The sequence below is a fragment of the Caballeronia sp. LZ032 genome (genome assembly GCF_031451315.1).
Lineage (GTDB): Bacteria > Pseudomonadota > Gammaproteobacteria > Burkholderiales > Burkholderiaceae > Caballeronia.
The window spans coordinates 1,271,323-1,326,501 of record NZ_JARUXP010000003.1; the positions used below are offsets into that span (position 1 = coordinate 1,271,323).

General features: G+C 65.4%; 57 protein-coding genes (2 of these 57 cut by a window edge). 17 read left to right on the forward strand and 40 right to left on the reverse strand.

From position 1 onward, the window contains the following. The 4 genes in view from QCE69_RS27180 to QCE69_RS27195 are tightly spaced (at most 47 nt apart) and all read right to left on the reverse strand, a layout consistent with a single transcriptional unit that may run on beyond the window. Positions 1-175, reverse strand: partial view of a polysaccharide biosynthesis/export family protein gene (locus tag QCE69_RS27180; RefSeq protein WP_309924998.1) — the beginning only. The gene continues 995 nt to the left of window position 1, outside the view; 175 of the gene's 1,170 nt are visible here — the first part of the coding sequence; it begins with the start codon at positions 173-175; its stop codon lies beyond the left edge, outside the window. After that, positions 169-612 (reverse strand): low molecular weight protein-tyrosine-phosphatase, encoded by a 444-nt coding sequence (locus QCE69_RS27185; protein WP_309817800.1) that lies wholly within the window; start codon positions 610-612, stop codon positions 169-171. Before QCE69_RS27185 ends, QCE69_RS27180 begins: the two co-directional genes overlap by 7 nt. 7 nt (positions 613-619) lie before the next feature. After that, the gene (locus QCE69_RS27190) at positions 620-2,017 is read right to left on the reverse strand and encodes a UDP-glucose/GDP-mannose dehydrogenase family protein (protein ID WP_309924999.1); all 1,398 of its coding nucleotides are present in this window, start codon (positions 2,015-2,017) and stop codon (positions 620-622) included. A gap of 47 nt (positions 2,018-2,064) precedes the next feature. Beyond that, positions 2,065-3,450 carry an undecaprenyl-phosphate glucose phosphotransferase gene (locus QCE69_RS27195; protein WP_309934004.1) on the reverse strand — a complete coding sequence of 462 codons (1,386 nt, stop codon included), beginning with the start codon at positions 3,448-3,450 and terminating at the stop codon, positions 2,065-2,067. A 354-nt stretch (positions 3,451-3,804) separates the two neighbouring features. Here QCE69_RS27195 and QCE69_RS27200 point away from each other — a divergent pair, with 354 nt between their 5' ends. Then, positions 3,805-5,316, forward strand: a complete 1,512-nt coding sequence (locus QCE69_RS27200; RefSeq protein ID WP_309925001.1) for a mannose-1-phosphate guanylyltransferase/mannose-6-phosphate isomerase — start codon at positions 3,805-3,807, stop codon at positions 5,314-5,316. Positions 5,317-5,359: 43 nt separating this feature from the next. Here the strand turns inward: QCE69_RS27200 and QCE69_RS27205 are convergent, their stop codons facing one another. Next, on the reverse strand, positions 5,360-6,193 hold the full coding sequence (locus QCE69_RS27205) for a transposase (RefSeq protein ID WP_309925002.1): 834 nt from the start codon (positions 6,191-6,193) through the stop codon (positions 5,360-5,362). A 333-nt stretch (positions 6,194-6,526) separates the two neighbouring features. After that, positions 6,527-7,657, reverse strand: coding sequence for an acyltransferase (locus QCE69_RS27210; RefSeq protein WP_309934006.1), 1,131 nt, complete (start codon positions 7,655-7,657; stop codon positions 6,527-6,529). A gap of 253 nt (positions 7,658-7,910) precedes the next feature. On the opposite strand from QCE69_RS27210, the gene QCE69_RS27215 reads away from it, so the two are divergent. Beyond that, on the forward strand, positions 7,911-9,032 hold the full coding sequence (locus QCE69_RS27215) for an acyltransferase (protein ID WP_309934007.1): 1,122 nt from the start codon (positions 7,911-7,913) through the stop codon (positions 9,030-9,032). A gap of 73 nt (positions 9,033-9,105) precedes the next feature. Here the strand turns inward: QCE69_RS27215 and QCE69_RS27220 are convergent, their stop codons facing one another. After that, positions 9,106-9,822: a DUF899 family protein gene (locus QCE69_RS27220; protein WP_309934205.1), complete on the reverse strand. Its 717-nt coding sequence runs from the start codon at positions 9,820-9,822 to the stop codon at positions 9,106-9,108. A gap of 30 nt (positions 9,823-9,852) precedes the next feature. Further along, a complete protein-coding gene (locus tag QCE69_RS27225) occupies positions 9,853-10,512 on the reverse strand; it encodes a glutathione S-transferase family protein (protein ID WP_309925330.1) in 660 nt (219 codons plus the stop codon). A 619-nt stretch (positions 10,513-11,131) separates the two neighbouring features. Here QCE69_RS27225 and QCE69_RS27230 point away from each other — a divergent pair. Further along, complete coding sequence (locus QCE69_RS27230) at positions 11,132-11,284, forward strand: hypothetical protein (RefSeq protein WP_309925005.1); 153 nt, start codon at positions 11,132-11,134, stop codon at positions 11,282-11,284. 70 nt (positions 11,285-11,354) lie between these two features. Further along, the gene (locus QCE69_RS27235) at positions 11,355-12,062 is read left to right on the forward strand and encodes an MgtC/SapB family protein (protein ID WP_309817824.1); all 708 of its coding nucleotides are present in this window, start codon (positions 11,355-11,357) and stop codon (positions 12,060-12,062) included. A 4-nt stretch (positions 12,063-12,066) separates the two neighbouring features. Here the strand turns inward: QCE69_RS27235 and QCE69_RS27240 are convergent, their stop codons facing one another. Beyond that, complete coding sequence (locus QCE69_RS27240) at positions 12,067-12,771, reverse strand: glutathione S-transferase C-terminal domain-containing protein (protein ID WP_309934207.1); 705 nt, start codon at positions 12,769-12,771, stop codon at positions 12,067-12,069. A 177-nt stretch (positions 12,772-12,948) separates the two neighbouring features. Here QCE69_RS27240 and nudC point away from each other — a divergent pair, with 177 nt between their 5' ends. After that, a complete protein-coding gene (gene nudC / locus QCE69_RS27245; RefSeq protein WP_309925006.1) occupies positions 12,949-13,872 on the forward strand; it encodes an NAD(+) diphosphatase in 924 nt (307 codons plus the stop codon). Between the two features lie 112 nt (positions 13,873-13,984). Further along, positions 13,985-14,569 carry a histidine phosphatase family protein gene (locus tag QCE69_RS27250; RefSeq protein ID WP_309925007.1) on the forward strand — a complete coding sequence of 195 codons (585 nt, stop codon included), beginning with the start codon at positions 13,985-13,987 and terminating at the stop codon, positions 14,567-14,569. Here the strand turns inward: QCE69_RS27250 and QCE69_RS27255 are convergent. The 8 genes from QCE69_RS27255 to QCE69_RS27290 all read right to left on the reverse strand — a co-directional run bounded on the left by QCE69_RS27255 (position 14,566) and on the right by QCE69_RS27290 (position 22,033). Further along, positions 14,566-15,297: a ribonuclease activity regulator RraA gene (locus QCE69_RS27255; RefSeq protein ID WP_309934009.1), complete on the reverse strand. Its 732-nt coding sequence runs from the start codon at positions 15,295-15,297 to the stop codon at positions 14,566-14,568. The genes QCE69_RS27250 and QCE69_RS27255 overlap by 4 nt on opposite strands. A gap of 7 nt (positions 15,298-15,304) precedes the next feature. After that, the gene (gene araD / locus QCE69_RS27260; RefSeq protein ID WP_309925010.1) at positions 15,305-17,038 is read right to left on the reverse strand and encodes an L-arabinonate dehydratase; all 1,734 of its coding nucleotides are present in this window, start codon (positions 17,036-17,038) and stop codon (positions 15,305-15,307) included. 33 nt (positions 17,039-17,071) lie between these two features. After that, positions 17,072-17,743: a MarC family protein gene (locus tag QCE69_RS27265; RefSeq protein WP_309925011.1), complete on the reverse strand. Its 672-nt coding sequence runs from the start codon at positions 17,741-17,743 to the stop codon at positions 17,072-17,074. A 110-nt stretch (positions 17,744-17,853) separates the two neighbouring features. Continuing rightward, positions 17,854-18,315, reverse strand: coding sequence for a hypothetical protein (locus tag QCE69_RS27270; protein ID WP_309934010.1), 462 nt, complete (start codon positions 18,313-18,315; stop codon positions 17,854-17,856). Positions 18,316-18,328: 13 nt separating this feature from the next. Next, the gene (locus QCE69_RS27275) at positions 18,329-18,670 is read right to left on the reverse strand and encodes a hypothetical protein (protein ID WP_309925014.1); all 342 of its coding nucleotides are present in this window, start codon (positions 18,668-18,670) and stop codon (positions 18,329-18,331) included. 99 nt (positions 18,671-18,769) lie between these two features. Next, positions 18,770-19,528 carry a flagellar regulator YcgR PilZN domain-containing protein gene (locus QCE69_RS27280; protein WP_309925015.1) on the reverse strand — a complete coding sequence of 253 codons (759 nt, stop codon included), beginning with the start codon at positions 19,526-19,528 and terminating at the stop codon, positions 18,770-18,772. Between the two features lie 212 nt (positions 19,529-19,740). Further along, positions 19,741-20,721 (reverse strand): hypothetical protein, encoded by a 981-nt coding sequence (locus tag QCE69_RS27285; protein WP_309934012.1) that lies wholly within the window; start codon positions 20,719-20,721, stop codon positions 19,741-19,743. 226 nt (positions 20,722-20,947) lie between these two features. Beyond that, positions 20,948-22,033, reverse strand: coding sequence for an alpha/beta fold hydrolase (locus QCE69_RS27290; protein ID WP_309925017.1), 1,086 nt, complete (start codon positions 22,031-22,033; stop codon positions 20,948-20,950). A gap of 189 nt (positions 22,034-22,222) precedes the next feature. Between QCE69_RS27290 and QCE69_RS27295 the strand changes: the two genes are divergently transcribed. Continuing rightward, positions 22,223-22,660, forward strand: coding sequence for a DUF2000 domain-containing protein (locus tag QCE69_RS27295; protein ID WP_309925019.1), 438 nt, complete (start codon positions 22,223-22,225; stop codon positions 22,658-22,660). 2 nt (positions 22,661-22,662) lie between these two features. Here the strand turns inward: QCE69_RS27295 and QCE69_RS27300 are convergent, their stop codons facing one another. Together QCE69_RS27300 and QCE69_RS27305 are read right to left on the reverse strand one after the other, a co-directional pair. Then, positions 22,663-23,490 (reverse strand): AraC family transcriptional regulator, encoded by an 828-nt coding sequence (locus QCE69_RS27300; RefSeq protein ID WP_309934014.1) that lies wholly within the window; start codon positions 23,488-23,490, stop codon positions 22,663-22,665. 6 nt (positions 23,491-23,496) lie between these two features. Further along, the gene (locus QCE69_RS27305) at positions 23,497-24,129 is read right to left on the reverse strand and encodes a TetR/AcrR family transcriptional regulator (RefSeq protein ID WP_309925022.1); all 633 of its coding nucleotides are present in this window, start codon (positions 24,127-24,129) and stop codon (positions 23,497-23,499) included. A gap of 175 nt (positions 24,130-24,304) precedes the next feature. Between QCE69_RS27305 and QCE69_RS27310 the strand changes: the two genes are divergently transcribed. Beyond that, positions 24,305-24,577, forward strand: a complete 273-nt coding sequence (locus tag QCE69_RS27310) for a hypothetical protein (RefSeq protein ID WP_309925023.1) — start codon at positions 24,305-24,307, stop codon at positions 24,575-24,577. Positions 24,578-24,612: 35 nt separating this feature from the next. Here QCE69_RS27310 and QCE69_RS27315 read toward each other — a convergent pair whose 3' ends face one another. From QCE69_RS27315 to QCE69_RS27350, 8 genes are read right to left on the reverse strand one after another with little or no spacing between them, the layout of a single operon-like run. Next, positions 24,613-25,902: an MSMEG_0569 family flavin-dependent oxidoreductase gene (locus tag QCE69_RS27315; RefSeq protein WP_309934016.1), complete on the reverse strand. Its 1,290-nt coding sequence runs from the start codon at positions 25,900-25,902 to the stop codon at positions 24,613-24,615. A gap of 22 nt (positions 25,903-25,924) precedes the next feature. Continuing rightward, positions 25,925-26,209 (reverse strand): MSMEG_0570 family nitrogen starvation response protein, encoded by a 285-nt coding sequence (locus QCE69_RS27320; protein ID WP_309925026.1) that lies wholly within the window; start codon positions 26,207-26,209, stop codon positions 25,925-25,927. Next, positions 26,188-27,387 carry an MSMEG_0565 family glycosyltransferase gene (locus QCE69_RS27325; protein ID WP_309934018.1) on the reverse strand — a complete coding sequence of 400 codons (1,200 nt, stop codon included), beginning with the start codon at positions 27,385-27,387 and terminating at the stop codon, positions 26,188-26,190. The genes QCE69_RS27320 and QCE69_RS27325 overlap by 22 nt, the downstream gene beginning before the upstream one ends. Then, a complete protein-coding gene (locus tag QCE69_RS27330; RefSeq protein ID WP_309934020.1) occupies positions 27,375-28,325 on the reverse strand; it encodes a sll0787 family AIR synthase-like protein in 951 nt (316 codons plus the stop codon). The genes QCE69_RS27325 and QCE69_RS27330 overlap by 13 nt, the downstream gene beginning before the upstream one ends. Further along, a complete protein-coding gene (locus tag QCE69_RS27335) occupies positions 28,322-28,882 on the reverse strand; it encodes an MSMEG_0567/Sll0786 family nitrogen starvation N-acetyltransferase (protein ID WP_309925032.1) in 561 nt (186 codons plus the stop codon). The genes QCE69_RS27330 and QCE69_RS27335 overlap by 4 nt, the downstream gene beginning before the upstream one ends. Positions 28,883-28,884: 2 nt before the next feature. Next, entirely contained in the window at positions 28,885-29,955 is a 1,071-nt protein-coding gene (locus tag QCE69_RS27340; protein ID WP_309925334.1) for an MSMEG_0568 family radical SAM protein, read from the reverse strand. Continuing rightward, positions 29,948-30,955, reverse strand: a complete 1,008-nt coding sequence (locus tag QCE69_RS27345; protein WP_309934022.1) for a Nit6803 family nitrilase — start codon at positions 30,953-30,955, stop codon at positions 29,948-29,950. The genes QCE69_RS27340 and QCE69_RS27345 overlap by 8 nt, the downstream gene beginning before the upstream one ends. A 5-nt stretch (positions 30,956-30,960) precedes the next feature. Then, the gene (locus QCE69_RS27350; protein ID WP_309817869.1) at positions 30,961-31,443 is read right to left on the reverse strand and encodes an MSMEG_0572/Sll0783 family nitrogen starvation response protein; all 483 of its coding nucleotides are present in this window, start codon (positions 31,441-31,443) and stop codon (positions 30,961-30,963) included. A 45-nt stretch (positions 31,444-31,488) separates the two neighbouring features. Between QCE69_RS27350 and QCE69_RS27355 the strand changes: the two genes are divergently transcribed. Both QCE69_RS27355 and QCE69_RS27360 read left to right on the forward strand, forming a co-directional pair. Next, positions 31,489-31,788: a hypothetical protein gene (locus QCE69_RS27355; protein WP_309934024.1), complete on the forward strand. Its 300-nt coding sequence runs from the start codon at positions 31,489-31,491 to the stop codon at positions 31,786-31,788. Between the two features lie 43 nt (positions 31,789-31,831). Then, entirely contained in the window at positions 31,832-33,223 is a 1,392-nt protein-coding gene (locus QCE69_RS27360) for a PLP-dependent aminotransferase family protein (RefSeq protein ID WP_309934026.1), read from the forward strand. 36 nt (positions 33,224-33,259) lie between these two features. Here QCE69_RS27360 and QCE69_RS27365 read toward each other — a convergent pair whose 3' ends face one another. From QCE69_RS27365 to QCE69_RS27410, 10 genes are all read right to left on the reverse strand, one after another. Beyond that, a complete protein-coding gene (locus tag QCE69_RS27365; protein WP_309934027.1) occupies positions 33,260-34,162 on the reverse strand; it encodes a hypothetical protein in 903 nt (300 codons plus the stop codon). Continuing rightward, positions 34,159-34,338 (reverse strand): hypothetical protein, encoded by a 180-nt coding sequence (locus tag QCE69_RS27370; protein WP_309934029.1) that lies wholly within the window; start codon positions 34,336-34,338, stop codon positions 34,159-34,161. The genes QCE69_RS27365 and QCE69_RS27370 overlap by 4 nt, the downstream gene beginning before the upstream one ends. Before the next feature lie 17 nt (positions 34,339-34,355). Next, positions 34,356-34,964: a HipA family kinase gene (locus QCE69_RS27375; RefSeq protein WP_309934031.1), complete on the reverse strand. Its 609-nt coding sequence runs from the start codon at positions 34,962-34,964 to the stop codon at positions 34,356-34,358. Positions 34,965-35,125: 161 nt separating this feature from the next. Next, on the reverse strand, positions 35,126-35,995 hold the full coding sequence (locus QCE69_RS27380; RefSeq protein WP_409021237.1) for a hypothetical protein: 870 nt from the start codon (positions 35,993-35,995) through the stop codon (positions 35,126-35,128). 26 nt (positions 35,996-36,021) lie between these two features. Continuing rightward, positions 36,022-38,451, reverse strand: a complete 2,430-nt coding sequence (locus tag QCE69_RS27385; RefSeq protein ID WP_309934033.1) for an NfrA family protein — start codon at positions 38,449-38,451, stop codon at positions 36,022-36,024. Further along, a complete protein-coding gene (locus QCE69_RS27390; RefSeq protein WP_309934035.1) occupies positions 38,448-40,628 on the reverse strand; it encodes a glycosyl transferase family protein in 2,181 nt (726 codons plus the stop codon). Before QCE69_RS27390 ends, QCE69_RS27385 begins: the two co-directional genes overlap by 4 nt. Further along, entirely contained in the window at positions 40,625-42,802 is a 2,178-nt protein-coding gene (locus QCE69_RS27395; RefSeq protein WP_309934038.1) for a cellulose biosynthesis cyclic di-GMP-binding regulatory protein BcsB, read from the reverse strand. The genes QCE69_RS27390 and QCE69_RS27395 overlap by 4 nt, the downstream gene beginning before the upstream one ends. Before the next feature lie 753 nt (positions 42,803-43,555). Next, positions 43,556-43,867, reverse strand: a complete 312-nt coding sequence (locus tag QCE69_RS27400) for a hypothetical protein (protein ID WP_309934040.1) — start codon at positions 43,865-43,867, stop codon at positions 43,556-43,558. Further along, complete coding sequence (locus QCE69_RS27405; protein WP_309934041.1) at positions 43,854-45,209, reverse strand: acyclic terpene utilization AtuA family protein; 1,356 nt, start codon at positions 45,207-45,209, stop codon at positions 43,854-43,856. The genes QCE69_RS27400 and QCE69_RS27405 overlap by 14 nt, the downstream gene beginning before the upstream one ends. An 18-nt stretch (positions 45,210-45,227) precedes the next feature. Then, positions 45,228-46,532 (reverse strand): citrate:proton symporter, encoded by a 1,305-nt coding sequence (locus QCE69_RS27410; RefSeq protein WP_309925050.1) that lies wholly within the window; start codon positions 46,530-46,532, stop codon positions 45,228-45,230. 100 nt (positions 46,533-46,632) lie between these two features. On the opposite strand from QCE69_RS27410, the gene QCE69_RS27415 reads away from it, so the two are divergent. After that, positions 46,633-47,523, forward strand: a complete 891-nt coding sequence (locus QCE69_RS27415) for a LysR family transcriptional regulator (RefSeq protein WP_309934043.1) — start codon at positions 46,633-46,635, stop codon at positions 47,521-47,523. Positions 47,524-47,577: 54 nt separating this feature from the next. Here the strand turns inward: QCE69_RS27415 and QCE69_RS27420 are convergent, their stop codons facing one another. Then, positions 47,578-48,636 (reverse strand): NAD(P)-dependent alcohol dehydrogenase, encoded by a 1,059-nt coding sequence (locus QCE69_RS27420; protein WP_309925053.1) that lies wholly within the window; start codon positions 48,634-48,636, stop codon positions 47,578-47,580. A gap of 408 nt (positions 48,637-49,044) precedes the next feature. Between QCE69_RS27420 and QCE69_RS27425 the strand changes: the two genes are divergently transcribed. After that, positions 49,045-49,341 carry a hypothetical protein gene (locus tag QCE69_RS27425; RefSeq protein WP_309925055.1) on the forward strand — a complete coding sequence of 99 codons (297 nt, stop codon included), beginning with the start codon at positions 49,045-49,047 and terminating at the stop codon, positions 49,339-49,341. Here the strand turns inward: QCE69_RS27425 and QCE69_RS27430 are convergent. After that, positions 49,333-49,650, reverse strand: a complete 318-nt coding sequence (locus tag QCE69_RS27430; RefSeq protein WP_309934046.1) for an HNH endonuclease signature motif containing protein — start codon at positions 49,648-49,650, stop codon at positions 49,333-49,335. The two genes, QCE69_RS27425 and QCE69_RS27430, sit on opposite strands and share 9 nt — an antisense overlap. Positions 49,651-49,809: 159 nt before the next feature. Between QCE69_RS27430 and QCE69_RS27435 the strand changes: the two genes are divergently transcribed. Then, positions 49,810-50,112, forward strand: coding sequence for a hypothetical protein (locus QCE69_RS27435; RefSeq protein WP_309817900.1), 303 nt, complete (start codon positions 49,810-49,812; stop codon positions 50,110-50,112). A gap of 4 nt (positions 50,113-50,116) precedes the next feature. On the opposite strand, the gene QCE69_RS27440 is transcribed toward QCE69_RS27435, so the two are convergent. After that, positions 50,117-51,316, reverse strand: a complete 1,200-nt coding sequence (locus QCE69_RS27440; RefSeq protein WP_309934048.1) for a nitronate monooxygenase family protein — start codon at positions 51,314-51,316, stop codon at positions 50,117-50,119. A 337-nt stretch (positions 51,317-51,653) separates the two neighbouring features. Between QCE69_RS27440 and cyoA the strand changes: the two genes are divergently transcribed. The 4 genes in view from cyoA to cyoD are tightly spaced (at most 3 nt apart) and all read left to right on the forward strand, a layout consistent with a single transcriptional unit that may run on beyond the window. Continuing rightward, the gene (cyoA, locus tag QCE69_RS27445; protein WP_309925060.1) at positions 51,654-52,541 is read left to right on the forward strand and encodes a ubiquinol oxidase subunit II; all 888 of its coding nucleotides are present in this window, start codon (positions 51,654-51,656) and stop codon (positions 52,539-52,541) included. 3 nt (positions 52,542-52,544) lie between these two features. Beyond that, entirely contained in the window at positions 52,545-54,551 is a 2,007-nt protein-coding gene (gene cyoB, locus QCE69_RS27450; protein WP_309934050.1) for a cytochrome o ubiquinol oxidase subunit I, read from the forward strand. Beyond that, positions 54,552-55,160 (forward strand): cytochrome o ubiquinol oxidase subunit III, encoded by a 609-nt coding sequence (gene cyoC / locus QCE69_RS27455; RefSeq protein ID WP_309925064.1) that lies wholly within the window; start codon positions 54,552-54,554, stop codon positions 55,158-55,160. Beyond that, positions 55,160-55,179, forward strand: partial view of a cytochrome o ubiquinol oxidase subunit IV gene (gene cyoD / locus QCE69_RS27460; protein ID WP_309934052.1) — the start only. Its footprint extends 313 nt past the window's final position; the window shows 20 of its 333 coding nt (coding positions 1-20); its start codon is at positions 55,160-55,162; its stop codon lies off the right edge, out of view. The genes cyoC and cyoD overlap by 1 nt, the downstream gene beginning before the upstream one ends.

Genomic DNA, 55,179 nt, shown 5'->3' on the forward strand with positions numbered 1-55,179 from the left:
CCTGCTCCTGGGCGATCACGTCCGCCGTGATGAGATGCACCGGATAGGTCGCGGTGGGCGTCGGATCCTTGTCTTCGAGCCGCGAGGTATTGAGGAAATTGCCTGGCGCCGTGCTGCACGCCGACAACAACGCCGACATGAAAGACGTCAGCAAGAGAACACGGGGTATCAGCATATTTTGTCGAGCCATCCAAGCACCAGCCGTTCGATCAATCCAAAGCTCTCGCGATAGACCGCGTCATGCGCGCCGTACGGGTCGGCGACTTCCGCGTCTTCCCACTTGCCGAGCAGATGCACCTTGCCGCGCGTGGTCGGCGCGAGCTGCGTGACCGCGCGCATCTGGCTGCGCTCCGGGACGAGGATCAGGTCCGCGCCGCGCGCCATGCCGCGGTCGAAACGCCGGGCGCGATGCTGCGACGAATCGAGCCCCTGCTCCGCCAGCAGCCGCTGCATGGCCGGGTCGATGTCCTCGCCTTCGTGGGCGTAGAGCCCGGCCGACCGAAACTCCATCGGCCGGACGCCGCGCCTCGCCAGATGCGCGCGGAACAGCACCTCCGCAGTCGGGCTGCGGCAGATGTTCGCGTGACAGACGATCAGGACGCTCCCGAACATCGGCGCGTTACGCCACGCCTGCTGGCACGGCAACGTGGCTCACGCGCGTGCCGCGTCCGATCGCGTGATACTCGATGCCCATCTCGCTCAGCGTCTCCGGCTCGTAGAGATTGCGGCCGTCGAAGATGACCGGATGCCGCAGGCGACGCTTGATCGCATCGAAATCCGGGCTCTTGAACACCTTCCATTCGGTGACGATCACGAGCGCATCCGCGCCGTCGAGCGCGTCCTTGTGATTCGCCGCATAGGAGAGCCGCGCGCGCGCTTCGGGCAGGCCCTGAAGGTCGAGTGCGAAGACGCGGCGGGCTTCGTCGGCGGCCACCGGGTCGTACGCGACCACTTTCGCGCCGCGCGCCAGCAACGCCGCCGCGAGCACGCGGCTGGGGGCGTCGCGCATGTCGTCGGTATTCGGCTTGAACGCGAGGCCCCACAGCGCGAAGGTGCGGCCTGTGAGGTCGTCGCCGAAGCGCCGCACGATCTTGTGCGTGAGCGTGTCCTTCTGCGCCTCGTTGACGTCCGACACCGCTCTCAGGATGCTCATGTCATGGCCGAACAGCGACGCCGTCTGGATCAGCGAGCGCACGTCCTTCGGAAAGCACGAGCCGCCGTAGCCGCAGCCCGCATAGAGAAAGTCATAGCCGATGCGCGGGTCCGAGCCGATGCCGCGCCGCACCGCTTCGATATCCGCGCCGACGCGGTCCGCGAAATTCGCCAGCTCGTTCATGAAGGAAATGCGCGTCGCGAGCATGGCGTTGGCGGCGTACTTGGTGAACTCGGCGGACTGCACGTCCATATACAGCGTGCGCTCGTGATTGCGGTTGAACGGCGCATACAGGCGCTTCATGCGTTCGCGCGCGCGTTCGCCGGGCACGTCCTCGTCGCAGCCGATCACGATGCGGTCCGGCCGCGTGAAATCCTCGATCGCCGCGCCTTCCTTGAGGAACTCCGGATTCGATACCACCGAGAACATGTGGTCCACGCCGCGCGCGTCGAGCTCGTACTGGATCGCGGCCTTGACGCGCCGCGCGGTGCCGACGGGCACGGTCGACTTGTCGACGATGGTCTTGAAGCCGTTCATGTAGCGGCCAATGTCGCGCGCCGCCGCGAGCACGTATTGCAGGTCGGCGGAACCGTCTTCATCCGAAGGCGTGCCCACTGCGATGAACAGCATCTCGCCGTGCTCCACGGCCTGCTGCACGTTCGACGTGAACGCGAGACGGCCCGCCTCGCGATTGCGGTCGATCACGTCTTGCAGGCCCGGTTCGTGAATCGGCATGCCGCCGCCGTTGAGAATGGCGATCTTGCGCTGGTCGAGGTCGAGACACAGCACGTCATTGCCGATGTCCGCGAGACACGCGCCCGTCACGAGCCCCACGTAGCCGCTGCCGATGATCGTCAGTTTCATGATCCAACTCCAGGTGTTGATGATTTGGCCGGTTGCATGGACCGGACTCAGTAGGCGTTCGCGCCCGCGAAGCCCTTCCACAGCGTCATCGCGACAATCTTCATGTCGAGACCGAAGGTCCAGTGCTGCATGTAGTAGAGATCGAGCTTCACGCGGCCCGACATCTTCTCGATGCGGTCCGTCTCGCCGCGAAAGCCGTTGACCTGCGCCCAGCCCGTGATGCCCGGCTTGATGCGGTAACGGTGCATGTAACCCTTGACGAGGTCCTTGTAGATGTCGTCGTGCTCCAGCGCGTGCGGGCGCGGACCCACCACCGACATCTCGCCCTTCAGGACGTTGATGAATTGCGGCAGCTCGTCGAGACTCGTGCGGCGCAGGAACGCGCCGATCTTCGTCACGCGCCGGTCGCCGCGTTGCGCCTGCGTGATCTGGCCGGCGGCTTCGTGATGAACCCGCATCGAGCGAAACTTGTAGATCCTGAATTCACGGCCATCGATGCCCTTGCGCCGCTGGCGGAAGAACACCGGTCCCGGCGAAGACAGCTTCACGCCGATGGCGATCGCCGCCAGCAGCGGCGCCAGCGCGACCAGCACGCAGGCGGCGAAAACGCGGTCGAACACGCGCTTGGGCAGGACCTTGACGTCGGTAATGGGCGAGGCGGCGAGGTTGATCGCGGGCACGCCCAGCAGATCGACCACCGCATGACCGAAGAACGACAGGCTGCGCACATCGGGGATGAAGCGCACGTTGACGAAGTCGTCGCGGAACTCGGTCACGATGCGGTGAATCGTCGGCTCCTGCGAGATGGGCAACGCGAGCCACAGTTCGCGGACGGCGCGCTCGCGCACGTGTTCCGCGAGCAGGCTGAAATCGCGTTCGATGCGCACGCCCAAGAGCGCGTCGCCTTCCATCGCGGCATGCGAGGCGGCGGGATCGAACACGCAGACGGGACTGAAGCCCGCATCCGGACGGCCGCGCATCTGCTCGATCAGGAACGTCGCATAAGGCGCCGAGCCGATGATCGCGACCGTCTTCTGGTTGAAGCCTTCGCGCCGCAGCAGCTTGAGCGTGGTATGCACGAGCGCCTTCGAGACGATCAGCAGGCCCACCGTGCAGGCGGCCCAGTACGCGAGCCAGCCGCGCGACAACGAGTCCGCGCGATGAATGCTGAAGGTGAGCAGCACGCCCGCGCTTTCCACCAGCAGCCACGCGAAGGTCGCGCGCAACAGCAGGTCGTAGACGGGCTTGCCGCGCCACGACTGATAGATCCCGAGCGCCGGAAACGTCATGATGGTCAGGACGCAGGAGAAGCCGAGCAGGGTGCGTTCGACGTCGCCGAGCCAGACGAACTCGCCCGCTGCGAGCGCGGCGGCAAGCAGCGCGCCCAGCACCGCCATGGCCAGATCGGCGACTCTCGATATCACACTCAGCATTGCATTCCCCTCGGAACGAAAGCACACGTTTATCTGTTGTGAGCGTCATGCCAGTTCGCATGACGCAGTGCATGGGTGGTATGGAACTGGAATAAATATGGCGCTGCAACACCGAAAATATGCGGCTTCAATCGAGCGGATTTATTTGCGGATTTTTTATCGGCGAGCGCCTTTGTTCGTGCGGGTCCGGGTGGTATCGGGATGGGAGAGAAATAAATCGCGCCTGAGTCGAGGGGCTTGTATGAAGCAGAAACCGCGCGGATTTTTTGATGCGTTTTTTCCTTTTATCACGCGGTTTTCTCCATGCTAAATATGACGGGTCCGCTTTTGCGATCACGCGCCAGGAGGCACACCATGAATGCACCAGACACCGCGCTTGCGAGCGCATCCACGATCGACGCCGGCACCGGCGTACGCCTCAGCATTCAGCCCGTGATTCTCGCGGGCGGTTCCGGCACCCGGCTATGGCCGATGTCGCGCGAACACTTTCCGAAGCAGCTCATCGGGCTGATCGGCGAGCAGTCGCTCTTGCAGGCCACCGTCAGCAGGCTCGACGGTCTCTCCGCCGCCGGACTGCGCGTGGCCGATGCGGTTGTCGTCTGCAACGAGGAACATCGCTTCACCACCGCCGAGCAGTTGCTTGGCCAGGGCCGCCGCGCGCGGCTCGTGCTCGAACCAGTGCCGCGCAATACCGCGCCCGCGCTCACCGTCGCCGCGATGCACGCGCTTCGTGGCGGCGAAGACGCCGTGCTCGTGGTGATGCCGGCGGATCACGTGGTCGCCGATCAGGACGCATTTCATCGCGCGATCCGTGAAGGCGCGCGCTGTGCGGAAGCCGGCGCGATCGTCACGCTGAGCGTCGTGCCGACCCATGCCGAAACCGGCTACGGCTACATCAGGATGGGCGCTGCGTTGCCCGGCCACGGTGCGTGCAGCCTCGACCGCTTCGTGGAAAAGCCGCATCTCGAACTCGCGCAGCACTATCTGGCTTCGGGCGAATACGGCTGGAACGCGGGCATTTTCATCGTGCGCGCGTCGACCTGGATCTCGGCCATCGAGCACTATCAGCCGGCCATGTATGCGGCCTGCGTCGCGGCGTTCGAACACGGCGACGACGACGGCGAATGCCTGCGTCTCGAACGCACGGCGTTTGCGTCGTCGCCGTCGGATTCGATCGACTATGCCGTGATGGAACAGATTGCCGGCGAACGTGGCGACGACCACTTCACCGGCGCGGTCGTGCCGCTGGATGCAGGCTGGTCGGATGTGGGCTCGTGGGACGCGATCTGGAACATCCTGCCGAAGGACGATGCATCGAACGTGGCGCGCGGCCGCGTGATGTTCGAAGGCGCGACGTCCACCTACGCGCATTCGGAAGGGCGTCTGATCGCCTGCGTGGGCACGCGCGATCTGGTGGTCGTGGAAACGGCGGACGCCATTCTCGTCGCCGACAAGTCCTGCGCGCAGGACGTCAAGGCCATCGTGGGACGCATCAAGTCGGAACAGGGCCGCGAGGCCGCCGATCATCGCAAGGTGCACCGGCCGTGGGGACATTACGATTCGGTGGATCAGGGCGACCGGTTCCAGGTCAAGCGCATCGTCGTGAAGCCGGGCGCGCGCCTGTCATTGCAGATGCATCATCATCGCGCGGAGCACTGGATTGTCGTGCGCGGCACCGCGCTCGTCACGCGGGGCGGCGAGACCTTCATCCTCGCGGAGAACGAGTCCACCTATATTCCGATCGGCGTGCAGCACCGGCTGGAGAACCCGGGCAAGATGCCGCTCGAAATCATCGAGGTGCAGTCCGGAACGTATCTCGGCGAAGACGATATCGTGCGCTTCGAGGATACGTACGGGCGTCAGTGAAGTGACTTGCTGAAGACGCGCGGGGCGCGCCGGGCAAAGCGGGTCAATGCCCGCTTTCGGCCGCCACGCGCTCTTCGCCGACATAAGCTTCGCGCGCCGCCCGCGCCACGTCCGCGCGCGTGGCTTGCGCGGCAATCCAGCGCCGCGCCCACTCCAGCGCATAGCTCCTTGCCTCTTCCATCGACTTGAAGCGCGGCCCGATGAGCCCCGAACGCTCGACCCGGCGACCGTCCTTCACGATCTCCGCCCAGCCGCGATACATGCCGCCGGACACGTCGCGCGCGATCGGGTAGATGCTGTAGCCGCGCGGGTCGCCGACCGGCGCGCAGGCCGGCTCGAACGGCGCCGGCGTTTCATACGGCCGCGCGGGGCGCGGCGCACGCACGCGCGGCACGATGACCGGCGACGCACTGGCCTGGGCGACGTCGCGCGCTTCGGGCAGACGGCGCGGCACCGCCGCGCCCCGCCCGGGCGGCAGGACATCGCGCGACTGCCACGATTCAGGGTTCTGCCAGAACACGCCTCGCAGACGGTCGCAGTCGTAAGACGGCGGGACCGGGCGCGGCGCGGTCTCCGCCACGGGCTGACGCGGCACGTAGGCGAAGGAGCGCCCGGCATTGGCCAGCACCTTGACGATCTCGATCAGCGTGCCGTTCATCTGCCAGTCGACAAAGCGGCGCCGGCACGTGGGCACGGTCGGATAGTGGCTGGGCAGCTTCGACCAGGTTTCGCCTGTTGTGAGGATCCACAACACCGCATTGACGATGGTTCGCGGATGCGCCCGGGGCCGGCCGCGACGGTGCTCGCGCACCTCGCTCTCGCCGATCAGAGCCGAGACCATCGCCCATTCGTCATTGCTGAGTTCATTGAAAAACATTGCGTTGCTCCATGCAGTCGGACTTCGCTGCGGATATCGGACGTCGCGCTGATCAAATCAAAGGAAGGCCGGCACACGTCCGGCTCCCTGCACACTCTGCCCAAGGATCTCGAGGTACTCGCAAACGTTTGCTCAAACAACAAAAACGGTGCATCCGGTGAATTGCCAATCTCTCATGGTGCATGAGTTGACTCAATTCGGCGCACGATGCCTGGTCTCGCTCGTGTATGAAGATATAGTGCAGGAAGCATACCATTACTAAGGTTTGCCCGAATATGACAAACCCCTAGGTTCCAGGCGAAGTTAATGATTTTTTGCGCCAAGCAATATTCTTTAGCGAATAAGCGATCCCGGACGGGACTCGGGCGGTCTGTTTTCTTGTGCCGGACGACGATTCTTGAGCCGCAGAACGGGCTCTTCGATGAAACGCCAGGACAATCCGGCAAGCATCAGCGTTAGCAGAAACGAAGCGGCGAAGCTTGCCGCATGCGCCCATGCCGGCATGCCGGACGGACCAAACATCGCGGCCACCCGGGCGTTGCGGGTGAAGTCCGGCATGAAGCCGTGATAAAGATAGAAGCCATAGCTGATCTTCCCCAACGCCGCCAGCGGCTTCCATTCGAGACATGCCAGCAGCATGGCGCTCCGGCTGCACGCGACGGCGCACACCAGGGCCGCGATGCATGCGCCATAGGTCACATAGAGCGCGGTGAAGCGCAGCGGGTCTGTCATGCGCTCCCACGCCGGCTCGACGCCGCACATCAGCGCAATGCCTCCGGCCAGCGCCAGCGCCACCGGCAGCGAGCCCAGGCAGCGCCCGAGCGTGCCGTTACGGCGCACCCATGCCCCGCCGATGCCGCCAAGCGCGAACAGCCAGAAGTTCGCGAGCGGATGCGTGTAGATCACAATGCCCGGCGTCTGCGTCGCCTTCATCCATAACAGCGTGGCGACGCCCGCGACGAAGATCGCGCCGCAGATCCGCGAGTGCCATTTCGCGCCGATGGCCAGCAGCAGCGGCGCGAAGAACAGATAGAACTGCTCTTCGACCGACAGGCTCCACAGATGCGAATAGCGTCCGGGCCAGTACTGCAGAACATCGGCGATCCAGAAATTGGACAGATAAGCGAAATGAAACGGCATGCCGCCCGCCAGTTCGGGACCGGCAAGGCCGACCGTCATCAGGAGCGTCAGCGTGACGAGCAACAGGTAGTAGACGGGGAAGATCCGCAGCGTGCGCCGGAAGAGGAAGCGCTTGAGCTCGGCGATGAACGAACTTGCGCCGGCATCGATGCGCCCCCGTTGCTTCGTCAGGATATCCGCGATCAAAAAGCCACTGAGCGCGAAAAAAATCCACACACCGAGGTGTCCAAGGCCGCTGTCTGCCGCCATGGCCTTGTGGTGGATGAAGACCAGCAGGACGGCAAGCGCGCGCAGGCCGTCGAAGCCGCGAATTCTTTCGTTCATGAGTGCGCCCGGTCGATGATGTCAGACGCGGCCGTCAAGGCCGCTTCGCGAGCGCCCTATGCTAATTCGTGCAAAACGGGAAAAAAATCCTTGGCGAATTTCTTTAGCGCGCAAGGCAAGCGTCTTAGCGCCCGCCTTGAAATATTTTTTAACGCCTTGAGTGATTTTCTTTGCAAAGTTTTTAACGGAGACTCGATCCCCTCAAGCCGGCACGCGCAGGACGCCCGCCATACACTCATTGAAAGGTTTTTTGATGAAAAATCATGTTCAGGAGCTGACCGGATTGCGCTGTGTCGCGGTAATGATGGTGGTCATGGGTCATGCGCAGCACATGATTCCGGGCGGCTATCGCGGCGCGCTCGCGCCTTTGCGCCTTTTCTCGGACGGGCGTCTCGGCGTGATGATTTTTTTCGTGCTCAGCGGCTATCTGATTACCGGCATCCTGAAGGCCGAATGGCAGGCCAGCGGCACCTTGCGCCTGGTGCCGTTCTATATGAAACGCGCGCTGCGCATCTGGCCGGCGTTCTATGCCTACCTTGCCGTCATTGCGCTGCTGTCGTTCGCCGGGCTCGTTGATGTCGATCCCAGCCAGTTCGCGGTCGCCGCGCTGCATGTCTGGAATTTCTCCGGCGTCGCCGGCATGAGTTCGATCAACGCGCTTCACCCCGACGGCGCCTGGTATCTCGGCCACTTCTGGACCCTCGCGCTCGAAGAGCAGTTCTACTGGTTCTGGCCGCCCTTGGTCCTTTTCATTCTCGGACGCGGCAGCCAGCGTGCACTGATCGCCCTGCTCGTGCTCGTGCCGCTCGTCAGGATCGGCACGTACTTCGCGTGGCCGGCCCTGCGCGGGCAGTTGAGCATGATGCTGCACACCGGTATCGATCCGATCCTGATCGGCTGCTTCGTCGCCCTGAATCGCGACGCGCTGAAAGCGCGCGTCGCGGCGCTGCCGTGGGGCGCGCTGCTTCCGTCCGCCGCGGTCCTGCTGCTGCTCTTCGGCATGCCCTTGCTGCATGAGCGGCTCGGCGGGCTCTGGAGCGCAACCTACGGCGCAACGGTGGAAGCGGCGCTGGTCGGCTTCGTGATCGTCGTGCTGATATCGCGCAAGGCGTTCTGGTTCTCGCGCCTGCTGCGCAGCGCACCGTTCGTCTACATCGGCACGATCTCGTTCAGCCTGTATCTGTGGCAGCAATTGTTCAGCGACATCCACTCGCCGGTGGCGTACCGCTTTCCGCTGGGCATCGTCGGCGCGCTGGTTGCGGCGAGCCTCAGTCATGTGCTGATCGAAACACCCTTCCTGCGCCTCAAGGATCGCCTGACGATGCGCAGGCGCGTCGACGTGTATCCGTCCGCGCAGGCCGAGGGATCGAAATGAGTGCTGCGCTCCGACGCCGGCAGGACGTTTCGTGCACAGCCGCTGCCGGCGCCGCTCATGGTCACGATTGCGCTTATTCGCGCGGCCCGTAATCCAGCTTCGGATACCAGTCCTTGCCGCGTCCTTCGGGCGTCATGTCGAGCACGTTCCACAGCGGCATCAGATCCGGCGCGCCGCGCGGATCCTCACCGGGATCGACGGTAGCGAAATCCATCTCGCCGCTCCAGAACTGGCGAATCACGCCTTCGCGCCGGGTGAACACATGGAGCGCGGGTTCATCGCCGCCTTCCTTCGACAGCGCGAAATAATCCCGGCTGAACGCGCCGTTCAGGTCCGAGAAGAGACGCAGCTCGCGCCAGCCGCGCTCCTGCGCGAACGCGGCGAGCCGCGCATACGGCGAACGCGCGATCACCGCGAGCGCGATCCGCTGGCCCATGTCGCGCGCCTCGCCCTCCCACGCGGACAGCAGCGACGTGCACATCGGACAGGGCCGTTCGCGTTGCGGCCCGAACATCCAGCTATAGGTGACGAGCGTGTCCTTGTCGCCGAACAGCGCGGCGAAATCCACGGCGCCTTGCGCGCCTTCGAAGCGATAGTCGCCCTTCACTTCGCCGCCCGGCGGCAATGCCCGGCGCAGCTGCGCGACACGCTCGATCTGCCGCCGCAGCTCGATCTCCTCAGCCAGCAGCGCGGTGCGCGCCCGCCGATACTCGGCGCTTTCGTTGGGAATCCGCATGGTGGCGCGCTGCGCGAGTTCAGCCGCGGGAACGAGTGTGCTTGCCGTGCTCATGTCGCTCATATCGATCTCCTTGTCAGTGAATCAGTCGCGATCCGGCGCGCCGAGCGGGAACAATCCCCGATACGGCCGCGCTTCCTCTACCGCGCGCGCAAACGAAGGCCGCGCCAGCAGCCGCTTGCGATACGCAATGACGTTCGCAAACGCAGCATCGATGCGATGCACCCAGTCTGCGTAGAACAGGAACGGCGCGGCGCCGCAATCGGCGAGAGTGAAAGCATCACCCGCCGCCCATTCGCGCGATGCCATCAGGCGGTCGAGATACGCATACGACGTGTCGAGCATCGCGCGGGCATCGGCGACGCCGCGCGCATCGTGCTCGTCCGCGGCCCGCATGGCGTCGAAGACGATCTTCTGCTGCGGCGTCGCCACGTAGTTGTCGAAGAAACGGTCCAGCCAGCGCACCTCCAGCGCGGCGCGTGGATCGGCGGGAAGCAGCCGCACCGGCCCAGGATGAAAGCATCCCAGATATTCGATGATCACCGTCGCTTCCATGACCGGCCGGCCGTCGTCGACGAGCAGCGGGAAGCGCTTCATCGGCCAGAATTCGACGAGCTCGCGCATGGACTGCGGACGCTCCGGCGTCAACGCGCAATAGTCGAAGGCCGTGCCGTTCTCGTACAGCGCGGTCAGTGCCTTCTGGCAATAAGAAGAGAAAGGATGGGCATACAGTTGCAGGGTCATCGGCTGTGTCTCCAGGCAGTTGGGCATGCTTACTCCTACGACGAGCATGCCGCGCCGCAATCGACATCAATCTGGAATATTTTGTGATGCAGCGCAGCGCTGAAGCTTGCGTTTCGCCGCATCCGCCATGCTGCTCAACGCACATAGCCATTCATGCGTGGCAGCGATCCGGGTTGACCGACGTCATGAGCCGCGACTAGAATCGCCCAACTTCAAAAAGCCCAAGGTGATCCTTTGGATACCTGCAGTAGTCGATCTTCGATCTGTTTCGCCGCCTGACCGCAGGACGCCGCTCCCCGCTTTTCTTCAAGCTCAGCCGCCGTCTTGCCATCAGGCAGACGGTGCGCGTCGCAGTTTTTCTCCTCGTGCACCCATTCGTCAGCGCCACCGGGCGTGATATCGCGACTCGCGCATAACGCGCGTCGCCGTATCGCTTCGCGTGCGCTTGCGTGCGCCGCTCCTGCGTCCGTCGCGGGACTGAGCGCGCGCGCGTAGTCATCCTTCACGGATTGCCGTGCCCAATGCGAGCCGGCGTCCGCGAGGCCGCTCGTCGCGAGCGTTTGCCCTGGCGATCCCTCGGACCGCCGCTACGCGCCAACCATGGCGCCCGGAGAAAACCATGAACCTGCTGCTGCTTTCGGACCTGCCGCGCGTCGAGGAATCCCGTCCGCATTACGACGCCATGCTCAACCTCGAACCCCGGGAAACGCGCTACCGGAAGCTGGCGCGGTTCTTCCGGCGCCTCACATCGCGCCTGTTCCGGCGCGCCTAGTCACGCCACCGACACGCTCCCGTGCGAAGCTTGCCGGTTTGTTCCCGGAAAGCACCCGGCCTTCTGACCGATGCATCTCGATTTCACCCTGCGCCTGCTGGCCGCGTTCGCCTGTGGCGTCGCCATCGGACTCGAACGGCAGCTGCGCCAGCGCACCGCCGGCCTGCGCACGATCACGCTCGTCGCCAGCGGCGCCTGCCTGTTCGTCACGCTCGGCGTGCTGACGGGCAACGGCGTCGCGGGCGTCACGCAGATCGCCGCGTATGTGGTGTCGGGCGTCGGCTTTCTCGGCGGCGGCGTCATCATGCGCGAGAAAGGCTCGGTGCAGGGCATCAACACGGCGGCGACGCTATGGTGTTCGGCGGCCGTCGGCGTGTTGTGCGGCTCGGGGCACTACGGGCCAGCCATCGAAGGCACGGGCATCGTGCTCATCACCAACACCGTGCTGCGCGAAGTCAGCCGCATGATCAACGCGACGCCGGTCTCAAGCGCCGACCTCGTGCGTGAATATGTGCTGACGGTCATCGGACGGCAGGAAGACGAAATTCATATCCGCACCCAGCTGTCGAATGCCATGGACGCGCAGCCGCTCTCCTTCCTGAGCCTGACGAGCGAAGACATCGAAGACGCGCCGCCGCGCGTGCGCGTGACGGCGACCGTGCGCATGCATCCGAAGGATCAGGCCCGGCTCGAACGCATGGCGAGCCGCATGAGCATGGAGCGCGGCGTGTCGAGCATCAGCTGGTCGGGCAAGAGCGTGGAGACGGCGCCCGAATGATCGATTATGGCGAGCGGCTCTGTCCCATGCGTTCGCGCATCGCGTGACAGTGTTCGACGAGCCGCGCCTGCGCAACGACGAAACGCTTGAGCGGCGTATCGATGTCATAGAACAGGATGTTCGCGACAAAGCCGTACACGGCGGCGTCGATGCTGGCGGGCGTGGCGCCGAACATGAAGGGTCCGTCCGCCAGCAGGTTCGTCACCGCCTGCAAGTCGCCGATGCCGCGCGCATACGCATCATCCGGCTCATAGCGGCCGATCCCCTGATACCGATAGCGCTCGAAATTGTATTGCCGCGCGTGCTCCAGCACGTCGGGATCGGCGTCCGGCAGCGCCGCCAGCAGCGCGGCGCGGAACAGCGGCCAGTAACGGTCGTCGCGCCAGCGCGAATAGGACATCACCCAGTAGAGATCGTCGAGCGTGCGGCGGACCAGCAGGTCGAGATCGTGTTGCAGGGGCGTCAGCGGGTCGTCGAGCGTCAGCGCGTAGCGGCGCTTCAGATGCGCGATGATGCTGTCGCTGTCGCCGATGGTTGCGTCGTCGTCAACGAGATACGGCAACTGGCCGCGCGGCGCAACGCTCGTATCGATCACATGACGATGCTCGAAGGGCAGGCCTGAAAGCTTCAGGAACGCGAACACCTTCAGTCCGAACGGGTTGTTGTCTTCCAGGCCGAACAGCCCGGGATACGAATAAAGCGTGATCATCGGCGTCTCCGCATACGGCTCGGGCAGGTGGACGGGCCGCCAGGCGACGCCCTGCACGGACGCGCCAAGTCCGCTACGATGCCTGACTGGCCTTGCCGCTTCCCGTCCCATGGACGCACGGCTCGCGGCATGTTCCGCTCCCCGCGCGCACTACGCACAACACGCTCGAAAAATACTATGCCCACGCCGCCTCATGCCATCGGTTTTACACTCGATCCGCTCGACCGCGTGTCGGAGAAGCGTGACGATGACGCCTTCGTCGCCACCCTGCGCGACGATCCCGCCACGCGCTTCCTGCTGTTCGTGAACAACGTGCCGCTCTTCAAGCGCGCGAACGGCCACGATCCCTTGTTCGATGCCCGCGAAGCCGCGCGGCTGGGCACGCCGCTGCAAAGCGTGTTTCTCGGCCGTGAAGCTGACCGGCGTTCGCTGTTCGCGCTGTCGTTCGAAGAAGGCGCGGCGGGTCTGGCGGGCGACGGCGTCGAAGCGGTCGAACTGCGTCCGGTCGCCATGCAGGGCCTCGTCCCGCCGCCAATGATCAGCGCCCTCGGCGAAGCGCGTTCGATGCTTGACTGGCATCGCCGCCACGGCTTCTGCGCCAACTGCGGCCAGCCGACCGATTCCGCCGGCGCCGGCTGGCGGCGCATCTGCGGCCATTGCCATGCGCAACATTTTCCGCGCGTCGATCCTGTCGTCATCATGCTCGTGACGGACGGCGAACGCTGCCTGCTCGGGCGTCAGCCGCAGTTCCTGCCCGGCATGTATTCGGCGCTGGCGGGTTTTATCGAACCGGGCGAGACCTTCGAGCACGCGGTCTATCGCGAAGTGCTCGAAGAAGCGGGCATCCGCTGCACGGACGTGCGCTATTACGCGTCGCAGCCCTGGCCGTTTCCGTCGTCGCTGATGATCGGCTGCTTCGCGCGCGCGACTGAAACGGAGATCGTCGTCGATCAGAAGGAACTCGAGGACGCGCGCTGGTTCACGCGCGCCGAAGTGGCCGGCATGCTCGACGGCACGCATCCGCAAGGGCTTTCGGCGCCCAAGCCGTTCGCCATCGCGCATCACTTGCTGAAGGCTTTCGCCGCCGGCGAGCTGGACTGAGCGGCGGGCAGGTTCGCGGCGCGCGCCGGGCGTTCGGTGCAGAATGCGCAAGGCTGCGGCGCGCCTGTCAGAGGCGTGCGCGACGATATTAATCAGACACCGGGTGAACGACATGAACGTGAAAGACGGCGTCCAGATCTGGCTGATCAGGCATGGCGAAACAGAATGGAGCAAGTCGGGCCAGCACACCGGCACCACCGATATCGCGCTGACCGACGAAGGCCGCAAACAGGCGGCGGCGCTGGCGCCGGTCCTGGCGTCGCAGCCTTTCGATCTCGTGCTGACCAGTCCGATGAGCCGCGCCATCGAAACCTGCAAGCTTGCCGGGCTCGGCGAGCACGCGCAGGTCGAACCGGAGTTGCACGAGTGGAACTACGGCGTCTACGAAGGCCGCAAGACGCCGGATATCCGCCAGGAGATTCCGGATTGGTCGGTGTGGACCTCGCCCATTCCGCAAGGCGAGAATCTCGCCGATGTCGGCCGGCGCGCGCAGACGCTCATCGACAAGCTGCTCGGCACCGGCGCGCGCCACATCGCGCTGTTCTCGCATGCGCATTTCTCGCGCGTCTTCGGCGCGCAATGGGCGACCGGTTCGCCGTCACTGGGCGCACATCTGACCATGGACACCGCCGCAATGAGCGTGCTCGGCTTCGAGCGCGACGTGCGCGCCATCGTCAAGTGGAATCTGCTGCCCTAGCCGCGCTGTTCACGCCATTCGCGATACGCGGCGAGCGTCTGCTCGTCGGGCGGATAGGTGCCGCGTAACACCGCGCCGTCCGCCACGCGCGCCGCGAGGAATTCTTCCAGAAGTTCCTGCTCGGCCGCATCCCGCGCGACCTCCTCGGCCATGTGACGCGGCACGATCACGACGCCGTCCACATCGCCGACGACGATATCGCCCGGATACACCGCCACGCCGCCGCAGGCCACCGGCACGTTCATGTCCACGGCGTGATGCTTCGCGAGATTGAGCGGCGCGCTCGCGCCCGCGCAGAACAGCGGCAGGCCGATATCGCCGATCGTGCCGCTGTCGCGTACGCAGCCGTCCGACACCATGCCGGCGACGCCGCGCACCTTGAGACGCATCGTGAGGATCGATCCCGTCGACGCAACCGCGCGCTCGCCGCGGCAATCCTGCACCAGCACGCTGCCGGGCGGCGCGCTTTCGACCGCCTTGCGCTGCGGATGATCCGGGTCCTGGAACACGCCGACATGATCCAGATCCTCGCGCGCCGGAATATTGCGCAGCGTGAACGCCGGGCCGACCATGTTCGGCGCGCCGATCGCGGGTTTCACCAGCGGCGCGACGCCTTGCAGGAAGACATTGCGCAGGCCGCGCTTGAAGAGCTGGGTCGTGAGCGTCGCGGTGCTGACATGGCGCAGCAGGTCGAGCGTTTCGTCTGAAATGGCGATGGTCTGGGTCATGGCGGGATCAGTGAATTTCGGGTTCGTCGGGGGTGGCGGGCTGTGATTCGAGGAAGTCGAAGTCGCAGCCCTTGTCGGCCTGGGTCACGTGCAGTTGATGCATCACGCCGAAACCGCGCTCGAACGGCCGCTTCGGCGGCTGCCACGCGGCCCGGCGCGCGGCCAGTTCGTCGTCGCTTACCGCGAGATGCAGGCGCCGCGCCGGCACGTCCAGTTCGATCACGTCGCCGTCGCGCACCAGCGCCAGCGGCCCGCCGACAAACGATTCCGGCGCCACATGCAGCACGCAGGCGCCATAGCTCGTGCCGCTCATGCGCGCATCGGAGATGCGGACCATGTCGCGCACGCCCTGCTTCAACAATTTTTGCGGGATCGGCAGCTGGCCCCACTCCGGCATGCCCGGCGCGCCCACCGGCCCCGCGTGCTGCAGCACGATCACCGAATCGGCGCCGATGTCGAGCGTTTCCTCGTCGATGCGCGCGGCCATGTCGGCGTAATCCGCGAACACCACCGCCGGGCCGCGATGCCTGAGCAGGCGCGCTTCCATCGCCGCCGGCTTGATGACCGCGCCATCCGGCGCGAGGTTGCCCGTCAGCACCGCAAGGCCGTCGCGCGGCACGAGCGGGTTGTCGCGGCGGCGAATCACGTCGTCGTTGAAGATCTCCGCATCCGCGATGTTCTCGCCCAGCGTGCGGCCATTCACCGTGCGCTGCGTGCCGTCGATCAGCGGGCCCAGCTCCGCCAGCAAGGCCCGCAAACCGCCCGCGTAGAAGAAGTCTTCCATCAGGTACGCGCCCGCCGGCCGGATGTTGCCGAGCACCGGCGTCACGCGCGCCAGTTCGTCGAAACGGGCGGTCGTGAGCGGCACGCCCGCGCGCCGCGCCATCGCCACCAGATGCACGATCGCATTGGTCGAGCCGGACAGCGCCAGCACCGTCGTCACGGCGTTGTCGAATGACTTCGGGGTGAGCAGGTCGGACGGCTTCAGGTCGCTCCACACCATCTCGACAATGCGCTGCCCCGTCAGCGACGCGTGCTGCGCATGGCGCGAATCCACCGCCGGTATCGACGCGAAACCCGGCAAGGTCAGGCCGAGCGCTTCGGCGGCGCTGGTCATCGTCGAGGCGGTGCCCATCGTCATGCAATGTCCCGGCGAGCGCGCAATGCCGCTCTCGACGCCCTTCCATTCGTCCTCGCTGATCTTGCCCGCACGCAGTTCGGCCCAGTACTTCCACGTGTCCGAGCCGCTGCCGAGCGTGCGGCCCTGCCAGTCACCACGCAGCATCGGGCCCGCTGGCAGAAAGATGGCCGGCAGGTTCATGCTGATCGCGCCCATCAGCAGGCCGGGCGTGGTCTTGTCGCAGCCGCCCATCAGCACGCAGCCGTCGAACGGATAGGAGCGCAGGACTTCCTCCGCTTCCATCGCCAGGAAGTTGCGGTACAGCATGGTGGTGGGCTTCTGGAACGGTTCGGCGAGCGTCATCACCGGCATTTCGACCGGAAAGCCGCCCGCCTGCCATATGCCGCGCTTCACTTCCTCCACGCGCTGCCGGAAGTGCGTATGGCACGAGTTGATCTCGCTCCACGTATTGAGCACGCCGATGACCGGCTTGCCCAGATAGTCCGACGGGTGATAACCCATCTGCGCGGTGCGCGAGCGATGGCCGAACGACCGCAGATCGTTCACGCCATACCAGCGATGGCTGCGCAGTTCCTCCGGCTTCTTGCGATGCGTGGTCAAGCGCTGTCTCCTTTTGTTGCGGCGAACCTGCGTCTAGTGCAGTTTGAGCGGCACGGAGGCGAGCAGTTCGGAGAGTCCGAGCCAGAGAATCTGCACGCCGATGCAGAAGATCACGAAGGCGAACAGCCGCACGGCCACCTGCGTGCCGACCGTGCCGAGCAGCCGTTCCAGATGCCCGGCGAAGCGCACGCACACGTAGATGCTCGCGCACAGGATCAGCAAGCCGATGCCAACGCCCGCCAGATGCACCGGTTGCAGGCCCTGGCGCGGCGAGCCGGTGCCCAGCGCAATCGCGACGGCGATCGCGCCCGGTCCAACGGTAATCGGCAAGGTCAGCGGATAGAACGCCTTGGCGCGCAGGGACGCGCCGCTGCGCGGCTTGGGTGCGGTGTCGGCGGGATCGTCGGGGTCGGCGTCGGGGGCCTGGAGCAGCGTCCAGCCCGCCATCGCGACGACCAGCCCGCCCGCCACGCGCAGCACCGGTATCGAGATGCCGAAGAACGACAGCACATAAGCGCCGATCGACAGCGAAGCCAGCAGGATCGCAAAGCTGTTGATGGAAATGCGCCGGGCGAGTTCGGCGCGGTCGGCGTCGCCGATGTGCGGCAGCATGCTCAGCACGACGAGCGCGGTCGCCGGCGGGTTGATGATCGGGAACAGCCCGGCGACGATCACGAGAACCGTCTTGGCGAATTCGTTGAGCATGGGCGTCGTGGTCCGCGTGTGTGTTCGTTGTGAATCACGCTCGTGCAAGCCGGGACATTGTGCACGTCGAACCACGCGCTGCGCCAGACAAACGTCCGCCGCCGGAATACTCAGTCGAGATTGAAGGCGGTGATTTTCACGTCGGACTGCTTGCACGCCTTGTCGCGGCAGACGCCGCTGAACCAGATCTCGCCATTGCCGATCATCGCGCCCTGGTCGCGCACGAAGAGCGCCGCGTACTTTTGCTGCGCGACGATGTCGACGAGTTTCGGCGTGAAGATGGACGCATAGTGCGCGATGAACTCGCGCCGGGTGCGCAGCGTCATTTCCGTGCCCGCGCGATGCACCGCGACCGGATACGACACCAGCGCCGCGACGGCTTTGCTGTCGTTGGCCGCGACCGCGCGCTGCAAGCGGTCGAAGAACGCCCGATACGGCTCGTGCGCGCCGAACAGCGCGTCCATGCGGGCATCGACATCGGTTTCGGTCTGTGCGTCTTGCGCGAAGGTGGCGACGGGAAGCGCCAGCGCCGCCGCGAGCCCGATTCCGGCGAGAAGCCTGTTCCAGTTCATCGTGTCTCCGTGGTCAAGCGAACGGCGCCATGAGGACCAGCGCGCATTCGGTGAAAAACGAGCCGAGCCCCACGCCGATCAGCACGCGCGCGATGATCGTCCAGATGCGATTGTTCACGTTGCCGGCACAGCGCCACGCGAGCACGCACCACAGGAGATACAGCGCGGAACAGGCCGCGAACAGGCCCAGCATGCCGGGCCAGAACCAGACTGTGAGCAGCAGGAAGGATTCGGGAGAGAGACCGCCGGCCCAGAGGTCGAGATAGACGAACCACCACGCGAGGTGAATGGGCACGCCCAGCAACCACCAGATTTTCCAGAAGCGCTCTTCTCCGCGCCAGGCTCGACGAAGCATGCGTCGCGTCAGAGTGTAGGAGGCACGCATTTTACCAATGGATGCGTGCGGCGCCCGAAGCGGGACCCGAATGGTCGGATCAATCAGTCGACCAGTCAATCAGGCCGACAAGCTGCGGCGCCGGGCTTCCATGCGCGTGATGAGCCGCTGCAAGACGCTTTCCGCCGCGCCCGAAAGCCGCGTGAAGCGAAAGCCGACGACATAACGCACATCGCCGCGCGGCGTGTTCACACTGCGCGGCGAGACGAGCTCGATGTCGATCGACAGGATGGTGCCCGGTCCCAGATGCAGCACAACGTCCTGGAACACGGTGCCGACCCCGGTTTCCGCGAGACGCGGCGCGTCCATGCGCAACGCGATGCCGCCCAGCGACAGGTCGTGCACTTCGTAGCGGAACGCTTCGCCATCGGCGAACGCGCCTTTGGCGTAGTAGGGATCGAGAATCGGCGTCGGCACGCGGAAGTATTCGCGGCGCTGGAAGTGATAGAGCTTCTCGGGAAACGAGACCTCGAAGGCCTGACGCCCTTCGTAATCGGCGGCGCGCGCCGCCTGCGTCGTGAACTCCACCCGCACGCCTTCAGGCGCGGCCTTGAAATACAGTTGCTTTGCTTCGAGCAGCGCGCGGTTGTCGGACTCGACGCCGCCCCAGTCGAACACGATGCGCGCCTCACGCGCGTCCACTTCGAGCAATTGAGTGACGATCTGCCCGTGTCCGCTGGTGACGGTGAGCATGTCGCGGCGCAACACGAGATTGCGCAGGACCACGGATATTTCGGCGGGGATGTGTCGCGCGAAGCGTTCGTGATCTTCGGCGAATTTCTCGATGTCGGATGTATGCGGCAATGACTCGGCGAGCATGATGATCCAATCTAGTTATCGGTGTTGAGACAGCGGACTGCATGCTACTGTGAAACCCTCATACGGCATATGGTGCACTAAAAAAAACGCGGCCAGAAGGCCGGTAACAAGTAGATTTCCACGCCAATTCAGCGTTTTGCGGCTGGCCAGGTTAGTTTCTTACTATTTGCTTTCCATCAAAAATAGGCTGGGCACCGTGCCCGGCCTTGGCTTCACATCAGCTTGTCGACTTCGCTGGTCAGCGCGCGGCGCCGCAACGGCGCGAGCGCCGCGCCAAGCCGTTCACCGTGCGCTTCGGTGATGACGCGCCCGAGGATTTCGCCGAAACGCGGTTCATCGACGCCCGATATGATGTACTGCCAGCGATACGCGTCGAGCAGACCCGAGTGCACGCGCGCTTCTTCATCGGAGGACAAGGCGCGATCCAGTTGCGCGATGAAGTATTCCGCGTCGGCGGCGGCCTGCGCCTGCAACATGCCGTCGATCGCGCCAACCAGATCGATCAGGTCGCCAATGGCGGCGTCGCGTTCCGCCGCGCCGATGCGCGCGTCCTCGCGCATCCATTCCAGTTCGTCGATGATCGCGTGCTGCGATTCCTCCTTCCAGTGGAACAGGAAGATGTCCTTGAAAAGCGGCGACAGGCTGCTGTCGCTCTCCATGCTCTGCCGGTAATGCACCTGCGTGACGATCTCGATGCAGCACGTCAGCGCCAGGATCGACCAGGTGGGCTTGCCGAGCACGAAGCGCGCGACATCGTCGGCATCCGGGACGAAGCGATAGCCGGGCGGCAGCGCCTCGGCCGCGAGCGCCTCCACGCGGCGGAACAGTTCCTGATGCTTCAGTTCCTCGTCGGTGAAGCGGACGATTGCTTCGAGCGCCGTCTGATCCGACAGCGCATGCTCGCGGCCGACTTCCAGCATCTTCGCGCCGATGAAGCGCTCGATCATGCCGAACATGTTCGCGTAGGTACGGCCCTGCACCTGCGACATCAGCCGGCGTTCGGACGCGCTCAGGAACGGCAGCCGGTACACCTCGCTGAGGCCGTGCGGCATGAAGGTATGGGCGGGATCGAAATGACGGCCGCGCAGCACGTCCTGATCGATATCCCAGCGGATGCGGAGGGACACTTCGATGCACTTCGCATAGCGCTGTTGCGTAGCGGGGTGCATTGCTTGCGGGGACATTTCTTTCATGACGGCGTTCATGTATGCGGACTCCGGATGATTCAGCGTCGATCAGGACAGGCGCGCGGCCTGGGGGAATGAACAGATCGGCTGATGGAATCGTCAATCGTCGCGTCTCCGTTCTGTGGAGCATTCTCGGCAGATGGACGCGGTCGCACATGAGGCGCAAGTCCCGGACGTCGACCGGGAAAGGCTGCACCAGAGGCGGAAACCCGGGACCGGTGTCCCGGAACGGTCAGGCGGAGGGTGCGTCGAAGCCCGCGCGGCGCGCCAGCACGATGGCCTGCGCACGATTCTCGACCTCGAGCTTTGCGAAGATGCTGGTGATGTGATTGCGCACGGTCTTCTCGCTCAGCGTCAGACGCGCGGCAATCTGCGCGTTGTCGCGTCCGCCCGCCAGCAGTTCGACGATATCGCGCTCGCGCGGCGTCAGCGTCGCGAATGCGGGATCAGCCGGTGGCGTTGACGGCAGGAACGCCCGCACTTCGTCGCGCCAGCGTCGCCAGGCGGCATCGGTTTCCAGCACGAGATGGTTCTCGCTCTCCAGCGGCACGAAGCGCGCGCCGGGAATCTGGCCGGCGAGCAGGCGGCTTTCGTCGAAGGGCACGCGCGCGTCGCCGCTCGCATGCAGCACGAGCGTCGGACACTGCACTTGCGGCAGCAGGTCCACCACGTCGATCTCGTTGAAGACGCGCATGATGCGCGCCGCATTGCGCGGCGTGGTCGTGAGCCGTTCGAGTTCGTTGAACCAGTGATGCTGTTCCGGCGTGCCGCCCGGGATGAATTGCGTCGTGAAGAACTGGCGAAACGCGGGATTCTGCTTGCCCCAGCCCAGTTCCGCGAGCTTCACGAGCATTTCGGCTTCCTCTTGCTGCGCCGGATCGCGGGTGCGCTTGAGACGTCCGCGCGCATAACCGCCGTGCAGCACCAGATGCGTGACGCGCTCCGGATGCGCCACCGCATAGGCAATCGCGATGGACGCGCCCTGCGAGATGCCCAGCAGCGGAAAGCGTTCGAGGCCGCTCGCGTCGACCACCGTTTCCAGGTCGCGCAGCCACGCATTGAAGGAGATTTCGCCGACGTCGCGGTCCGACAGGCCGCAGCCGCGCTGGTCGTAGCGGATCAGCGTATGACGGCCACACAGTTCGACCATCAGATGGCTCCAGACCGGACTCGCAAAATCCAGTTCCAGATGACTGAGCCAGTTCGCGGCCTTGACGATCGGCGGACCCGAACCGCACATCGCGTAGGCGATGTGCACGCCGTCGCTCGCAGTGCAAAGGCGGATGTGCTGGCGGGGCGTGGGCGGGCGCGTCACCATCGTTCGAAAGTGTAAGTAGGGACACCATACAAGCACGAACGCCGCGCCGGACGCGCGACTGTTCATGCTTGCGCGTAATGGAATGGAAAGTCAAGAACGTAAGGCAGCGGGCGGCGTGCAACAGGATTCAAGACCTGGCCGCATGCGGCGGGTCATGATCCGGGCTTTATCGATGAAAGAGGACTGTTCGTGACGGAAGCCAATCATTCGGATCAGCCGGTGCGCCCGCAGCGTTGCGTGATCGTGGTCGACCAGGACCTGCCCGCGGGCAAGGCGGCCAATGCAGCGGCCGTGCTGGCGCTGACGGTCGGGCAGCGCCATCCGGCGCTGGTCGGCGAAGCGCTCGTCGATGCCTCGGGCTGCGCGCATCCCGGTCTTATTCCAATCGGCATTGCGGTGCTCGGGGCGGATCAGGACACGTTGTCGGCGATCCGCGACAAGGCGATCGCCGCCGCGTGCGACGTCGTCACCTTCCCGGTGCAGGGACAGCAAACCACCGACTACGGCGCGTTTCGCGATGCCGTCGCCGGTGTCGTCACCGAGGAGCTTCGCTATGTCGGACTCGCGTTGATCGGCGATCGCAAGCCGGTCAGCAAGGCGGTCGCGAATCTCGGCTTGCTCAAATAGCGTCAGGTGCGCGTGGCCGTCTTGTATGCGCCCGGCGTCACGCCGAGCATGCGGCGGAAGGTGCGCGTGAGATGCGCCTGATCCGCAAAACCGGTGGCGGCGGCGATATCCGAGAGCGCGCCGCCGTGACGGATCATCTGCATCGCGCGGCGCACGCGGGCCTGGCGCTGGTATTCGTGCGGCGTCATGCCGGTTTCGCGGCTGAACGCGCGGAACAGCCGGAACGGCGGCAGTCCCGACGCCGCCGCGATCTCCTCCAGATGCAGTTGCTCGCCGATACGCTCGTCCAGGAAACGGCGCGCCGCCGCCACCGCGCGCGGTTCGCGCGGCGTGGCGGCGATTCCCGCGCCTTCTTTCAGATGCCGTCCAACGAGCCGCGCCGCGAACGCCAGATAGCGTTCGTCGCGTTGCAGCGACGGCCCGTGCACCTCGGACGAGCGATGCACGTCGAAGAGCGCCGCGCACAGCGCCGGATCGCGGATGATCGGCCCGACGACGCCGCCTGGACGTCCCGCCGCGCGCGCGTCGCCGGTGAGCGCGCGGAGATGCGCGACATCCACGTACAGCGTGCGCTGCGTCCAGCCGGCGTCGTCGACTGGCCAGCCCGCGTGCGGTTCGTCGGCGTCGATGGCGTACAGGTCGCCGCGCCGCGCGACGAACTCCGTGCCGCGCATGCGGATGCGGATCGCGCCGCCCGTCAGCAGCGCGAAGCAGGCGGTGTCGTGCGCGTGGACGTCGTAGGAAAAGTCAGCGAAGCGCCCGCGCAACAGCTCCGCGCCGAGTTCGGGCGCGCGCCAGATTTGCGTGTCGGCTTTGGGCGTCGGCTTCATGAGGGGTCAGCGCTTCGTGCGCAGCGGCAGCGTTGCGATGAATTGATCGATCGCGGCGAACAGCGCCGGCTTGCGCACGCCGTCCTGCGCCTGAATCGACAAACCGGCGAACAGCGTCATGCACAGCGCGGCGAGCGCCGGGACATCGGTGCGGGCGTCGAGTTCGCCGGATTCGACCGCGTGCGCGAGCCGCGCCGCGACCGTGCTCGCGACCTTGCGCCGGAGCTTCTGCAATTCGGCGCGCAACTGCGCGTGTTCCGCGCCCACCGACATCGCGCCGAGAAAAATCATGCAGCCACGAGGATGCGATGTGCCGGTGAACAATTCGGTGCTGGTGCGGAACATGGCCCGCAGGCCGTCGCGTACGGATTCATGCGCCTGCAGATTCCGCAGCGCCGCGCCGCCCTCTGAGGCGACATAGAGTTCGACGGCCTCGCGGTACAGATCTTCCTTGCTGCCGAACGCCGCGTAGAGACTGGGGGAGTTGATGCCCATGGCGTCCACGAGATCGGCCATGGAACAGGTGTCATAGCCCTTCGACCAGAACACTTCCATCGCGCTTCTGAGCGCCGTTTCACGGTCGAAGCTGCGCGGACGGCCGCGCGTCTTGAGTTGCGTTTGATTAGCCAGTGACGACATGTCTCGCTCCGCCGTATCAACCGGACTGCGCCGCGCGTCATTCCTGCGCACAGCGCAATTCTGAATTATGTGTCGATCATAACAAAATAACTGGACGTCGTCTCATCCGGATGGTCAAATATCTGTGTCGATCGTTACATAATCAGCCGGTTTGAGTTCTCAGGAGTGTGTCGTCATGAAAAAGTCCTTGTCCACGCTTGCCGTCGCGTTGCTGGTTGCAAGCCCGTTCGTTGCTGCGCCCGCTTTTGCCGAGAACAACGGCACCCCCGCGCCTTATTCCGTCTTCGTCGATCAACCGACCGGCTATACCTTCGTCAAGCTGCCCGGCGGATGGAAGTTCGTCGGCGCGGTGTCGCAGGAAGAAGCGCAGCATGTGCCTTCGAACGTGTTGACGTCGGTGCTGCCGGCCGAGTCCGTCCGGTCGATCAATACCGCTTCCTCGAAATAAACCGCGTCGGGGTTGACGCGTCCTTCCCGCGTCCTTCACGCGGCCACAATCGAGACGCTCTCCGGCACGGACGCCCGCTCGGCACTGATCGCATCGACGACATGCTGAGCATCGCGCGCGACGCCCGAGAAGCGTCCCGATCCCCACGTATGCAGCCACGGCAAGCCGACGAAGTAAAGCCCCGGCAGCGCCGTCACCCCGCGCGTGTGTGACGGATAACCGCGGCCGTTGAACACCGGCGCGTCCAGCCAGCCGAAATCCGGCGTAAAGCCGATGCACCAGACAATCGACGTGATGCCGCTTGCCTGAAGGTCGAGTTCCGCGCGCTCTTCATGCGGTTGCCAGAGCGGCACGTACGGCGCGGCAGGCGGCGCCGCGATGCCATGCTTCGCGATGAAGCCGTCGATGCTCGCGTTGATGCGGTTATAGGTATCGTCCGCTTCGTCGAGGTTCTTGCGCAGGTTGGTCGCGAAGCGCAGCGTGCCGTCGCGGAAATCCTCCAGCCGCCCGAACAGTTCCATGCCTTCGAGCGCGAAGCGGCGCAAGTCGATATCGCGACCGCCATCGCGGCCCGTGACGTAGTGATTGGTGTTGTCGCGCACGCCTTCGCGCAGCGGATGATCGGTCACGGGCATGTCGTAATAGCGCATGTCCGCGAGCCAGTCCACCACGTCGCGGCCGCGATGGAAGCGCGCACAGCGCGGCGCTTCTCCCACGGCGAGATGCACCTTGCGGCCCGACAGATGCAGATCCTCGGCGATCTGCGCTCCGGACTGCCCCGAGCCGACGACCAGCACCGCGCCCGGCGGCAAGGCATCCGCATGCCGGTATTTCGACGACTGCACCTGCGCGATGCCCGGCGGCAAGCGCTCCGCCATGCGTGGCACGATCGGCGTGTGATAGCCGCCGGACGCCACCACCAGTTGATCGGCGGTGAAGTCGCCGCGCGTGCTTTTCACGTGATAGCGTCCGCCTGCATCGCGCGTCACGCGCGTGACTCCCGCGCCTTCCAGCACCGGCGCATTGACCTTCGCGATGAAGCCGTCGAGATAGGCGATGATCTCGTCCTTCTTCATGAAGCCGTGCGGATCCGCGCCGTCATACGGATGTCCCGGCAGCGCGCACTGCCAGTTGGGGGTCACGAGGCAGAACGTGTCCCAGCGCTGCGTGCGCCAGGTATGGGTGACGCTGTGCTTTTCCAGCACGAGATGATCGATCTTCGCCTGTTGCAGGAAGTGGCTGACCGACAGCCCGGCCTGCCCGCCGCCGACGACGATCACACTGACATGCTTCGGCGCAGCGCCGCCGGATTCGATGCTGGACATGGTGCGTCCCCTGAACGAAGGTTTAATCGAGCGCGAGCACGGTGACCTGTGCTTCGTGCGCATCGTGGAAACGTCGTGCATCTGCTTCGATGCGTGCAAGCTGATCGAGCGCGGCGGAGCATGCGAATCCGTATTTCTCGCGCACGCGTTCGGAGCCGATGTGCAAGGCTTCGCGGGAACGGGCGACGAAGTCATCGACGGCATAGCGCTCGCCCGCCGTGAAGAACTCGCCGACGACGGTCGAAGGCGAATAGCAGTTGGCTTCCACGCCATCGGGCCAGCGGATCAGAAAATGCATGACGGGCATGGAGTGGCTCCGTTTGAAGGTTGATCGGTTTCGAGCCACGCGCGATAAAGGTCGAGATGACGCGCGGCACTCGCTTGCCACGTGAAGCGCCGCAACAGCGCGGGCACGGCTCGCACGAAGTCGATGCCGCTACTGCCCTCGAGCGCGGCGGCAATCGATGAAGCGTCGTGTGGATCGGCGAACGTGCAGGTGCGCTCGTCGAGATACCCGGTGAAGGGCGCGATGCGTGAGACCACGACTGGCCGTCCGCTCGCCAGCGCTTCGAGCACCACCAGACCGAAGCCTTCGCGAAGCGAGATCATCGACACGACATCAGCGAGACGGAACAGCGCGGGCATCTCAGCGTCCGGCAGCGCGCCCGTGACGATCACCGGCGTGCCGCGCGCGCCGACCTCGAGTTCCAGCGCCGCCGCTCGCGCAAAAAAGCGGCGCGTGTAGTCATCGTGGTCGAGCAGACTGGCGCCGCCCGCCAGCACCAGTTGCGCGCCGGGCCAGCGTGCGCGCAGCAAGGCGAACGCTTCGAGCAGCATCGACGTGTTCTTGCGTTCCTCGATTCCGCCCACCGCCAGCACAACCGGTCCTCCGCTCATGCCAAAGCGGTCGCGCAACGTATGCGTGTCAGAGTCGGCACAAACGCCGTAGCGCGTTCCGTCGATGCCGTTCGACACCGTGTGCGCCGTCACGCCATAGGTCGAGCGCATGATTTGCGTCCATGCGTCGCTGACGCAGAACACGGCATCCGCGTCCTGCCACGCGCGGCGTTGCCAACGGTCGAGTTGCGGGTCGTCGAAGTGGTCGAGGTGGTGCACCGTGCGCACGAAGCCACGAATCGTTCGCTCGTCCTTCAGTTCCGCCAGCGCATTCCCGCCGATGCTGTCCTGCGCATGCAGCACGTCGAAGCCGTCCGGATTGAGGTCTTCAAGCGCGAGCTTCAACGCGCGAAAGCGTTGCGCGACCATGCCAATCAGCCCCTTCGCCTCGCCTTCGATGCGCGCCAACACGATCCGGCACGGCGACGCGCGAAACATCGACTCGCCCGGCCGTGCGGGTGCGAAAACCGTGACTTCGTGCCCGGCGTCGTGCAGCGCGCGCGCCAGTTCGAGCGTATGCACGACGCCGCCGCGCGGATTCACCGAATGCGTCAGCAGTCCAATTCGCAGTGCGTTCAGCGCGCGCATATGAACGGCTCCTCGCGGAGGTTCCACAGCAAGGCCGCTTCGTCGCCGCGCGTCACGACCACTTCGCGCGATGGATCCACCTCGCCGATCACCGCGCTCGCGATATCACGCGATGCAAAGCGCGCGAGCACGTCGCCTACATGCTCCTTATGTACTGAAAGCACAAAGCCGAAGCTCGGAAACGCCGTGAGCCAGCGCTCGAAATCCACCTCCGGAGGACGCGGCACCGCATCGAGATCGATACGCGCGCCGGCATTCGAGCATTCGAGCAGCATCAGCGCCGTGCCGAGCGCGCCCGCCATGCTGATGTCCTTCGCCGCAATGCACAGCCCGTCTTCGGCCAACAATGGCAGCAGTTCGAAATCGCCCCTCGCGCGGCCTTCCGGCGCGCCCACCGATGCATTCCAGAACGGATACGGTTCCTCGAAACGCCCGCGCAGATCGACAGCCATGACGAGCGCATCGCCGGGACGGGCGTCGAAGCTGGTCAAGAGCCTGCGCGCACGCCCGACGATCGCCACCGCAAGCTGCGCGCCTTCGCTGCGCACGTTGCTGTGTCCGCCGACGATGGGCACGCCATATACGCGCGATGCCGCCGTCATGCCCGCGAGCACGTCGCCCGCGGACTGCGCGCTGCCGCTCCACAGCGCATCGACGACGGCGAGCGGGCGGCCGCCCATCGCGTAGATGTCGCTGACGTTCACCATGACGCCGCTGTAGCCGGCGAACCATGGCATCGTCTGGACGAAGTCGCTTACCAGACCTTCGATCGCGAACAGCAGGAAGCCGTCGCCGTCGGGAATGGCGGCGCAATCGTCGCCGATGGCCACATCGCGCGCGCCTGCCGGCAAGTGCGCGAGCACGCGCGAGATATCGCTCTTGTGCTGAAAGCCCCGGCTTTCTCTTAACCGCTCGACCAATCCCGCCAGAGGCTTCACGGCAGCCTCCGCGCGAGCGCGACAAAACCGCTCTGCGGCGTGACGCACGGCGGATAGGCATCGAGTTGCGCGCGCATCAGATGATGAGCGCGGCCGAACAGCGTTTCCTCCTGCTGCGTGTCCCAGTGCAGCCGCCGGAACAGCGGCACGTTCTGCTCCTGGACATGCGCGAGGAACGTCTCGCAGCCGAGCGCATGCGCGCTCGACACGGCCAGCCGGATGAGCGTCGAGCCGATCTTGCCGTGCGAGCGGAATGCCGCATGCACCGCGAGCCGCGAACCGAGCCACACGCCCGGCTCGCGCTCGTGAATGCGCACCGTGCCGACGACCTGATCCGGCATGCCCGCGACACAGCTCAGCGCGACCAGCAACTGCGCACGCGTGTCGATCTCGTCGCGATCGTCGCCGACGAACACGCCCTGCTCGATGCAGAACACCGCGCGCCGCAGCTTGTACGCTTCCTCCGCTTCCCAGGGCAGCGTCGCCCATTTGACGCGGAATTCGACCGGCGTGTAGTCGAGATCGAGTGCATCGCCTTCAATGGCTTCGACGAACATGGTCAGGCCTCGTACGATGACAGCGATGAACACGCGCCGCATTTGCCGCAGCCCGCCTTGATGTCGGCGGAACGCATGCCGGCTTCGCCAAGCATCGCGCCGATGGGCGCCAGCACCGCACGCATGAACTCGGGCGCGGGCGCGGGATGATCTTCGAGCGGTGTGCCGCTGATCGGCACGAAGGGCACGACGAACGGATACACGCCGAGCGCGATCAGCTCGCGCGCCATCCCGACGATGTCCTCCGCGCTGTCGCCCAGTCCCGCCAGGATGTAGGTGCTCACCTGGCCGCGGCCGAACACCGCGACCGCCGCTTCGAACGCTTCCATGTAGCGCGTCACCGGCACCGTCGCCTTGCCCGGCATGATGCGCTCGCGCACGGCCGGCGTGACGGCTTCCAGATGCATGCCGAGCGTATCGATGCCGCTCGCCTTCATGCGCTCGAACCAGCGGTCGTCGTCGGGCGGCTCGCATTGCGCCTGGATCGGCAGATTCACGGCGGCCTTGATCGCGAACGCGCTCTCGCACAGCACCCGCGCGCCGCGATCGGGCGTCGGCGGTGTGCCGGTCGTCAGCACCATGTGCCTGACGCCGTCCAGCAACACCGCCGCGCGCGCCACTTCGGCAAGCTGCTCCGGCGTCTTGTGCGCAATCGTGCGGCCCGCCGCCAGCGACTGGCCGATCGCGCAGAACTTGCACGACTTGCGGCGGCTCTCATAACGGATGCAGGTTTGCAGCACGGTGGTGGCGAGCACATCGGCGCTGTGCAGCGTCGCGATATGCGAGTACGGCACGCCGTCGAGCGTCTGCATCGCGTAGAAACGCGGCGCTTGCGGAAAGCTGATGCTGGCGATCGGAATGGCGTTGCGCGTCAGCGCGCTGATGCCGTGCGCATCCGGCTGACCCGCGACGAACGGCGAATCCCATGCGCTGCTCGTATGCACGGGAACCATGATGGTCACGCCGTCCACCGTCACGGCCTTGTGGTCCGATGGCCCCGCGCCGCCGCGCCGGCTCGACACGCCCGCGCGCGGATCGACCAGCCGCAGGCCGGCCGACTGCAGTTCAGTCATCAATTGCCGGCTCGATGCCGGCAGTTTCTCGCGGGCGTTCATCGTCGTGGGTGTCCTTGAAAGAAGTGACGGGCGATGCCGGGCGATCGTTGATCGCGAGGCTCAGCAACTCGGGCCGCGCATAGTGGCCAACCGAATCCATCATGCGTTTGCGCTTGGTGATGAGCGCCATGTCGAGATCGGCGATCACCATGCCTTCGCCCTCGCGCAGCGGCTCGGCGAGATGCTGGCCTTCCGGCGACACGATCGCCGTGTTGCAGCCGCCGCGCAGCGCGCGTTGCAGGCTGGGATCGGGCGTGATGGCTTCGATCTGCGCGTCGGTCAGCCAGCCGGTCGCGTTGACGACGAAGCAGCCCGACTCCAGCGCGTGGTGGCGGATCGTCACTTCGATCTGTTCCGCGAAGATCGGCCCCACCAGCGAGCCGGGGAACTGGCTGCAATGGATCTCTTCGTGCTGCGTCATCAGCGCGTAGCGCGCGAGCGGGTTGTAGTGTTCCCAGCACGCCAGCGCGCCGACGCGTCCCACGCCGGTGTTCACCACTTTCAGGCCCGCCGCGTCGCCCTGGCCCCAGATCATGCGTTCGTGGAAGGTCGGCGTGATCTTGCGGCGCTTGAGGCGCAGCGTGCCGTCGGTATCGAAGATGAGTTGGGTGTTGTACAGGCTGCCGTGATCGCGTTCGTTCACGCCCAGCACGACGACCATGTTGCACAGCCGCGCGTGCTCGGACACGGCCTGCGTGACCGGGCCGGGCACCACCACGGCCTGCTCGTACAGCTTCATGTGATCCGCGCCCGATGCCACCGGCGCGCGCACGAACGAGAAGTACGGGTAGTACGGCACGAAGGTCTCGGGGAAGACGATCAGCTGCACGCCCTGCGCCGCAGCTTCGTCGATGGCCGTGCAGACGCGGTCGAGCGTGCCGTTCGGGCGCTCGAAGTCCGGTGTGATCTGCACGGCCGCCGCGCGCACGATACGCGGTGTCGAAAGGGCATCGGGCATGATCGTCACACGGTCCAGGTATGGATGATCAGCGCGTTCTCCTTGCGATGGAGCAGCTGGATGTCCAGCACGTCGAGCGGATTGATCGGGCGGATGCCTTCGATGAGCGACGCCTCGCCGTGTCCATACAGCGCCTGCAAAGCGAAGCGGCAGGCGTAGACCTTGCCGCCTTCGGCCATGAACTTCTGCAGTTGCTTGTTGAAGTTGAGATGACCGGGGAAGGCTTCATCGCCGAGCGTCGGAAAGCCGCGCTGCAGACCGAGCGTGACGCCGGGGCCGTACAGCAGCACGGAGGTATCGAAGCCCTTGCGTTGCAGACGCGTGGCCTGCAACAGGTTCACGAAGCCGATCGACCCTTCGAACGCGACCGTGTGAAACGTGACGAGCGCTTTCTCACCAGGCTCGGCCTTCACGTCCTCGAAGACTTTCTCTTCGTAGTCGACCAGATAATCGCCGTTCTTGTGAAGCGGTTGATTGACTGCGGGCATGGCTTTCTCCGATGAGTGTGAGGTTCGATGCCGGTGCGCTCGTCCATGCAGCGCGTCGACGGGTCTTCAAACGCAACGGGTATGCCAATGATTGGCCCGCGAAATGCAATCACTTTGCAATCAAGCAAAACAAACTTGCTCGACGGAACCGAAAAATTTTTGCCTGAGCCTTGCTGGAAGGGCTTTATCGACGCAAGTGGGAGAAGGTGCGTGGATGGCGTTCGCACGATTTCAGCGCAAACGGGCGTGAGCATGGTGCGTCGTACACCGAAGACGTGCATCGATGCGATCAATGCAATCAAGTCCAATCTGCCGATGCGATCTTTTTCCCTTCGATTGTTTTGACATGCCAGGATCGAGCGAACCTGTTGCGAGGATCATCGCGGACATGAATCAGCCGGCACATCACTGGATCAGGAAGCTCGAAGAAAGCAGGAAGCCCGCTTACCTGACGATTCCCGATCTGATCGAGGAAGATCTCGCGAGCGGCCGTCTGCGGCCACGCGACCGGCTGCCCGGCCTGCGCGATCTCGCCGGCCTGCTGAGTCTCAACTACACGACCGTCGCGCGCGCCTATGCGGAAGCACGCAAGCGCGGCCTGCTCGACGCCCGCGCGGGCAGCGGCACCTTCGTGCGCGGCAGGACGCAGACCTTGCCGCTGGCGGGTGGCGGGAGCGTCGAGATGTCGATGAACATGCCGCCGGAGCCGCCCGCGCTCGCCGCGCGGCTGCGGGCTTCGGCGGCGCGGCTGATGGAACGCGCCGATCCGTTCCAGTTGCTGCGCTATCAGGATTTCGGCGGCTTGCCGGTTGATCGGGCGGCGGGACGCGACTGGCTGCGGCCGCGCGTGCCCGCCTGCGACACCGATACGGTGCTCGTGTGCCCGGGCATCCACGGGGCGCTGGTCGCGCTGGTGTCGCAACTTGCGCGGCCGGGCGAGATGATCTGTCTGGACTCGCTCGCCTATCCGGGCATCAAGGCGATTGCCTCGCAATTGGGCGTGCGTCTGCAAGCGCTGCCGCGCGACGACGAAGGGCCGCTGCCGCATGCGTTCGAGGCACTGTGCAGGACTGAGAAGCCGGGCGGCTTCTATTGCAATCCGACCTTGCAGAATCCGAGCACGCTGACGTTGACACGCAGGCGGCGTGAGGCCATCGCCGACGTGGCGCTGCGCTACAACGTGCCGATCATCGAGGACGAGCCTTACGGCATGTTGCCGCCCGATGCGCCGCCGACACTGGCCGAACTCGCGCCCGAACTGACCTATCACGTGACCGGCTTGTCGAAGACGCTGGGCGCGGGCTTGCGCGTGGCTTACCTGAGCGCGCCGACGCCGCGCCAGACGCAGCGGATTGCAGGCGCCTTGCGCGCGACCTCGGTGATGCCGAGTCCGTTCACCGTGCTGCTCGCGACGCACTGGGTCAATGACGGCACCGCCGCCGACGTGCTGAACGCGATCCGCGAGGAAGCGGCCGCACGGCAGGCAATTGCATTGGCGGAACTGCACGAATTCGCCTTCGATGCCAACTCGCACGGTTTCCATCTTTGGCTGCCGGTGCCATCGGTATGCGACTGGAGCGCGCCGGAACTGGCGTTGCAGTTACGCAATCAGGGCATCGGAGCGGTGGCGGGCGCGGCGTTTTCGACCGACGGTAATCCGCCAAATGCGTTGCGTTTGTGTCTTGGTGGCCCGCAGGATCGCGAGGATTGCAGGGAAGCGTTGCGACGCGTGGCGGATATGCTGGGTGATCCGCATCACTTGCATGTGCCGATGTTGTGATGCGGAACGCGTTATTGGAGCGACGGCAGCGCCCACTCATAGATTTCCTGAGCCAAATTCGGTTTCGGACGGCAGGCTGACGACGCGGAAGCCGTCGCGCTTCAGTTTCCACGCCTGTTCCTCGATGACGTCGAGAATGCTCTTGTACTCACGTGCTTCGAGTTGCTGCTTGTCAGGCAGCAGCAGGAAAAGCCCCGTGTCCTTCAAGTTTCGAATCCGCGAATACGTGGTCAGGTCGCGGCTGGATTTGAGCACGTTGAATTCGACGGTACTGGCGTTCTTGTGGACAGCCGACACGACGCTTCCGCACGCTGTGCCGGTTTTCAGGTTGAAGTCGAGGAAGTGCTGCACGCCCCGGTCGTCCACGAACTCACCCGAACCGCTCTCCGTGCCAAGCACGAACTTCTCGTAGTCGAGATGGGCAATTCGCTTCAACTCCTCGTTCACGAGCGCCCGCACGCGTGACGTGTCGAGGGACGCGAAGCCTCGCCGGGCCGCCTTGACCTTCGGCGCCATGACAACGACTTCCTGGAATAGACGGTCTACCGTGGATTCGACGTCGTCGCCGGACGTATAGGCAGGCGCCGACACCTGCAACGTGGCCGAGCCGAACGTGACTGCGTTCATCGCGGTCTGGTGGCGGGCGGCGCGATGCAGCGTTTCCTCGACATGCGTCATGATTTCGCGGAAGGCGCGGCGCGGGAAGGCCTCTCCATAGACGCACTCGAAGCTTTTGTAGTCTTCGAGAAGCTTGAACTTCAGCGCCTTGCCTTCGGGCTGCACGATAACGCCAACGCTGAAGCGTTGCGGAATGAAGACGTCCGGCTGTAGCTCGACGGTGCCCCAGATTCCCGAGAAAGATGGCTTGACGGTTGCCGTGGCCAGACGAGCCAGATGCTCGGGGTTCCCGAGGTCGCGGAAGAGGGATGAAAGATTCATGCGATCACCCCAAGCTTCTGCGCAAGCCAGCCCGGATTGGCACGGTAGGTCAGATAACCCATGATGCCCTGCGGCAGTTCGGGCGCGGCGTCAGGCGAAAGCACGTTGATGAACGTGCTCAATGAAGCCTGCACCGATGACAGCGCGCGTTGGTGCGTGTCCGCGGAAACGGCCATGGCGCTATGGAACGCCTTCAGCTCTTCCGAGGAAAAAGATGCTGCTGCGCTTCGTCGAGCAGACTACGAGAGGTATAGGAGACGCCCATGGATAGCCAGAGTATGTCGTGAAGCAAAGTCTCGTGGTCGATTGCAACGTAACTGCCGTTCGAGCTCCGGATGAGATTGCCGAAGTTGCGGTCACGGTTGTCCGTCCAGACGTCGAAGGCCGCCATGGAGCGGACGTCCTGGCTCCGCAGACAGCCTTTGCGCGAAAGCCAGAAGGCCCACTTGTGCACCTGCTTGACGGACTTCCCCGCAACAATCTCACAGCACCACGCGGCGCACATGTTCAGACCGTTGGTCCAGTTGGGTAACGCCATGTTCTTTCGCAGTTGCTCGACAGGAACGAGCACGACTGCGCCGAATCCCGGCACCGGCACCCCCACCGATGCCGCCAGCACCCATCCCACCGCCTCGCACAAGAGCGCTGGCGTATTGGGCTTGAGAAGTTTCACGAAACAACTGCGCAACTGTCCGAACGCGTCGCGGATAGTGGCGAAATGGATCGTGTGGTTGGCCCCGTCACAGGCGGGAATGCCGCGAAATTCACACCACGCGGAGGCGTCGAGAAGAGGAACTGGCATTGCGGACTAACTCAGACATCCTGAAGGCCAAGGACTGACGTTTAAGGCATGGCATGCGCCATCGGGCTTTTAGAGCGTTCAATCTAACTGGTCGAGTTCAGCCGTCATCAACCATCCGCAACAACTTGAAGAATTCAGACTTTTCACGTCACAACCCGTTATCACCGCTTCCCGTACGCATCAAGCAACTGCTGCACGAGCGTGTTCGACACATAATGCGGACCGTCGAACAGATAAATCCGATAGCCCCGATACGCATCGATCTGCGGCTTCAGCTCCGCCGCCGTAGCCGCGCGAAAACCCTCTCCCACCTGTGGCCGAAACGCCTCCGCGATGATCCTGACCCGCCCGCGCCCCAGCTTCGCCGCCAGCTGATCCGCATACTCCCGCGCCACGCGCGGCTCGCGCGCATACACGCCGCAACCATCCTGCAGCAACACGCCGACATCGCGCGGCAGCCATTCGTCGAGCCACGCGGCCAGCGCCGTGCCGCCCACATTCGCGCGGTCGTAGACGCTGATCCACAACGGCCGGGGCAGCGCATCCAGCGTCGCGCGCAACGCACCCGCGTTCTGCCAGGTCGGATCGATCTCGACAGGAAAGTAGTAGCCCGTGACATGCACCGGCGGACGCGCATCCACGAGCTGCATCGATTCGTTGAACAGCTGTGCCGTGTTCGCGCGCGCGGCAGCTTCGTCGAAACGGCCTGCCAGCCCGATGATGACGTCGCGCGCCCACGGCTCCTGCCCGATGCGCTCCCAGTCCGGCAGCCGTGCCGCCATGCGCAACCCGGTTCCCGGCAGGAAGGAGAGACCGTCCACCGCCGTCCACTGCACGATGAGTTCGTGCGCACCCAGCTTGTCCCAGTCGCCGTGCGGGTCCGCATGGGCGTTGTCGGGTTGCCAGACCATGCCGTGCACCAGCCGTGGCGGCGCGGTATCGGCGCAAGCAACGGAGAAGGCGCAGCACGCGGCCGCCAGCACGGCGCAGCGCGCGGCCATCAGCGGATGAAAATGCAGAAACGGGAACATGGCGCGGCAAGCGGAAGACAGTGGCGTCAGTACGAGAATACCGCACCGAAGAACACGCCTTTCGCGCGGTCGTCGCCCGCGACCCGGAAGCGGTATTGCACCGATACATCGACGAACGAGCGCGGCGCGTCATACCTGCCGCCGCGGAACGCATAACGCGCCGACACGCCCGCGCCGACGCCCACCGGCACGCTGTGATCGATCGCCGAGTCGTAGTCCATACCGACCACCGCATGCGGAAACACGGTCAGGCGCGGACTGAGCGCATCCACGCGATAGCTGCGGCCGAGACGCGCGTTGGCCGTCGCGTAGCTCGAATGATTCGCGATGTAATGCCCCGCTTCGCCGTAGACCGTGCCGGTCCACCAGCTCGGCACATCGAGCCGGCGGGCGTCGCCGAAACCGTTCGAGTAGGCGGCGCGCGCCAGCCAGTCCGAGCGCACGTCCGAGCCGAGCGGCACGATCTTCTCGATGGCGAAGATCGCATTGGCCGACGCAAACGGCTTCACCCGCGCGCCAAACGCCGCCTGCAAGGTCGAGGTTCCCGACGGGCCGCCGCCCTTCACGCCGAAGTTCTCGTAGCTGCGCGCATAGACTTCGAACATGCGGTCGCCGAGACTGCCGAACGGACGCCAGTACGCTTCCACGCCCGCCTGCCAGTTGTTCGACACGCCCGGCACCGGCGAGAACGCCACGCCCTGCTGCGCGCCATTGCCACGATAGTTCACCGCCGCGCTGAAGCCCCAGTTGCGCGTGGCTTCGGCGTGCGCGGCGCGGGCATCGTTCAGCGCCTGCGCGGAGAGCGCTTCGTCGGCGGGACCGTCCGCGCTGCGGTCGATGGCATGCTCCAGATAGCGCGCGCCCTCGCCCGCACGATGCGTCCCGAGCGCCGCGTAACCCGCATCGGCTTGCGCGGATGCAGGCAACGTCCCGTTGCGGTCCGCACGCGCGAAGTAATCCAGCGCGAGCGCATTATCCCCGGCGCGTTGTGCGACGAACGCCGCCTGCACGTCGGTCAGCGCATCGAGCAGCTGTGCGTCGATAACGCCGCGCGCCGCTTCCGACGCCTCACGCGTACGACCCAACGCCACGAGGTCGTCGATCAGCGCGATACGCGGTTGCGGATCGTCCGGCACGGCGGCAATCGCCGTGCGCCATTCGTCCGCCGCAGCACCGCGCTCGCCGCGCTGCTCCGCCAGACGCGCCGCGCGGGTCGCGGCCAGCGCCGGATCGTGCGCGTAGACATCGCACGATGCGCCGAATTCATCGGCGCGGCATTCGAAGGTCGGACGCGCCAGCGGATCGACTTGCACGGCTTGCGTCACGCCGCGCCGCGCCAGCGACTGCGCACGATGGCGGCGCAAGGCGATGGCGGCATCGGTGTCGTCTGCGGCCTTCGAGCGTGGCGGAGGCAGCGCATCGAGCGCGCCTTGCGCATCGCCCCGGGCCAGTCGCACGTCTGCGACGATGGTCCGCGCCACGCGGGCGTCGCGTTCCTGCCGTTCATCATCCGATGCAACCGACGCCGACAGCACCCGCGCGAAGTCGCCATCCGCGCCGCGCGCCGCACGCGCATAGCCGCGCAGCGCCCACGCAAGCGCATCGTCGGGATTCCGCGCGACGGCATCGCCGGCTACCGCTTCCACGCCCGCCAGATCAGCGCGCGCGAACATCGTCTCGATCAGCTGCATGCGGTAATCCGCGCGCCACGGGGCATAGTCCAGCGCCTGCTGCGCGCGCCGCTGCGCTTCATCGAGATCGCCCTTCTCGCGCGCCGCATACGCCGCCCGCGATTCGGCCGGCGCGAGCCGGTCGCCAATGAAACGCCGCCGCGCACGCAAACCGTCGCTGTCGCCGAAGCGCGCCGTCGCATCGACGGCGGCGGTCCACGCGGCGGCATCGTCGCCACTCGCCGCAAGGGAATCGATCAGCAGATCGCGCAGGCGCTCCACGTGTGGCGCGAGCCGCACCGCCTCGCGGCCCGCGCTTGCCGCGACTGCGTAGTCCTTCCGTCCATAAGCCCGATACGCAGCGCGCGCCGCCTCGAGCGCCGGCACCGGCAGATCGCCCGGCACGCCGCCGATGCCGCCCGACGCAATCAGGATCCCGATCTGCCGGCGCCGCGCCGTCACCGCAGGCGTCGGCCCGAACTGTGCGACTGCGTCATCCAGCACGCGCCGCGCCTCTTTCAGACGCCCGCGCGCCGCCAGCGCATTCGCCAGCAGCAGACGCAGTTCGGGCACGTCGGGCCGCTGGCGGATCGCTTCGCGCGCGCCGGCGACGGCAGCGGCGTAACGGTGTTCGTCGTAGGCCGCGAAAGCCTCGCGCGCCACGCGATACGACGCGCCGCTCAAGGGCAGCGGCAAGTTCGCATCGGCTCGGGAAGCGTTCGGCGCGCACAGCGTCGCGGCGGCCCAGGCCGCGACGCCCAAGCGGCGAGAAAGACGCGCCGTCACGACTTAGCGGTCCGCGTGCGATGGCGGCGGCGCTGCTCGCCAATTGCGACGGTCAACGCCTCGTGCGTGATCACCCCTTCCGCCACCAGATAATCGCCGATCCGCCCATGCCGCTCCGGCCGATACTGCTGCAACGCCGTCTCGAACGCGCCGCGCGTGACGAGCCCCATCTCGATCATGAGGTCGCCGAGCAGCGGTACGCCGTCCGCGACGGGTTCATCGCCGGGTTCGGACAAGCGCTCGTCATCCGCCGCGTCCGGATGAACCAGCCGCCCGACCGCGCGCATCATCCGCAGGCCCGCCGTGATCTCGCTTTCGCGCACCACCTGCAAGCTCACCGCGCGCCCCGCCGCCGCGCTCAGTTCGGCGAGCGCGGCATCGTCGAGCAGGCTCGCGCAGACGAACAGCGCGTGACCGTTCGTATCGAAGCCCTGCGGCAGCGCGCGCAACCGCACGAGTGCGTCCGGCTGCGCCACCTGGGTGAGGTCCATGCGCAGCGGATCGAAGCGGCCGCGCGGCAAGTCCGCCTGGAACGCGATCGCCTCCGCGAGCGTCTCTTCGTCGAGCCAGCCGCGCGTGATGAGCACGCGCCCGATCGGCGCCTCGCGCGCATGTTCAGTGCGGCGCGCCTCTTCGAGCCGCTCGGGATCGATCGCCTGCCAGGAGACGAGCAGTTCGCCCAGTTCCTGACGCGTGTCGCGCAGGCCTTCGTTGCTCGGGAAATCGTGCATGGTCTTGTCCCATGCGAGCCTGCGCCCCGTCAACGCATGCACGATGAACAGCCGCCACGCGCGCGACACCGCCATGAAGTTGATGACATTGCCGATCACCATGCGCGGCACCGAAAGCACGCCGTGCTCCCAGCCGTACAGGCGCGTCGTGAAGATGATGCGTTGCGTGACGCGCAGCACGAGCGCAATCGAATTCGCGATCAGCAGCGCCTGAAGCCATCCCGAATCGATGAACGGCGACGGAAAGAAGCGCGTGGCAATGCGAAAGTACGACGCCGCGGCGAACAGCATGAACTGCCCCGCGAGCAGATAAGCAAGCATGCCGACGAAGGCCGTCACGACGCCCTTGCGATCGCGCAGCAGCAGATAGCGGTTCGCCAGCGAGCCGCTCCAGCCCGTCAGCGCCCAGCCTTGCAGGCCGATGCCGAGCGTCCAGCGCGCGCGTTGCCGGTAGGCGGTGCGAAAGGTATCGGGGAAGAACTCGCGCACGCACAGCGGCATGGTCATGCGGATCTCGCGCTCGGGCCCGAGGCCGAACCAGCCCTTGCGGCGCGTCGTGAATTCGACCGGAAACAGCGGAAAGATGGACTGCATGCCGAGCTTGAGAATGCGCGCGCCGATGTCGTAGTCCTCGGTCAGGCTCTCGGTATTGAACGGCTGCTGTTCCGTCTGCTCAACCAGCGCGCGCATGGCGCGACGCGAGAAGCACGTGCCCACGCCCGCCGAAGGCACCGCGCCCGCCAGACTCTCGCGCACCACGAGATCCTTCCCATGCCATTCGGCGAACTCGTCCATGTAGGTGCCCGCGACGAGTTCGAACCAGTGGCGTTCCAGCGACGCCACCGGCAACTGGATCATGTCCTTGCGCGGCAGAAGGTAATTGAAGAACTTCAGCTCGACGGGATGCAGCACGTCTTCGCTGTCATGCATGACGATGCCCGCGAACTCGATGCCCGCCTCGAACTCGTAATGCATGATGGCCTGCACGAGCCAGTTGAGGCAGTCGGCCTTGCAGGTCGGGCCGTCGTGCGGCACTTCCACGCGGTGCAGATGCTTGTAGCGATGCCGCATGCGCTCCACTTCGGCAATCGTCGCGGCATCGTTCTGATAAGTGCCGACGAACACCGTGTACGCGCGGTAATCCAGCACCCGCACGAGGTCCTCGATCATCGCGGCGATCACGTCCTGCTCGTGCCACGCGGGCACCATGATCGCGATGGGCTGTTCATCGCGCGCATAGAGCTGCTCGACCGTGAGCGGCGCGTAACGCCGCTCCACCGTCACGCGCCGCCAGAGCTTGCGCGTCCAGTACCAGACGTCGATGAAGAGATCATCCACGCTCGACAGCAGGATGATGGCCGCAACCGTCGCGGCCATGTACTCCAGTCCCTGGTAGTAATCGGCGAGCAGGATGCCGCCGTACCACCTGAGCGTCTCCAGCATCACGCGCGGTCCTCGTCCTGCGCGCGGCGCTGTTCGGCCCGATGTCTGCGCCGCGCCCGTCCCGCCAGCACGATCAGCGCGAGCAGCAGCACCACCAGCACGCCCGGAATGCCCCAGCGCGCCCAGTGATGCGTGACCCAGTCGGTGCTGCTTGCGGGTTCGTCGGAGAGTTCGTCGGGGTTGACGGTGTTGAACTGCTTGAGCACGCCGCTGCCGTCCACCACGGCGATATTGCCGCGCGAAAGCTGGAGCTTGTCGGTGAGCACGGGCGCCGCGCCTGCCGAGCGATAGACGATGCCGCTCTGCCCGCCCGCGCTCGCCACGCTCACCACCCCGACGCGCGAGAGACCCGACATGTCGAGCAGCGTGTCGCCGGAAGGCGAGCTCAGCGACAGCCGCTGCGCCGAATACAACGCGGGGTTCTTCTCGCCGTCGAAGCTCACGTCCGCGGCGAGGAACGGGCCGTCCGGCTGTGTGGCGGCCTGCGCGGACGCCACGGCGAATTTCGCGGTGGCCGGCGCGATGCCCGCCGCGCCGGTCAGCACGGCCAGACGCGGCACGCTGGCGAGCGCGTCGTCGAGATAGGCGCGCGGCACATACACCGTCGCCGACGACGCATAGCGCGCCGCCATCCCCGCGAAGCTGTCCTCGGGCGTGGCCTTCGCGAGCCGCAGATGGCTGGTCGGCAGGACCGCGACCGGATACGCCTGACGCGCCTGGCATCCGGCATCCGGCTGACGGCGGAACGACACGCGCAACTCGTTGGTGCGCGCAAGCGCGTAGCGCGGGATCGACGCCACCAGCCGCTGGCGCGCGCCATCGACATTGATGAGACGCGCGCCGATCATCACGTCGTTGAAGTAGACCGTGGCGGTCGCGCCGCCGTTGGAGAGCGTCGGCGACGCCGCCAGATCCAGCACCACCTGCGCCGGCAGGCGTCCGTTGCCCGAGGCCGCGGCGAGGTCGAAGCGCGCGACCCACGAAGCGTCGGTCTGCACGTCGATGCTGCGCGGATCGCCGCCGAGATCGGCCAGCGGAATGTCGTCGCCGCGCGCCTGCTGCTCCACGTCGATGCGATGCACGATCACCCGGTCGGATACGTCGATGGGCCGCCAGCCATGCGCCAGCGCGCCGATGCCGCGCGTGTCGCCCACCACGATCAGCGCCCGTCCGCCCACGTGCGCGATGCGCACCTCGCCCGGCGCGAGCGGCGCCGTCAGTTGCGAAGCCGTGCGCTTGCGCCAGGTATCGAACGCGGCGAGCGCGTCGGCGGATGTGCCGGTCACTTGCAGCCGCAACGCATCGAGCGCCGCGCCGAGCGTGCGCCGCAGGGGTTCATCGGCGACCACCACGTCGGGACCGAACGCCGTGCGCGGACCCAGCGCCACCAGCGCGCCCAGTTCCGCCTGGTTCGCGAGCACATGCTTGCCGCCGCCGGCCAGCGCGGCGAATGCGGGGATCGCGCGCAGCGGCGCGGGAACGTCGAGCTCGCCCAGATCCACCGTATCGCCCGGCGCTGGCAGCGCCTGCATCACGGGCCGCTTGCCGTCGCGCTGCAAGAGCGCGTCGGTGCGCCATGCGGCATCGTAGGCGCTGCTCGACAGCTTGCGCCCCGACACCGCCAGCACCGGCGCATACGGCAACGCGCTCCATGCGGTGCGCAGGTCCTGCACGTCGGCCGGATCGAAGCGGAAGGTGAGACGCGTGCCCGGGTCCACGCGCAAGACATTGCCGATGGCCGTCTGGTCCGTGCAGTCGTTCTGATTGATCACCGACGCAAAGCCCAGTCCGAGCCGCACGAAACCGGCGTTGCGCGGCGCGCCGTCCACGCCCAGATTCAGCGACACGCCGCCTGCGTCCTGCGTGAAGGCGCGCGCCAGCACCGGCGAGCCGTCGAGCGAGAGCAGCATGGTCACGCGGCCGCCGTCGCCGCGCACATAGCCGCCGTCGAACTGTAGCGCGGCGTCCTTGAGCGGCACGCCCGCGGGCACGGGCAGGAAGAATTCGCGGCGCGTATCGGGCGCATTGAGCGCGACGCTTTCCAGCAAGCCGAGTTGCCTGAGCGTGACGGTGCGCGTTTCCTGCACATCGGCGGCGAGGTGAGAGAAAGCGTCCGCGAGGCTCGGGTCCGCTGGCGTCGCGGCGGACGCCAGGCGCGGCACGACGCTCGCAAACAAAACGCACGCGGCGATCAAGGTCCTGAAGGTACGTAAGGCGCCTCGTTGATGCCGCTTGAAGTTGTCGTAGATCAAGTTACTTGACTCGCATTTGACGCGATGCGGCGCAGTGGCGAAGTCAATGCGTCACCGGCGCCCGGTAGATACCGGTGGCCGCCGAGCGTGAGTTGACATCGCGAACGCCGCGATAGCGTGAGACCCGAATTCTGACGGGAATGACTCAGTGCTGGATGTTGCTCGACAGAAGCCTCTTGAAAAGCCGCGAAGCGCTTCGATCAATCCGTGAGGGAACGGCGCCCCCGTTGTTCCGGGAAGGCCAGCCGCAGTCGCGCGCACGGACAATCCGCAACGGCCCTGCGTGTCAACGAGATGGACGCCCGGATGGATTTCGGGCGATGACGGCTGGCCGCGCATGCCACGGAACGAATTGCCGACTGCTCGTTCCGCGCCCTCGTGCGCGACTTTGCCTCGACAGCATCGGGCGCTGACCCGAAGCCGGAAAACTGCGTTGTTGGCTTCGTTCTCATTGTCCAGACGACGACACAATCTTTTGACAAAACGGATTGTATTCAGACGTTTAAGGACAGCCAGACAACAAAAATGTAAAAAAGTCTAACGACAGCATCAGGGCGAGTATTGGCTATTTTTTGTCTATCTTCAGACAGAGCTTTTTACCTATTTTGGCCGGGAAAGTTAGTTAGTCCCACGATCTGAAGATGCAATTCGCATGCGTATTCACTATTCATCCGCCCCTCACGCGGGCGCATCGATTTCAATGTCGAGTAACGCGGCGCTCACCGACTTGCCGTGTGCATCGAGCGCGAGGGAACGCGTGACGCCGCCGCCGAGCGCATGACTCAGCACGAAGTTGAACGCATGCAAATTCGGCAGTTCATGGCGCACGACGGCGCCTTTCACGACGTCCGCGAGATGCGCCTTGACACGTCCCGGCGTGACTTGCTCGCGTACATGCGCGTAGTGTTGCGGGTCGTAGCAGATCACCGAGACATTGAGCGTGTTGCCCTTGTCGCCGGTTCGGCCGTGGGCCAGTTCACGCAGTTTCATCGTTTGTCTCCACGAATTCGAAAGCCGGGTTCACCTGTTCGCACGGCAACAGCACCGACTGCACGGCGATGACTTCACGCGTCGCCTTCGTCACGCCGCCGCCGCCTGCCGGACCGTTGGTATAGAGCGTCTCGACCTCGTTGCCGATGCGCGCCGCTTCGCGCGCGTTCGCAGCGCGTCCCGCCACGCGCACGCGGACTTCGTACGGTTCCGCGTGACCGGCGGCCAGCGTCTCGCCATACAGCGCGTTCACGCCGATCAGGTCGAAGCGCAGTTCGGACGTCTCGACGCCCGTGAGCGCGAGCCGTTCCCGCACGATATCGAGCGCCAGTCGCGCACGTGCCAGCGCGCCCGGTCCGCCATAGGAAATCTGTCCTTCGCCGATGAAGCCGTCCACATACGCCACCGATACCTTGAGCGTCCCGGTGCGTTCATGACCGCGCCCGCCCGTCACGCGCACACGGTCCGGCGCTTCCTGCGCGACGCGGACCTGGGTGAAATCGGCGACGACGTCCGGCTGGAGGTAACGCGCGGGATCGTGGATTTCGTAGAGCAGTTGTTCCTTGCAGGTCGCTTCCGTCACGCTGCCGCCCGCGTGCGGCACCTTGGTCACGACCACCGATCCGTCCGCGCTCACTTCGCCGATCGGAAAGCCCAGACGGGCAAGCCCGTTCACGTCCTTGCAACCGGGATCGGCGAAATAGCCGCCTGTCACCTGGCCCGCGCATTCGAGCAGATGACCCACGACCGTCGCCTGGCCGAGCGTATTCCAGTCGTCCATGCGCCAGCCGAATGCGTGGATCAGCGGCGCGGCGAACAGCGACGGGTCGGCCACTCGCCCGGTCAGAACGATGTCCGCGCCCGCAGCCAGGGCATCGACGATCGGCGCCGCGCCGAGATACGCGTTCGCCGAGACGATACGTTCGGCATAGCCGCCGACCTCGTCGTCCGATTCCTCGAAACGCAGCGGCGCGCTCAGCACGACGTCGAGCACGTCGTCGCCGGTCACGGCCGCGATCTTCAGCGACAAGCCCAGTTCGCGCGCGATCTCCTCTGTCCGACGTGCCGCCGCGCGCGGATGGGCTGCGCCCATGTTCGAGATGATGCGCACGCCGTTCTTCGCCGCGATGGGCAGCACGGCGCGCATGCGCGCGTCGAGCAAGGGGTCGTAGCCGGACGCCGGATCGTGGCGGCGCGACTGTTGCGCGAGCGCGATGGTGCGCTCGGCGAGACACTCGAACACGAGATAGTCGAGCGCGCCGTGCTCCGCGAGTTCGACGGCCGGTTCGATGCGGTCGCCCGAATAGCCCGCCCCTGCGCCAATTCTGATGATGTCCTTCATGACTTCGTCCAGTCCGGATTAAAGCGGAAACACGCCCAGCAGCACGCACGCAAGCGTCATGACGAGCGACGCGCCGAACAGCAGCGGGAAGGTGAATTTCTGATGGTCCGCGAGATCGATGCCGCACAGGCCGACAACGAGAAAGGTCGCGGGCGTGAGCGGACTCACGGGAAAGCCGGTCGTCATCTGTCCGAGCAGCGCCGCCTGGCCGACGTGCACCGGCGCGACGCCCAGTTGCGACGCCACTTCGGCGATCACCGGCAGCACGCCGAAATAGAACGAATCGGGATCGAACAGCATGGAGAGCGGCATCGACAGCACGCCGAGCACGACGGGAATGTGCCCCGCCATCGCGGGCGGCACGAAGCCGACGGCTGCCTGCGCCATCGCCTTGAGCATGCCGCTGCCCTGCATGACGCCGGTGAACACGCCCGCCGCGAGCAGGATGCCGGCCATCATCAGCGCGGCGCGAGCGTGCGCGTCGATGCGTTTGCGCTGCATCTCGACGTTCGGGTAGTTCACCATCAGCGCGATGCACAGGCCCACCATGAACATGATCGCGGGCGGGATCTTCTCGCCCATCACGACCATCGTGCCGAGCACGATGACCGTCAGCACGATATTGAACCAGAAATTCTTCGGCCGGCGCAGCGCCTGTTCCTCGGGCGTCAGTTCGCGCTTCGGCAGCGGCACGGCACCGCTCGCGCCCGAGTAGCCGAGGCGCTTTTCCTCGCGTCGTCCGAGCCACCACGCCATGCCGAACACGAACACGAGACCCACGGCCTGCACCGGAATCAGCGGATTGAACAGCGCCGAAATCGGCAGATGCAGCGAGGCGGACGCGCGGATCATCGGCCCGGTCCAGGGCAGGAAGTTGATGCCCGCCGCCATGGAGACCGCCGCCGCCAGCACGCGCTTGTCCATCTTGAGGCGTTCGTAGAGCGGCAGCATCGCCGGGATCGTGACGAGGAAGCAGACCGCGCCGGAGCCGTCCAGATGGATCAAGAGCGCGAGCAGCGTCGTGCCCATGACGATGCGCGTCGGCTTCGTGCCGACCGCGCGCAGGATGCGGTCGATGATCGGATCGAGCGTGCCGGCGTCGGTAATCGTGCCGAAATACAGGATCGCGAACACGAACATGCCGACGACCGGCGCGAGACTCTTCAGGCCATCGATGACGAACTTGCTGGTCTGCAGGCCGAAGCCGCCGAGCAGCGACGCGGCAATCGGCACGATGATCAGCGCGACGAGCGGCGACATGCGTTTTGAGAGGATCGCCCCGAGCAGGACGACGATGGTGGCCAGGCCGAGCAACGGCAGCATGAACATGTCTCCGAATCTTGTTTTTTGATGCCGTTCAGCGTAAGTTCGCTGCAGCGATAACACAATTGAAATGATTTGATCGCAGCCATCACATCTCATAATGGATCTGAATCTTCGCGACATCCGGGCGCTGGTCGCGGTGGCGGACACCGGCAGTTTCACGCGCGCGGCGCAGCGGCTCAATCTGTCGCAACCGGCGCTGACCGTGCAGATTCGCCGGCTGGAAGAGGCGGTCGGCGCGCGGCTGTTCGATCGCAATAGCCGCAACGTCGCGCTGACGCCCACCGGGCGCGAACTGCTGCCGCTGCTGCGCAAGTCGCTGAACGACATGGAGAACGTGCTGCGCGACGCCCGCGCGCTCGGCGAAGGCGGCAGCGGCACCATTCGCCTGGCGTGCCTGCCCACGTTCGCGGCAAGCGTGCTGCCGGAGCTGATCATCGGCATGAAGCGCGAGGTGCCGCGCGTCGCCTTTCAGATCCGCGATGTCGTGGCGAGCGCCGTCAACGCGCTCGTGCGCAGCGAGGAAGCGGATATCGGGCTGACGGGCGGCGAGGTCGCGGACCCGTTGCTGGAGGTGCTGCACGCGGGCGTCGACCGGCTCGTGGCGGTGTGTCCGCGCGGCCATGCGCTGGCGCGGAAGCGGCGCATCGGTCCGGAAGATCTCGCCCGCGAGCCGCTCGTGCTCACCGCGCCGGGCACCAGCGTGCGCGCGGTCGTCGATGCCGCGCTCGGCGCCACGGGCGAAACGCTGGAGATTGCCTGCGAGCCGACTTACATGATGACCGCCGTCGCGATGGTGCGCGGCGGCCTCGGCGTGACGATCCTGCCCGAGACGGCGCGCGAGGTGCGCGCGGAGCCGGGGCTCGTCGTGAAAGCCATCGATCACCCGGCCTTCGTGCGGCCGGTCGCGCTCATCCGGAAGAAAGGCCGGACCTTGCCGGCGGTGACGGAGCGCTTCGTCGAAAGACTGCGCGCGGCCATCGCGCAGTGATTCATGCTCGTGCAGGCGCGGCAGCCTCCGCCGCGCCTGCCATGGCAACGCTGCTTAGCTCGGCATCGTCGACATGTCGATCACGAAGCGATACTTCACGTCGCTCTTCAGCATGCGCTCGTACGCGTGATTGATTTCGTCCATGCGGATCATCTCGATGTCGGAGGTGATGCCGTGCTTGCCGCAGAAGTCGAGCATCTCCTGCGTCTCCGCGATGCCGCCGATCAGCGACCCGGCCAGCGCGCGCCGCTTGAAGATCATGTTGAACACCGCCGGCGACGGATGCGGATGCTCCGGCACGCCCACCAGCGTCATGGTGCCGTTGCGCTTGAGCAGCACCATGAACGGATCCAGGTCGTGCGACGCGGCCACCGTGTTCAGGATGAAGTCGAAGCTGTTGGCGTGCGCGGCCATCTGGTCCGGGTCCTTCGAGATCACGACTTCATGCGCGCCCAGGCGCTTCGCGTCCTCGATCTTGCCCGGCGACGTCGTGAACAGCACCACGTGCGCGCCCATCGCGGCGGCGATCTTGACGCCCATGTGTCCAAGGCCGCCCAGTCCGACGATGCCGACCTTCTGCCCTTTCTGCACGTTCCAGTGACGCAGCGGCGAGTAAGTCGTGATGCCTGCGCACAGCAACGGTGCGACAGCCGCGAGTTCGAGATTTTCCGGCACGCTCAGCACGTAGGCTTCATCGACGACCATGCTCGTCGAATAGCCGCCGAAGGTCACGCCGCCGGACTGGCGGTCGGGCGAGTTGTAGGTCTGGATGAAGCTGTCCGGACCGTCGCAGAACTGTTCGAGGCCTTCCTTGCAGGCGTCGCAGACGCGGCAGGAATCGACCATGCAGCCGACGCCCGCGAGTTGCCCCACCTTGAACTTCGACACGTCCGCACCGACCTCGACCACCCGGCCGACGATCTCATGCCCCGGCACGATCGGATAGTTCGACGCGCCCCATTCGTTCCTGGCCATGTGCAGGTCCGAGTGGCAGACGCCGCAGAACAGGATGTCGATACGAACGTCGTTCGCCCCGACCTCGCGCCGCTTGATTTCGAGCGGACCGAGCGGTTTGTCGGCTGCGGCGGCGGCATAGGAATACGCTTTGTACATGGTCTGCTTCCCTCCGGTATTTGCATCTTTTGCGAACGAACGAGCATCTTTCCACGACGGAAAAACGTGACCGCTGCAAGGTGACAGGGTGATGTTATGTGCGACAGCGAACGTTCGCCATGACGCTGCGTGCTTCTGGCGAACGCCGTGCGGATCGCGCCGATGTTTCGGCGGCCATCCGCAACGCCAGTACTGTATGCCTATAGGGGAATTTCTGCCGGGACGGTTGGACATTCGCGGCGCCGCTGGAGAATCCGGCAATCGCGCCCCCGGGTCCGATCCCTGCTAAGGCGGGACTGGCCGTTTTCGCACGTTGCGGTTCAGAGTGGTCTGCAACGCGAAAGAAGGCGCGCCGGGCAATGACAAAGCAACGCGACAAAGCAACGCACAGAGAGAGACCAAGAGACCATGAAAGCGAAGGCCATCACGGCGAGCATCGACATGCCGGGCGGCGCGGTGAGCGCCGAATTCCACATCGATACCGGGCGGCTCAGGATTTTCGAGCGCGGCCTGTTGCGTGTCGAACTGTTTCAGCCGCACTCGTGGTTCGCGGTGGCGTCGGTGGCGGGCAACAGCCGCTGGGGCACGCGTCCTTGCGAAGCGGATCTGAAGCTGGTCGTCGAGAGCTTCATCCTGCAACGCTTCGGCATGGCGGCTTACCGGCGCGAGACGCCGTGCGTGCGCGAGGTGCCGGTGTCAGCGTGAACGTGAACGCCGCGTGCGCTGATAGAAGCTGTCCGGCTTGGTCTTCACCCACTCGACAAACCCGCGCACCGCTTCGTGCGCGAGCAGCGCCTCGACGGTCGAATAACGCTGCGCCAGTTCCTTCTCCGTGAAGAGCGCATGCAATTGTCGATGACAGATCCGATGCAGGACGGCGGTCTGCCTGCCGCCTTGCGACTTCGGCACGAGATGATGCAGGTCGCGTTCGGCGGGCGGCACCAAGCGCCCGCACAGCGCGCAGACTTCTTCCTGTGGCGGGCGATACCACGGTTCAGGCAAGCGTCTGGCCATGACGTGACACCCAGCGATCGGTTTGCATGGATCGAGTCTACGCTTCGATGCCTGTTCCTGCGTCCGGCCGTTTTAATTTGCGCGCGCCCGTGGCACCATGAAGACGCTGTGCATTGTTCACTGTTCACCGTCCACGCAGTGCCTGAGCCGGGAGAAGCCATGGAAGTGACCATCAGCGAATTGACGGGCATGCTCGCAGAACTCGAACGCGAAGATCCGGTCGACTACGGCGATCTTCCCTTTGCAGAACCCGAACTGCGCAGCCTCGTGATGACCGCGCTCGTGGACAAGCATCGGAAGCTCCAGTCCAGCGGACTCAATCCCGGCGACGTCAATCTCACCTACATGCTCACCACCGCGCTGCTCGTGCTGGAAAACCTCGTGCTGCATACGCGGTTGTTGCTGCTTCAGGGACAGCGCATCGACGTGAATGCGCTGTTGCGCAAGTATTCGGGCGGCTGACGGCTCAGCAGCCTGCGGGCGTGGCCTGGGTCGCGCCCGTCAGCAGCACCTCGATCAGATCGCGCACGCTGCGAATCGCCGCGCCGAACGGCAGCCGTTCCCTGCCGCGAAAGAACAGCCCGTTGCCCACGTCGCCGCGCAGCGCCGCAGCCAGACGCGTATCGATGCAGAAGTGCCCGAATTTCTCGATGCCGTCGCGCAGGCCGCACGCGCTCAGGCAGTCGAGCGCCGTCGGACAGGCTTGCGGGCGCGTGCCGATCTTCGCCCGGATGCGCTCTTCGTTGCGCAGATAGCGCATGAGCCACGGCGTCTTCACGGCCCGCGCGGGCAGCCCGGTGACGCTGACGAATTCGACGATATCCTCCGGCCGCGCCTCCGCCAGCACGCGCTTGAAGGCCGGATGCGCATCGCCTTCCTCGGTGACCGCGAACGGCGTGCCGAGCTGCACCCCGTTCGCGCCCGCGCCGAGCCATTGACGCACGGCTTCGTGTCCGTCGATACCGCCCGCGACGATCACCGGCACGTCCGCACGCGCCAGCCCGAGCGCGGCGAACGATGCATCCAGTTCCGCCAGCACGCGCTCGAAGCCGAAGCGTTCGTCGTGCATGTCGTCGAGCGCCGCCACGCCCAGATGTCCGCCCGCGTGCGCCGGATGCTCGATCACGACGGCATCGGGCAGCCTGCCCTTCTTCATCCACTTCCGAAGCACGAGCGTAACGCCACGGCTATCGGAAAGAATGGGGATCAGCGCGATGTCATGACCTTGCGTGAGATCGGGCAAGTCGAGCGGCAGACCCGCGCCCATCACGATGGCGTCCGCGCCGTGCTCGCAGGCAGTACGCACATAGTCGGCATGGGCGCTGACGGCCTTCATCACGTTCACCGCGAGCATGCCGCGCCCTTCCGACACGACGCGCGCCGCCTCGATCTCGCGTCCCAGCGCGATCAGGTTGGCGCGTTCCAGCGTGGCGCGCGACGGGTCCGCGCGGCACATCGCGAGCAGGTCTTCATGGTGATGACGCAAGTCGATGCTCGCGATCGTGCCCATTGCGCCCTCGCGCGCCACGCTGCCCGCGAGCCGATGCGCCGAGATGCCGACGCCCATGCCGCCCTGCACGATCGGCAGCAGCCTGCGGCCGCGTATCACGAGCGGGGCGAACGAATGAACATGAGAGGTCGAGGCGGAGTCGGGATGCAGGTTCATGACGAGGCAATGGCGGCAAGATGCTGCGGATCGTAGCCGCGCGGTCTTCGTCACGACAAGCCCGCGCCGGACACATCTCTTGACGTTCATCAGAGGCACGGCGCCTCGGCCAAATATTTTTATTACACCTGCGCGCATCGCGACGCGTTGTAGACTCGCCGCTGTTTCGCGAAACGCCTTGAAGATCCGCGACACCCTGTCGCATCCCATTGATCTGAAACAAAATTTCAACCATTCGCGTCATCACGGGCGACCGTCGGTGGCATGATCCTGACGCGGCGCAATGCCGTTCAACGGCGTTCCTCCAACGCCTCGATCATCGAAACAAGCGAATGCAATGAATGACACTACTCAACGTTCCGCTGTACCCGCGCTGACGGCGTTGATGCTCGCCGCCGGCCTCTCGGGATGCAAGCTGGAAGTCCTCGATTCCAAAGGCGCAATCGGCGTGGCCGAGTCCTCGCTGATCGCCACCGCGACCTACGCGATGCTGCTCGTCGTGATCCCGGTGATCCTGCTCACGCTGTTCGTCGCCTGGCGTTATCGCGCGTCGAACACGAAGGCCACGTATGCGCCGAAGTGGGCGCACTCCACGGCCATCGAAGTGGTCGTGTGGGCCATTCCCGCGCTCATCATCCTGTATCTCGGCATCCTCACGTGGAAGACCACGCACGAGCTCGACCCGTACAAGCCGTTGAACTCGCAGGTCAAGCCGATCAACGTCGAAGTGGTCGCGCTCGACTGGAAATGGCTCTTCATCTATCCGGACCTGGGCGTGGCCTCGGTGAACCAGCTGGCGTTTCCGGTGGGCACGCCGGTGAACTTCCGCATCACGTCGGATTCGGTGATGAACTCGTTCTTCATCCCGCAACTGGGCAGCCAGATCTACGCGATGGCCGGCATGCAGACGCGCCTGCATTTGCAAGCCGACCACGCCGGCGACTACGCAGGCATCTCGGCCAACTACAGCGGCGCGGGCTTCTCCGACATGAAGTTCCGCGCACTCGCCCTGTCTCCCGCCGACTTCGACGCGTGGCTGAACAAGGTCAAAACCGCGCCCGAGACGCTCAGCATGGATGTCTATGCAGGCGTCGCGCGTCCGAGCGAGAAGGTGGCGGTGCGTTACTTCTCCACCGTCGATCCGCGGCTCTTCAACAACATCGTCGCCAAGTACAACGACGGCCGTTTCGACGTGAACGGCAACTACTGCGTAACCAAGGGGTAAGCCATGTTCGGCAAATTAACGCTCGAGGCGGTTCCGTACCACGAGCCCATCATCATGGGGGCGACCGTCTTCATGGCGATCGCGGCGCTCGGCACGGCCGGCCTCATCACCCGGCTCGGCAAGTGGGGCTGGCTGTGGCGCGAGTATCTGACTTCGGTCGATCACAAGCGCATCGGCGTCATGTATCTGGTCGTGGCCGGGCTGATGCTCGTGCGCGGCTTCGCGGACGCCGTCATGATGCGCATCCAGCAGGCCATCGCGCTCGATTCGCCGGGCTACCTGCCACCGCATCATTACGACCAGATCTTCACCGCGCACGGCACCATCATGATCTTCTTCATGGCCATGGCGCTGCTGGTCGCGTTCTTCAACCTGATCGTGCCCTTGCAGATCGGCGCGCGCGACGTGGCCTTTCCGTTCATCAACTCGCTGTCGTTCTGGATGACGGCCGTGGCGGCCATCCTGATCAACCTGTCGCTGTTCGTCGGCGAGTTCTCGGCCACTGGCTGGCTCGCCTATCCGCCGTTGTCGGAGACGCAGTTCAGTCCGGGCGTCGGCGTGGATTACTACATCTGGGCGTTGCAGCTGTCGGGCGTCGGCACGCTGCTGACCGGCGTGAACTTCTTCGTGACCATCGTGAAGATGCGCGCGCCCGGCCTGACGTGGATGAAGCTGCCCGTCTTCACGTGGACCGCGTTCTGCGCGAACGTGCTGATCATGGCGACGTTCCCGATCCTGACCGTCGCGCTCGCGCTGCTCGGCCTCGACCGCTATGCAGGCATGCACTTCTTCACGAACGACGGCGGCGGCAACCCGATGGTCTACCTGAACCTGATCTGGGCCTGGGGGCATCCGGAGGTCTACATCCTGGTTCTGCCGGCGTTCGGGATCTATTCGGAAGTGGTCGCGACGTTCTCGAAGAAGCCCTTGTTCGGCTATCGCATGATGGTGTACGCCACCTGCTGCATCATGGTGCTGTCGTTCCTCGTGTGGCTGCATCACTTCTTCACGATGGGCTCGGGCGCGAACGTCAATGCCTTCTTTGGCATCATGACCATGATCATCTCCATTCCCACCGGCGTGAAGATCTTCAACTGGATCTTCACGATGTACCGCGGCCGCGTGCAGATGACCTCGCAGATCATGTGGACCATCGGCTTCATCGTGACCTTCACGCTGGGCGGGATGACGGGCGTGATGCTCGCGATTCCCGGCGCGGACTTCGTGCTGCACAACAGCCTGTTCCTGATCGCGCACTTCCATAACGCGATCATCGGCGGCGTGGTGTTCGGCTACTTCGCGGGCGTGTCGTACTGGTGGCCGAAGGTCTTCGGCTTCAAGCTCGACGAGAAGCTCGGCAAGAAGGCCTTCTGGTGCTGGTTCGTGGGCTTCTTCGTGGCTTTCGTGCCCATCTACATTCTCGGCTTCATGGGCGCGACGCGCCGCCTGAATCACTACGACAACCCCGCCTGGCAGCCTTACTTCACGGTGGCGGCGATCGGCGTGGGCATCATCGCGCTGGGCGTGGTGTTCCAGGTCGCGCAGATCGTCGTCAGTGTCTTGCGCCGCAATCAGCCCGCCTATCGCGACGTCACCGGCGACCCCTGGGATGGCCGCACGCTCGAATGGACCATGAGTTCGCCGCCGCCCGCGTACAACTTCGCGCGCGTTCCGGCAGTGCGCGCGCTGGACGACTTCGCCCATGCGAAGGAAACCCGACGCGTCGATACCCGTCCGTACGCCGACATCCACATGCCGTCGAACACGAGCGCGGGCTTGTTCATTGGCCTCTTCTCGCTGATGTTCGGCTTTGCGGCGGTCTGGCAGATCGCCTGGCTGGCGGCGGCGGGCCTCGTGGGCGCGGTGGCGATTGTGATCGGCTACAGCTTCCGCGACAACGCCGGCTTCATCATTCCGGCGGCCACGGTCAGGTCGATCGAAGAACCGAACGCGCCGCGACCGCCCGTCAAGGCCGGCGCGGAACGGGAACTGGAAATGGAGGTGCTGTAAATGTCGCAATCGACACTGTCCGCGCACGGCGCGCACGACCACGGGCACGAACATCAGTCGCACTCGGTGTTCGGCTTCTGGGCTTACCTGATGACCGATTGCGTGCTGTTCGCGTCGCTCTTCGCTACCTTCGCGATGTTCGCGATGCAGACCGTGGGCGGGCCTACCGGCAAGGACCTGTTCAACCTGCGCGACGTGGCGCTCGAAACCAGCCTGCTCCTGACGAGCAGCCTGACTTTCGGTTTCGCGATGATCGCCGCGATGCGCCAGCGCACCGGCGCGGTGCTCGGCTGGCTGTTCGTCACGTTCGCGCTCGGCGCGGGTTTCCTGTGGCTTGAGCTTAACGAGTTCGCGCACCTCGTCGCGGAAGGCGCGGGGCCGCAGCGCAGCGCGTTCTGGTCGGCGTTCTTTACGCTCGTCGGCACGCATGGCCTGCACGTGACGGTCGGCTTGCTCTGGCTGGTGGTGCTCGTGATTCAGATGGTGGGCAAGCGCAAGCTGAGCGAACGCGACCTGCGCCGGCTCGCCTGCCTGAGTCTCTTCTGGCACTTCCTGGACATCGTCTGGATCTGCGTGTTTTCCTTCGTCTATCTCGGGAGCATCGTCTGATGGCTCATTCGCACGGCAA

Bases quoted from the DNA above. Each gene is read 5' to 3' on its own strand.
- QCE69_RS27185 (WP_309817800.1), bottom strand. From the start codon at position 612: ATGTTCGGGAGCGTCCTGATCGTCTGTCACGCGAACATCTGCCGCAGC.
- QCE69_RS27190 (WP_309924999.1), bottom strand. From the start codon at position 2,017: ATGAAACTGACGATCATCGGCAGCGGCTACGTGGGGCTCGTGACGGGC.
- QCE69_RS27195 (WP_309934004.1), bottom strand. From the start codon at position 3,450: ATGCTGAGTGTGATATCGAGAGTCGCCGATCTGGCCATGGCGGTGCTG.
- QCE69_RS27200 (WP_309925001.1), top strand. From the start codon at position 3,805: ATGAATGCACCAGACACCGCGCTTGCGAGCGCATCCACGATCGACGCC.
- QCE69_RS27205 (WP_309925002.1), bottom strand. From the start codon at position 6,193: ATGTTTTTCAATGAACTCAGCAATGACGAATGGGCGATGGTCTCGGCT.
- QCE69_RS27210 (WP_309934006.1), bottom strand. From the start codon at position 7,657: ATGAACGAAAGAATTCGCGGCTTCGACGGCCTGCGCGCGCTTGCCGTC.
- QCE69_RS27215 (WP_309934007.1), top strand. From the start codon at position 7,911: ATGAAAAATCATGTTCAGGAGCTGACCGGATTGCGCTGTGTCGCGGTA.
- QCE69_RS27220 (WP_309934205.1), bottom strand. From the start codon at position 9,822: ATGAGCACGGCAAGCACACTCGTTCCCGCGGCTGAACTCGCGCAGCGC.
- QCE69_RS27225 (WP_309925330.1), bottom strand. From the start codon at position 10,512: ATGACCCTGCAACTGTATGCCCATCCTTTCTCTTCTTATTGCCAGAAG.
- QCE69_RS27230 (WP_309925005.1), top strand. From the start codon at position 11,132: ATGAACCTGCTGCTGCTTTCGGACCTGCCGCGCGTCGAGGAATCCCGT.
- QCE69_RS27235 (WP_309817824.1), top strand. From the start codon at position 11,355: ATGCATCTCGATTTCACCCTGCGCCTGCTGGCCGCGTTCGCCTGTGGC.
- QCE69_RS27240 (WP_309934207.1), bottom strand. From the start codon at position 12,771: ATGATCACGCTTTATTCGTATCCCGGGCTGTTCGGCCTGGAAGACAAC.
- nudC (WP_309925006.1), top strand. From the start codon at position 12,949: ATGCCCACGCCGCCTCATGCCATCGGTTTTACACTCGATCCGCTCGAC.
- QCE69_RS27250 (WP_309925007.1), top strand. From the start codon at position 13,985: ATGAACGTGAAAGACGGCGTCCAGATCTGGCTGATCAGGCATGGCGAA.
- QCE69_RS27255 (WP_309934009.1), bottom strand. From the start codon at position 15,297: ATGACCCAGACCATCGCCATTTCAGACGAAACGCTCGACCTGCTGCGC.
- QCE69_RS27265 (WP_309925011.1), bottom strand. From the start codon at position 17,743: ATGCTCAACGAATTCGCCAAGACGGTTCTCGTGATCGTCGCCGGGCTG.
- QCE69_RS27270 (WP_309934010.1), bottom strand. From the start codon at position 18,315: ATGAACTGGAACAGGCTTCTCGCCGGAATCGGGCTCGCGGCGGCGCTG.
- QCE69_RS27275 (WP_309925014.1), bottom strand. From the start codon at position 18,670: ATGCTTCGTCGAGCCTGGCGCGGAGAAGAGCGCTTCTGGAAAATCTGG.
- QCE69_RS27280 (WP_309925015.1), bottom strand. From the start codon at position 19,528: ATGCTCGCCGAGTCATTGCCGCATACATCCGACATCGAGAAATTCGCC.
- QCE69_RS27285 (WP_309934012.1), bottom strand. From the start codon at position 20,721: ATGAAAGAAATGTCCCCGCAAGCAATGCACCCCGCTACGCAACAGCGC.
- QCE69_RS27290 (WP_309925017.1), bottom strand. From the start codon at position 22,033: ATGGTGACGCGCCCGCCCACGCCCCGCCAGCACATCCGCCTTTGCACT.
- QCE69_RS27300 (WP_309934014.1), bottom strand. From the start codon at position 23,490: ATGAAGCCGACGCCCAAAGCCGACACGCAAATCTGGCGCGCGCCCGAA.
- QCE69_RS27305 (WP_309925022.1), bottom strand. From the start codon at position 24,129: ATGTCGTCACTGGCTAATCAAACGCAACTCAAGACGCGCGGCCGTCCG.
- QCE69_RS27310 (WP_309925023.1), top strand. From the start codon at position 24,305: ATGAAAAAGTCCTTGTCCACGCTTGCCGTCGCGTTGCTGGTTGCAAGC.
- QCE69_RS27315 (WP_309934016.1), bottom strand. From the start codon at position 25,902: ATGTCCAGCATCGAATCCGGCGGCGCTGCGCCGAAGCATGTCAGTGTG.
- QCE69_RS27320 (WP_309925026.1), bottom strand. From the start codon at position 26,209: ATGCCCGTCATGCATTTTCTGATCCGCTGGCCCGATGGCGTGGAAGCC.
- QCE69_RS27325 (WP_309934018.1), bottom strand. From the start codon at position 27,387: ATGCGCGCGCTGAACGCACTGCGAATTGGACTGCTGACGCATTCGGTG.
- QCE69_RS27335 (WP_309925032.1), bottom strand. From the start codon at position 28,882: ATGTTCGTCGAAGCCATTGAAGGCGATGCACTCGATCTCGACTACACG.
- QCE69_RS27340 (WP_309925334.1), bottom strand. From the start codon at position 29,955: ATGACTGAACTGCAGTCGGCCGGCCTGCGGCTGGTCGATCCGCGCGCG.
- QCE69_RS27345 (WP_309934022.1), bottom strand. From the start codon at position 30,955: ATGCCCGATGCCCTTTCGACACCGCGTATCGTGCGCGCGGCGGCCGTG.
- QCE69_RS27350 (WP_309817869.1), bottom strand. From the start codon at position 31,443: ATGCCCGCAGTCAATCAACCGCTTCACAAGAACGGCGATTATCTGGTC.
- QCE69_RS27355 (WP_309934024.1), top strand. From the start codon at position 31,489: ATGCAGCGCGTCGACGGGTCTTCAAACGCAACGGGTATGCCAATGATT.
- QCE69_RS27360 (WP_309934026.1), top strand. From the start codon at position 31,832: ATGAATCAGCCGGCACATCACTGGATCAGGAAGCTCGAAGAAAGCAGG.
- QCE69_RS27365 (WP_309934027.1), bottom strand. From the start codon at position 34,162: ATGAATCTTTCATCCCTCTTCCGCGACCTCGGGAACCCCGAGCATCTG.
- QCE69_RS27370 (WP_309934029.1), bottom strand. From the start codon at position 34,338: ATGGCCGTTTCCGCGGACACGCACCAACGCGCGCTGTCATCGGTGCAG.
- QCE69_RS27375 (WP_309934031.1), bottom strand. From the start codon at position 34,964: ATGCCAGTTCCTCTTCTCGACGCCTCCGCGTGGTGTGAATTTCGCGGC.
- QCE69_RS27380 (WP_409021237.1), bottom strand. From the start codon at position 35,995: ATGTTCCCGTTTCTGCATTTTCATCCGCTGATGGCCGCGCGCTGCGCC.
- QCE69_RS27400 (WP_309934040.1), bottom strand. From the start codon at position 43,867: ATGAAACTGCGTGAACTGGCCCACGGCCGAACCGGCGACAAGGGCAAC.
- QCE69_RS27405 (WP_309934041.1), bottom strand. From the start codon at position 45,209: ATGAAGGACATCATCAGAATTGGCGCAGGGGCGGGCTATTCGGGCGAC.
- QCE69_RS27410 (WP_309925050.1), bottom strand. From the start codon at position 46,532: ATGCTGCCGTTGCTCGGCCTGGCCACCATCGTCGTCCTGCTCGGGGCG.
- QCE69_RS27415 (WP_309934043.1), top strand. From the start codon at position 46,633: ATGGATCTGAATCTTCGCGACATCCGGGCGCTGGTCGCGGTGGCGGAC.
- QCE69_RS27420 (WP_309925053.1), bottom strand. From the start codon at position 48,636: ATGTACAAAGCGTATTCCTATGCCGCCGCCGCAGCCGACAAACCGCTC.
- QCE69_RS27425 (WP_309925055.1), top strand. From the start codon at position 49,045: ATGAAAGCGAAGGCCATCACGGCGAGCATCGACATGCCGGGCGGCGCG.
- QCE69_RS27430 (WP_309934046.1), bottom strand. From the start codon at position 49,650: ATGGCCAGACGCTTGCCTGAACCGTGGTATCGCCCGCCACAGGAAGAA.
- QCE69_RS27435 (WP_309817900.1), top strand. From the start codon at position 49,810: ATGGAAGTGACCATCAGCGAATTGACGGGCATGCTCGCAGAACTCGAA.
- QCE69_RS27440 (WP_309934048.1), bottom strand. From the start codon at position 51,316: ATGAACCTGCATCCCGACTCCGCCTCGACCTCTCATGTTCATTCGTTC.
- cyoA (WP_309925060.1), top strand. From the start codon at position 51,654: ATGAATGACACTACTCAACGTTCCGCTGTACCCGCGCTGACGGCGTTG.
- cyoB (WP_309934050.1), top strand. From the start codon at position 52,545: ATGTTCGGCAAATTAACGCTCGAGGCGGTTCCGTACCACGAGCCCATC.
- cyoC (WP_309925064.1), top strand. From the start codon at position 54,552: ATGTCGCAATCGACACTGTCCGCGCACGGCGCGCACGACCACGGGCAC.